We start from the raw sequence: 54,344 nt of genomic DNA, 5'->3' as shown, positions 1-54,344 counted from the left end.
CGTCACGCTCGGGCTCCTGGGCACCGGCTTGGTGCTGGCCCGCTGGGCGGGAGTCGAGCTGCGGCCCGTGCCCCGGCTCGGGGACCGGCCCTTCGCGCTGGCCCTGCCCGAGGGGCGGCCCATCCGGCTCGCCGTCCTCGGCACCAGCCTGACCGCGGGAGAGCCCTGGCCCGGGGACGTGGCGGGTCGGCTGAGCAGGTGCATCGGCCATCCCGTGGCGGTCTTGGTCGTCGCGAAAAACGGCGCGGGGTCGGAGTGGGGGCTGACGCAGGTGGCGCGGGTCGCCGCCGAGAGACCGGACCTGCTGCTTGTCGAGTTCGCGATCAACGATGCGGATGTGACCGGGGGGATGTCCTTGGCACGCTCGGCCGAAGCGCATGTCGCGCTCATCCGCGCGCTGCGCGCCGCATCTCCCGCAACGACGATCGCGCTGATGACGATGAGCCCGGCACAGGGCCTGCGCGGCCTGAGCCGGCCGCGGCTGCGCGCGCACTACCAGCAATACCGGACCCTGGCCAAGGACATGGGCCTGGGGTTGATCGACCTCTACCCGAGGTGGCTGGCCCTGCCGCCCTCAGCCCGCGGCCTGTCGAGGGACGGGCTGCATCCCGAGCCGGGCACGGCGGCACATCTCATCACCCCGGTGATCGTCGAGGCCGTGGCGCAAGCGCTCACGGGAACCGGCTGCAGCGAGCGTCAGCGCAGGTCGTGAATGAAGCTGTGAAGCCGTTCGATCAGCGCCAGATGCTCGGGGCTGGGGGCGCCGTCCTCGCCGGCCGCATCAAGGCCGGGCCTCAGCAGGAGCCGCTCGAGGTCGCCCTGTTCGAAGGCCACGTGCACGCCGCGCAGGCCCTTCACGTGGCGGACCGTCGCCATCTGGTGATCGTTGCGGTGCTCGCCGAGTGCGGCGCGCCGGGGAAAGAGGATCAGCGGCTTTCCGAAGCGCCGGGCCGAGAGGATCGAGCCGATCCCGGCGTGCGACACCACGACCCGCGCTTCGCCGAAGAGCGCGCTGAACTCATGTGGGGGGAGCGTCTGCCGCGTGTCCAGATTGGCCCAATGTCCCGCGACCGAGGCGCCCACCTGGGCGATCACCGGCTCGGCGAGCCGCGGCGCGATGGCGTCCAGCGCATCGATCAGCCGCGGAAAGGGCAGCTGGGTCCCGACGGTTGCGAAGATCACAGGATGGACCCTGCGTATTCGACCTGCGCCTCCCGGGCCACGTGCTCCCATTGGCTCAGCCGAAGATGCGCAACATGGCGGGCGAGCCGCCCAGAAGTGGAGAGGCATTCGGCGTTGGCGACGCTGTCGATCCACACCCCCTTGGCGCCGACCAGACGCCCGGCCACCAGCGCGATGAGCCCCGGCAGCGCACCGGTGGTGACAATGATGTCGGGACGCTCGCGCAGCACGATGCGGCAGACGGCGGCAAAGCAGCGAAGTGCCGCGCGCGGCGTGTTCTGATTGCACTCGGGGATGATCGCCGCAGGCAGGGCGCCGAAATCATCTGGCAGCCCTCGCAGCGTGGTCAAAAAGAAGACCTCGTCGCCATCGAAGGCGTGGCGGACCCGCTGGAGCTGCTGCCAATGCCCGCCCGCCGAGGCAACCGCGAGGATCTTTTTAGACACTTCCAATCTCCTTTTCGAAAATGCCAAGCAGCGGCCGGGGCCGGGCGTCGATCTTCTGAAATTTGATACTGGAATGAACCAAGCTGCGCGCAGGCGCAGGCCGAGAGACCGGTCGCCCCCGAATGACGGCGCGCGGTCGATCAAGGATACACCAGGACCGAGGCAGACCTAAGCAGATTCACACGCGGCGCACGGCCCCGGCGAGGTGAAGCTCAGCTTTGCCGCCGATCACACCCGCGCGCCCTTGCGACGCACGGCGCAGCCGATCAGCCCGGCAAGGATGCCGATGAGTGTCGAGATGCTGTATTCCAGCGTGGAGATCGGCACATGGGCGGACTGGTGACCGCCGAGAATCAGCGGCGAGAGCACGCCGATCGCGCCGCCAAGGATCATCGCGACGATCCAGTTCCGCGTCGTCATGCCGAGCGTGACGCCAAGGATGCCCGGCAGGCCGAGGATGCTGCCCCCGATGGTGCCGAGAAGATCAAGCAGGCTCAGCATGGTCGTGTCTCCCTACGTTGCTGGCGCGGCGGCGTGCACGGGCCGCTCCGGCGCCCTTCGGATCAATCGGCGGAAATGCCCAGGTAGGACTTGATCGAGGCGACATCGACGCCCCCCGATGCATCCTGCAGCTTGGTCTGCGCGAGCGTCTCGACGACGTGCTGGTACTCCTCGAGGTACCCGGGGGCGAGATCGTGGGCGATGCCCTGGTGGCAGTCGATGCAGGTCATATCCTCGTCGAGCGCGCGCTGGTGGTTCTGCGCTGCCCGGGTCTCCTGAATGGTGAAATCCATGTATTCGAAAGCGTGGCAGTTTCGGCATTCGCGGCTGTCGGTGGCCTTCATCTTCTTCCACACCGCCGCCGCCATCTCGAGCCGCCGGTCTTCGTATTTCTCCGAGGTGTTTATGGTGCCCATCACCTCGTGGTAGACGTCCTTCACCGCCATGATCTTGGCCTTCATCTTGTACTGCCACTCGTGCGGCACGTGGCAGTCCGAGCAGATCGCCCGCACGCCCGAGTGGTTGTTGTAGTGGATGGTCTGGCGGTACTCGCCGAGGTTGGTCTCCATCGAGTGGCAGGAGGTGCAGAACTCCTCGGTGTTGGTCAGTTCCAGCGACCAGTGGAAACCGCCCCAGAAGAGGATGCCCGCCAGGAACCCCGCGATCAGCAGGAAGCCGGTGCTGAACAGCCCGGTGGGGCTCCAGAAGGCATCCCAGATGCGGAGCAGAATGTTGCGGCGGCCGGGCTTGTCGCCGTGCGTGTTGTTGTCCGGCATCTCGTCTCTCCCATTGGGCCGTTGCTTCAGCGCATTTCGCTGGAGGCTTCGAAGTCGTTGCCGACCAGCGCCGGCGCATCCGCCTGCGGGACGTGGCACTGATTGCAGAACCAGCGGGTGCCGGCGACGGTGTCGAGCTGGTTGCCGCTGCGGTCGAGGTAATGGGTCATCGACAGTGTCGGGGCGCCGCGGTCGCCGGCGTTGCTCCAGTCGTGGCAGCTGAGGCACTGGTTGGTGCGCAGGTCGATCTGGTACTGGGTCATGGAATGGGGGATGACCGGCGGCTGCTGGCGGTAGTTCCGCACCTCGCGGCCCAGCTGCTGGGGATAGACTTCGGGCGGCTCAAGTTCCTGGTCGACCGATGCGCCGCGCAGGTCCTGGACGCCTCCCGAGGTCTGTGCGACGACCAGCCCCGCGACCAGCAGGGGCGAGGCGAAGGCGGCGATCTTCGCGATGACCGTCAGTTTCATGGGCGCTCTCCTTAGTTGTCTCGCAGGGAAAATCCCCTCAGGCGGCGGTTGTCCCGGAGCGGTCCGGTGGTGGCAGGACTTCGACGTGCTGGTCGAAGCGGTGGGTGAACTCGAAGACATTGACCGAGCAGACATCGACGCAGCGGCCGCAGTTGGTGCAATCGGGCGAAAGGATCAGCGGCGTCTTGCCCGGCGCGCCGCGCAGGGCGGGGGCGATGACGTGGTTTTCCGGGCAGACGGCGAAGCACTCCATGCAGTCGTCGCAGGCGGCGCGTCTCGTGGCGCTGACCCGCAGCAGGCTATGCGTGCCCAGCAGGCCGTAGAAGGCGCCCACCGGGCAGAGATGCCCGCACCAGCCGCGGCGCGAAACCAGCAGGTCGAAGAGAAAGACCAGCGCCACGAGCGCCCAGGCAAAACCCATGCCGAAGACCAGACCGCGGTGCAGCATGGTGATCGGGTTGACGACCTCCCAGGCGATGGTTCCGGTCAGCGCCGAGACGACGAACACCATGGCGAGCAGCCACAGCCGGGTGTGCCGCTTCGGCTGCCAGCCCTTCTGCAGGCCGAGCCTCGCGTGCAGCCAATGCGCGGCATCGGTCACCGGGTTGATCGGGCAGACCCAGGAGCAATAGACCCGCCCGCCGATCAGCGCGTAGGCGGCGAGCACGATCAGGGCGCCGATCAACGCCGTCAGCTCGGGCAGGTGCCCGGCGACGAGGCTCTGCGCCAGAACCATCGGGTCGGTCAGCGGCAGGATGCCAAAGGTGCGCGAACCCGCCAGCGTGCCCGCCACCCACCACAGCCCGAACCACGGCCCAAGCAGGAAGAGCCCGAGGAAAAAGGCCTGCGACAGCCGCCGCAGGAGCAGGAAGCGATGCGCCCGCCACCAGCCCTTGAGGCGGATCGCCTCTTCGCCGACCGGGAGTCGCGTTCTTGCCGTCATTCGCCCGCTCCCGGCACGGGGGCGCCCGGAAGCCTGAAACTCGGCTCGAAGCCGCCCGGCGCGGCAAGGGTGTCGGTGCCCGGCCCGGGCAGGCGGTCGGGCAGGTCGATGATCCCCTCGACCAGCGGTCCGCCATGCTCCTCCATCTCTTCCCAACCCTTGCGGTAGTGCGCGGCAGGGGCCCCGCGGGCGAGCCGCAGCGGCAGCACCTTGATCGCCGCCTCGGGCAGCACGCAGCTCTGCTCGCATTTGCCGCAGCCGGTGCAGTGCTCGGCGTGGACCGTGGGCGCAAAGATCGCGTGATGGCCCGAGCGCTCGTTGTGCGACAGCTCGAGGGTGATCGCGGCGTCGATCACCGGGCAGACCCGGTAGCAGACGTCGCAGCGCAGCCCGAGGAAGTTGAGGCAGTTCTCCTGATCGACCAGCACGGCGGTGCCCATGCGCGCGGCGTCGATATCGGTGAGCGCCGGATCGAGCGCGCCGGTGGGGCAGGCGGCGACGCAGGGGATGTCGTCGCACATCTCGCAGGGCACCTCGCGGGCGGTGAAGAAGGGCGTGCCGGTGGCCGGTCCGTCCTCGCCCAATTCGGCCAGCGCCAAAGTGTCATAGGGGCAGTCGCGCACGCAGAGCCCGCAACGGATGCACGCCCCGAGGAAATCAACTTCGGGCAGGGCTCCGGGCGGGCGCAGCGCCTCGGCGGGCAGGGCGCGGGCATCATGGCCGAGCCAGGCCAGCGCGCCCCCGGCCAGCGCGCAGCCGCCCGCCATCCGCGCGGTGTCCATCAGGAACCTTCGGCGTTGCGGCGACAGCGGCGTGGCAGCGGCGGGCATCACGGGCCTCCTCTGACGTCTCCCTCAGGGCCGGGGGGATCGGCTCACACGCGCTCGACCTTGCAGGCGCACTTCTTGAAGTCGGTCTGCTTCGAGAGCGGACAGGTGGCATCGAGCGTCAACTTGTTGATCAGCTGGCTCTCGTCGAACCACGGTACGAAGACGAGCCCTTTCGGCGGCTTGTTGCGGCCGCGGGTCTCCAGCCGGCTGAGCATCTCGCCGCGGCGGGTCGAGATGTTGATCTCCTGCCCGCGCCGCAGGCCCCGCGCCTCGGCGTCCTCCGGGTGCATGAAGACGACGGCGGCGGGGAACGCCCGGTGCAGTTCCGGAACGCGGCGGGTCATCGAGCCGGAGTGCCAGTGTTCGAGCACCCGCCCGGTCGAGAGCCAGAGGTCGTAGTCGTCGTCGGGCACTTCGGGCGGCGCCTCGTAGGGGGCAAAGATGATCTTCGCCTTGCCATCCGGGTAGCCGTAAAAGGACACCTCCGAGCCCTCGGGCACATAGGGGTCATAGCCCTCGCGGAAGCGGTAAAGCGTTTCCTGCCCATCGACCACGGGCCAGCGCAGCCCGCGCGCCTGGTGGTATTGCTCGAACGGCGCGAGGTCATGGCCATGGCCGCGCCCGAAAGTGGCATATTCCTCGAAGAGACCCTTCTGGACGTAGAAGCCGAAGTGCTGGGCCTCGACATTGTCGAACCCCTCGGCGGTCTCTTCGAGCGGGAACTTGTCGACAGTGCCGTTCTGGTAGAGCACCTCGTAGAGCGTCTTGCCGGCCAGCTCGGGCTTCTTGGCGACAAGCGCGTCGCCCCAGGCCTCTTCGACGGTGAAGCGCTTGGCGAATTCCATGAGTTGCCACAGATCCGAGCGGGCCTCGCCCGGGGCCATGACCTGCTGGCGCCAGAACTGGGTGCGGCGCTCGGCGTTGCCGTAGGCGCCCTCCTTCTCGACCCACATGGCGGCGGGCAGGATCAGATCGGCCGACATGGCCGTGACGGTCGGATAGGCATCCGAGACGGTCACGAAATTGTCCGCGTTGCGATATCCCGGCCAGCCCTCCTCGTTGATGTTGGCCGCCGCCTGCATGTTGTTGTTGCACTGCACCCAGTAGGCGTTGAGATTGCCATCGCGCAGCGCGCGGTTCTGCTCCACCGCGTGCAGGCCGGGCTTGTCGGGGATGGTGCCCTCGGGCAGCTTCCAGATCTCCTCGGCATGGGCGCGGTGTTCGGGGTTGGTGACCACCATGTCGGCAGGCAACCGGTGCGAGAAGGTGCCCACCTCGCGCGCGGTGCCGCAGGCCGAGGGCTGGCCGGTCAGCGAGAAGGGCGAGTTGCCCGGCTCGGAGATCTTCCCGGTCAGCAGGTGGATGTTGTAGACCAGCCCGTTCACCCAGGAGCCGCGGGTGTGCTGGTTGAAGCCCATGGTCCAGAGCGACATGACCTTGCGGTCCGGATCGGCATATTGCTGGGCCAGCCGCTCGAGCTGATGCGCCGGCACGCCGGACATCTCGGCGACCTTCTCCAACGTGTAGTCCGAGACCGCCGCGGCGTATTCGTCGAAGTCGATCGGGGTCAGCTCGCCCGAGTTGGGATTGGCGGCGGCCTGCTGCAGCGGGTTGGTGTCGCGCAGCCCGTAGCCGATGTCGGTGGCGGTCTTGGTCAGGTTGACGTGCTTTTCCAGGAAGTCCCAGTTCACCGCGTCGGTCTGGATGATGTGATTGGCGATGTAGTTGAGGATCGCCAGATCGGTCTGCGGGGTGAACACCATGCCGTTGTCCGCGAGCTCGAAGCTGCGGTGCTCGAAGGTCGACAGCACGTGCACCTGCGCTCCGGGCTTGGTCAGTCGCGTGTCGGTGAGCCGTGACCAGAGGATCGGGTGCATCTCGGCCATGTTCGAGCCCCAGAGCACGAAGGTGTCCGCCTGCTCGAAGTCGTCGTAGCAGCCCATCGGCTCGTCGATGCCGAAGGCGCGCATGAAGCCGACCACCGCCGAGGCCATGCAGTGCCGGGCATTGGGGTCGATGTTGTTGGACCGGAACCCCGCCTTCATCAGCTTCGAGGCGGCGTAGCCCTCCCAGACCGTCCATTGCCCCGAGCCGAACATGCCGACCGAAGTTGGTCCCTTGGCGGCCAAAGCCGCCTTCCACTTCTCGGCCATGACATCGAAGGCCTCATCCCAGCTCACCGGCTCGAACTCGCCGTTCTTGTCGAATTGTCCGCCCGACTTGCGCAGCATCGGTGTGGTCAGACGGTCGGCGCCATACATGATCTTCGACAGGAAATAGCCCTTGATGCAGTTCAGGCCGCGGTTCACCGGCGCCTCGGGGTCACCCTGCGTGGCGACGACGCGGCCCTCCTTGGTGCCCACCAGCACCGAGCAGCCTGTGCCGCAGAACCGGCAGGGCGCCTTGTCCCAGCGGATGTCCGAATTGCCCGGGGTTTGGGCCAGCGCGGCAGGGGCGAGAGAGATGCCCGCGGCGGCGGCGGTGCTGGCGGCGGCGGTGGCCTTGAGGAAAGTCCTGCGCGAGTCCGAAATGGTCATGGGTCAGGTCTCCGGATGGGGGGCGGCGGGGGATGGGCGCTGCGGGGGCTCTTCGAAATGGTGGTAGTTGATGGTCAGCGAGATCACGCCGCGGATCTGGTGCAGCGACATGATGATGTCCGAGGCAAAGGCGGTGTCGGTGTCCTCGACCACCACCACCAGCCGGCCGTCTTCGGTTTCGGCATGCACCTCGACCCCGTCGAGCGCTTCCATCTGTGCCCGGGCTTCGGGCAGCGCGTCTCTTAGGACATGGACGAGGCAGCCGCAGATGTTCATCCCGAGCCCTCCGCGACGGGCGCGGGCCGCTCGAAGGCCACCGCCCCGGCAGGGCATGTGGCGGCGCAGGCGCCGCAACCGGTGCATTGCGCGGTGTCGAGCTCCGGCGCGGCCCGGCCGCCGGTCATCAGGCGGAAGCGGATGGCGCGGGGCGCGCAGGCGTCCTCACAGGAGCGGCAGGAGATGCCATTGAGCGAAAGGCAGCTGTCGGTGATGACGGCGCGCCACGGCCAGTCGGACACGGCCTCGGAACGCAGGGCGCCGGTCTCGCAGGCCGCGGCGCAGGCTCCGCAGAACGTGCAGGCCGCTTTCGAGAAATCGACGACCGGCGTCGACCCTCCGGCGGGGCCCTCTTGGCGGATCTCGTGGCGGATGATGAGCGCTTCGGGGCAGGCGCGGGCACAGGCGCCACAGCCGTTGCAGAGCTGAGAAAACCCGGACTGCGCGCCAGGAGGCCGCATCAAAGGGGCGGAGGGGCGGGTCGGTTGCCCTCGCAGGAAGTCGCGTCTGCTGTGCTGGGTCGTCATGGACGTCCTGGCCTTCCGATGTCTCCGCGATCAATCCTGCGGACTCTTGATATGAGTCCGAGACTGCCACAGGTTGTGCTCCCTAGAAACCTCGCAGTGCTGGAACTCCGAAAACCGTCGAAAATCCGCCAGTAGGGCGGGGATGCTCCAGAGATGCGGGGCGGAACTTTGCGGCGCGTCCCGTCAATGGAATAGAAACGGAATAGAAAAAGCCGAGGGCCATGGGCCCCCGGCTGACTGTTTTGGACCGGTCGTCCGCCGTCAGTCGGCGAAGAGCTCGCGCAGCTTCGCGCCGTGCTCGGGGCTGGTCGCGAGGATCGGTTTCCAGCCGGACTCCTGCGCCAGCGCGCCAAATTCGGTGGCCGCATCCGCGTCGAGGTCGATCATCTCGATCCCTGCCTCGATCTGCTTGGCTTTCTCGGCCTCGGCAAGGTCCTGCACCAGCGAGGAGGAGGATTCGGTTTCGATCATCAGGTCGCTGAGGAAGGCCTGCTGCTCTTCGGACAGCGACTGCCAGGTCTTGAGGCTCAGGTAGAGGCCGGTCTCGACCTGGTAGAAGCCGGGGTTCACCCGCGCACCGGTCTTGTCCTGCCAGCCAAGGTCGAAGACACCGATCGAGGGCCAGCCATAGCCGTCGATGACGCCGCGCTCGAGCGCGGTGTAGACCTCGCCCGGGGCGGTCTGCATCGGGGTGGCGCCAAGATCCTTGAAGAAGGCCTGGTAGACCGGCACCGAGCGCAGCTTCAGTCCGTCGAGCTTGCCGCCCTCGGGCGCCTCGTTGAGGTAGATGTGGTAGTTGATGCCCTGCGTCAGGCGGCCCAGCCAATGGATCCGGGCTTTGTCCTCGTGCAACTGGTTCATCAGCGCGTAGCCGCCGTTCTCGCGCAGCTCCGACATCGGGCGGGTGGCGAGGGTCATGGCGACGCCCTCGGGCACGAGGCTGGCGTGGAACACCGCGGTGGTGTTGGCGATGTCGACAATGCCGTTGCACAGCGCGTTGCCGATCTCGAAGGGGGGCATGGCCTCGGGCCCGCCGATCACCTCGATCTTCAGGACGCCCTCACCCTGCGCGTTCACCTTCGAGACGAAATCCTCGAAGGGTTTGGCGAAGGTGGTGCCGGGCTGGAAGGCGGTGATGGCGCGCAGCGTGGTCTCTGCCGCGGCGAGCGGGCTTGCCAGGGCGAGCGCTGCCGCAACGGCCATGCCTGCCGTTTTGAGGGAGCGGATTTTCATTTTTGTTCTCCGGACTGTTGGACTTGGAAAAGGGGCTGTCAGCGCACCAGCGCGGGCAGGAAGAGTGTGAGCTGCGGCACCATCAGCATCAGGATCAGCACGCCGATCTCGATCAGGATGAAGGGCGCGGCGGCCTTGTAGATGCTGACCAGCGGCACCGAGCGGCTGGCGCCCTGCATGACCATCAGCAGGATGCCGAAGGGCGGGGTCAGCATGCCGAGCTCGATCGCCACGAGCATCATCAGCCCGAGCCAGACGACCTCGATGCCCGCGGCATGGGCCAGCGGCATGAAGATCGGCAGGGTGATCATCATCATCGAGATCTGGTCGATGAAGCAGCCGAGCACGAGCAGGATCAGCAGCATGCAGACGATCAGCGTCATCGGCGTGGGGTCAACGGCGTTGATCAGCTGCAACATGCCCGAGGTGGCGCCCGAGAACGACAGGATCTGCGAGAAGGTCGTCGAGGCGACGATGATGAAGAGGATCGACACCGAGACCTTCGCGGTCTCGGTCATCGCTTTGGTCAGCGCGGCCCAGCTCAGCTTGCGGTAGAGCGCGGTGGCGATGAGCGCGGCAAAGGCACCAAGACCCGCGGCCTCGGTCGGGGTGGCGATCCCGGCGAGCATGCTGCCGATCACCGCGACGAAGATGCCGAAGAGCGGCACCACGTCGCGCAGGAAGGGCACGATCCGCTCGGCCAGCGTGTAGGCGCTGGCGCTGGTGTCGCTCGGTGCGCTCTGCGGGCGGAAATGGCCGGTGAGGATGACGAAGAGCAGGAAGAGCGCGGCCATCAGCAACCCGGGGACCAGCCCGCCGATCAGCAGCTGGGTGATCGAGATGCCCGAGAGCGAGCCGAGCATCACCGCCAGCGTCGAGGGCGGGATCAACACGGCAATGCCGCCCACCGCCATGACCGGCCCGAGCGCCAGCGTCGTCGAATAGCCCCGGCGCAGCATTTCCTGCGACAGCGTGCCGCCAAGGAGCGCAGTGTTGGCGATGGACGAGCCGGAGAGCGCCGCAAAGGCGGTGCCGCCGACCACGGAGACGCAGCCGAGCCGGGCGGGCAGGCGGTGCAGCAAGCGCTCGATCGCCTCGATCGCTTTGTAGGCGAGGCCGCAATGGAACAGCAGCTCTCCCATCAGCACGAAGAGCGGGATCGGCACGAGCGAGAAGGAATTGACCGACATGGACGCGTTGCGCACCAGCTGCTCGATGCCCGCGCCGCTGCCGAGGAACAGCCAGGCACCGATCAGGTTTGCGCCAAGAAACGCCAGCGCGACCGGGGTGCCGATGGCAAAAAGCATCGCCAGTACGCCGCCGAGCAGCGCGATGATCTCGAGCCAGCTCATATCCGCACCTCGCCGGTCACGATGCGGGCCAGGAACTCGGCCGTGCAAAGACCGAAGCAAAGCACCATGGGGGTCATGAGGTACCATTCGGGAAAGATGAGGTTCTTGAAGACCAGCGAGCCGAGCGCGTAGCTGTCGAAGGTCACCCGCACCGCGACGACGAGCAGGATCGCCGAGATCACCCCGCCGAAGAGGTTCGAGGCCTTCACCAGCCAGCGCGCCTTTGCCGCGCTGACGGTGCGCAGCAGCACGTCGACGTTCACGTGGCCGTGGTTGTGCAACACCCAGGGCGCGCCGGTGAAGGTCGAGATGGTCAGAAGATACTCGGTCAGCTCGTTGAGCCAGGACCAGCGCACGAGGCCGGTGTTCCGCAGAACCACGTCGCCCACCACGAGAATGCTCAGCAGCGCCAGGGCGGCGGCGGAGATGCCGCCGCAGAGCCTCATCACCCAGGTCAGGCGTCTTGCTTGTGACATTCCATGCGCTCCCTCGTTCCGGCAATTCATCAAACATTTACTTTAGACTTCAATTAAAAGTCAACGTGAGAGAACGGTATGCAGGAGGATGTCTTGTGTTTTACGCGACGTTTTCCGCAAAATTGAGCAGGCATGGGCGCAGCTCCTGCGTCAGAGGAAAATTTATAATTAAAATAGTTATCCCGCACTTCTTCCGCGGTGATGGCATGCGAAGGCCCCGGCGCTCGACAGCGAGCGCCGGGGGGCAGCCATCTTTAGGGTCGCGCCGAAGCGCTCCGGTCAGGCGCCTGCCGGGGCGGGCGCGGCATCCTTCAGGCGGAAGCGCTGGATCTTGCCACTCTCGGTCTTCGGCAGCGCCTCGGTGAAGATGACCGAGCGGGGATACTTGTAGGGAGCGATGGTCGCCTTGACGAAATCCTGCAGCGCCTTGGCGGTGGCCGCGTCGGCGGCGACCCCCTCGCGCAGCACCACATGGGCCTGCACGATGATGCCGCGCTCGGCGTCAGGGGCGCCGATGACGGCGCATTCGATCACGTCCGGATGCGCAAGCAGCGCGGCTTCCACCTCTGGCCCGGCAATGTTGTAGCCCGACGAGACGATCATGTCGTCCGAGCGCGCAGCGAAGTGGAAATAGCCCTCTTCGTCCTGCACGAAGGTGTCGCCGGGCAGGTTCCAGCCATCCCGGACGAATTTTGTCTGCCGGTCGTCGGCCAGGTAGCGGCAGCCCACCGGGCCGCGCACCGCGAGATGGCCCGGCGTGCCGCGCGGCACCTCGTTCATCTCGTCGTCGACGATCTTCGCCTCGTAGCCGGTCAGCGGCTTGCCGGTGCAGCCGGGCTTGGCGTCGCCGAAGCGGTTGGAGATGTAGATATGCAGCATCTCGGTGCCGCCGATCCCGTCGAGGATGGGCTTGCCGGTCTTCTGCTCCCAGGCCTCGAACACCGGCGCGGGCAGGGTCTCGCCCGCCGAGACGGCGCAGCGCAGGCTCGACAGGTCCGCGCCCTCGTCCATCGCCAGCATCATGGCGCGATACGCGGTGGGGGCGGTGAAGCAGATGGTGGCGCGGTGCTGCTCGATGATGCGGATGAGATCGGGCGGCGCGGCCTTTTCCAGCAGCACGGCGCTGGCGCCGAAGCGCAGCGGGAAGATGGCCAGCCCGCCAAGGCCGAAGGTGAAGGCAAGTGGCGGCGAACCGACGAAGATGTCTTCGGGCTGCACCTCGAGCACCTCGCGCGCGTAGCCGTCGGCGATCATCAGCAGGTCGCGATGGAAATGCATGGTGGCCTTGGGCACCCCGGTCGAGCCCGAGGTGAACCCCAGCAGCGCCACGTCGTCGCGCCCGGTCTCGACCCAGCAGGGCCCCGAGGGCTTGGCGGCGGCGGCACGGTCGAGCTCGGCGTCGAGCCCGGAGGTGCCGTCGAAACCGACGATGCGTTTCAGGAACTTGCTCTCGGGCAGGCAGGCCTCCAGCTCGTCCAGCATCCGCGTGTCGCAGAGCGCCAGCGAGACCTCGGCCTTGTCGAGGTGCTGCATCAATTCCTTCTTGCGCAGCAGCGGCATGGTGTTGACCACCACGGCGCCGGCCTTGGTGGCGCCGAGCCAGCAGGCGACAAGCGCGGGGGTGTTGGCGCTGCGGATGAGGATGCGGTTGCCGGGCTGAACGCCGTAATCCTCGATCAGCACGCGGGCGATGCGGCTGGTCCAGTCGGCAAGTTCGGCATAGGTGCGGCTGCGGCCCTGACCGACCAACGCGACGCGGTCCCCGAAGCCCTTCTCGACCATCCGGTCGGTCAGTTCGACAGCGGCGTTGATGTGCTCGGGATAGGAGAACGTCTCCAGCAGGAAAACCGGTTGGAGCTCGGCCGCCGGAAGATTGTCGCGGCTGAAGCTGTCGGTGTGAGCGCTGGGGCCAAGCATGAAGTCCTCCTGGGTGCCGGTCTTGGACTCATCACGCTACGGCCGCGATTTTATTTCAAGTATAAAGTTTAATCCTGAAGAAGATTTTTCCGCTCTGCGAAGATATTTCCGTTTTTTTCGCCGATAGTTTAACTTGTTGCGCAACACGCGTGAAGCAGACGCTGGGTCAACTGCTTCACGCATCAATGTTCCGCCCCGCGATCCCGGCGCCGCTAGTCCAGCCAGGCGGGATCGAGCTCGGGCAGGGGGATCGCCGAGAGCAGCGTTCTGGTGACATCCGAGGCCGGGGCGCGGAACACCGCCTCGACCGAGCCCTGCTCGACGATCTCGCCCCGGTTCAGCACGATCACCCGGTCGCAAAGGTGGCGGATCACCGAAAGGTCATGGCTGATGAAGGCGATGGTCAGCCCCATTTCGCGGGCGAGCTGCTTGAGCAACAGCAGCACCTGCGCCTGGCTCGAGACGTCGAGACCCGAGACGATCTCGTCGGCGAGGATGAACCGCGGCTTCAGCGCGATGGCCCGGGCGATGCCGACCCGCTGGCGCTGGCCGCCCGACAGCTCGTGCGGGTAGCGCTCGGCGAAAGCCGGGGGCAGGCCAACCTTGCCGAGCGCCGCGATCGCATCGGCCCTGGTGCCGCCGAGCCCATAGCGCTTCATCGGCTGGGCGATGATCCGCCAGACCTTGTGGCGCGGGTTGAGCGAGGACATGGGGTCCTGGAAAATCATCTGCAGATCGCGCCGGAGCGGGCGCAGCGCCGCCTCGTCGAGATGGCCGATGTCCTGCCCGCCGTAGAGCACGCTGCCCGAGTCGGGCTCGAGCAGGCGCACCAGCAAGCGGCCGGCCGTCGATTTGCCCGAGCCACTCTCGCCGACGATGCCGGTGATCTTGCCCGCCGGGATGTCGAAGCTGAGGCCCTTGAGCACCTCGGTGCGCGGCGCGGCGCCGAGCAGCGGCTTGCGCGCAAGGTCGGGGAACGAGAGGCGAAGATCGCGCACCGTGAAGAGGCTCGGGGCGGTTTCGACCGCCTCGGCAGCCGGTGCCCGCGGTTGGGTCTGGGCGGTCATCGCGCGCCTCCTTTCTGCCGGGCGTCGTCTTGGGCAATGGCACCCTGCAGCTCGGCGATGAGCGCCTGCGGCACCGGCGAGAAGGGCCGGTCGAGATCCGCATAGCTCGGCGTCGCCGCGATCAGGGCGCGGGTGTAGGGATGGGCGGGGTCGGTGAAGATGCGCTCGGTGGGCGCGTCCTCCATCACCTTGCCGGCAAAGAGCACGGTCACCTGCTGGCTGATCTTGGCGACCACCCCCATGTCGTGGGTGACGAACAGCACCGCGGTGCCGGTCTCCTGCTGCAACTCCCGGATGAGCCGCAGGATCTGCTTCTGCACCGTCACGTCGAGCGCCGTGGTCGGCTCGTCCGCGACGATAAGCCGGGGCGAGGGCGCAAAGGCGGCGGCAATCAGCACGCGCTGGCGCATGCCGCCCGAAAGCTCGTGCGGGTAGCTCTCCATCACCCGTTTCGGATCGCGGATGTGCACCCTGTCCAGCAGCGCCAATGCGGTGTCGCGGGCCTTGGCACGGCTCCAGCCGTGGATGCGCACCAGCGGATCGGTGATCTGCGGGCCGATCCGCCGCGCCGGGTTCAGCGCGGTGAGCGGGTCCTGCGGGATCAGCGCGGCGCTCTGCGCCACGGTCTTCCGCCGGGTCCAGGGTGTCATCGCGTTCAGGTGCTGCCCCTCGAGCAGGATCTCGCCCCCCGTCACCCGCAGGTTCTGTGGCAGGATGCCGAGCACCGCCTTGCCGATCATCGACTTGCCGGCACCGCTTTCGCCGACAAGCGCGCGGACCTCGCCGGGGCGCAGGCTCAGCGAGACGTCGCGCAGCAGGCGGTGGCCGTTGGGCAGCGCGATGCTGAGCTGCATCACGTCGAGCGTATTGAGGTGGGTTTGCGAGCCTGTCATTGGAGCACCGGATCGAAGCGTTGTTTGAGACCCTCGCCGAGGGTCGAGAAGCTCAGCACCGTCAGAAAGAGCGCGATCAGCGGGAAGAGCAGCACCCACCAGGCGAAGTGGATGGCGTTGCGCCCCTCGGCGATCATCGAGCCCCAGGTCGGATCATCGGAGGAGATCGAGAGATTCACGAAGCTGAGGATCGCCTCGACGATCACCGCAATGCCCATCTCGAGCATCAGCAGCGCAATGATCGAGGGCAGCACGTTTGGGAGGATCTCGCTCAGCAGCGTGCCAAGGCGGCGGGCGCCGCCGATGCGGGCGCTGTCGACGTAGTCCATGCGCGCCTGCACCATGGTCTCGGCGCGGATCACCCGCGCGAACCGGGTCCAGTCGATCAGCGCGATGGCGGCGATGACCGAGGTGAGCCCTGTCCCCATGACCGCCACCAGCAGCACCGCGAAGAGCACCGGCGGGAAGGCCATCCAGATGTCGACCAGCCGCGAGATCACCCGGTCCCACCAGCCGCCGAAATAGCCCGCGACAAGGCCGAGCGCGGCGCCGAAGACACATGTGACGGTGGCGGCGATGAGGCTGACGAAAAGCGCGATGCGGGCGCCGTAGATCATGCGCGACAGCACGTCCCGGCCAAGGCTGTCGGTGCCCAGCCAGTAGCCCGGCTCGTGGCCGGCCATGAAGGCGGGGGGCAGCCGTTCGAGCATGAGATCCTGCATCAGCGGATCCTGCGGCGCCACCAGCGGGGCGAACATCGCGGCAAGCGCCACGGTGCCCAGCCACAGCAGCGGCAGCCAGAGCCGGAGGTTGAGCCTGCGGGCGCGGCGGCGCGGCGCGGCAGCGGTGATGTCAGCCATGGCGGAGCCTCGGGTTCAGCAGCGTGTAGGACAGATCTACGAGCAGGTTGATGACGATGAAGAGCGCGGCGAAGAGCAGCACGATGCCCTGGATCAGCGGCAGGTCGCGGTTGATCACCGCGTCGATCGCCATGTTGCCCAGCCCCTCGTAGGAAAAGATGCGCTCGACGATGACCGTGCCGCCGATGAGGAAGGTGAACTGCACGCCGACAAGGGTGAGCGTCGGCAGAAGCGCGTTGCGCAGCGCCTCGCGCAGGATCACCGAGGTCTCGGAGAAGCCGCGGACGCGGGCCAGCGTCGTGTAATCCTGCAGCAGCACTTCTTTCAGGTTCTGCTTCAGCAACTGCGCGATCATCGCCGCGAGCGGCAGGGCCAGCGCAAGCGCGGGCATCAGCATGTGCGACAGGGTCGAGCCAGCCACGTCGAAACGCCCGCGCAGCAGCCCCTCGAACGTGTAGAAGTTGGAGGTGAAATCGACGTCGATCTGCGGATCGATCCGGCCCGAGATCGACAGCACCGGCCAAAGCACCCCGAAGAGCAGCACGAAGACCAGCCCCCAGAGGAAGTCCGGCACCGAAAGCACCGCACCGCTCGTCAGGTCGAGCCCGACCTCGGTGGCGGTACCGCGCCGGCGCGCGCCGATCACCGCAACGGTGACCCCAAGCGCCACGGCGATGAGCAGCGCCATGATCGACAGCTCCAGCGTGGCAGGAAGGCGCGAGAGCACCAGCTCGTCCACAGGGCGGCGCAGGGTGATCGACGTGCCGAAATCGCCCTGCAGCACGCCGCCGAGCCAGATGACGAACTGCTCGGGCAGGCTCTTGTCAAAGCCGTAGAGCGCCTCGAGCGCGGCGATGTCGGACTCGGTCGCGCCGGGGGGCAGCATCATCGCGATGGGGTTGCCGGGCGCGACGCGCACCAGCACGAAGACCACGACGGCAACGCCGAACAGCGTGACGGCGGTGGTCAGAAGGCGGATCAGGATCGTCTTCAGCAACATGGGGTCAGAACCCTCCAATGCGCCCGAGCCGAGACGACGCTCGGCCCGGGCGGTCTTGCAAGATGCGCGGGATCAGGCCTTGGAGATCGCTTGCGGCAACAGGTCGCCCGAGGTGTAGGGCGTCACCGCGACCGTGCTGCGGAACACCACCGGCATCACGTATTGCAGCAGCGGGATGACATAGCCTTCCTCGGCGATGTAGCGCGAGACGTCCTTGTAACCGGCGATGCGCTTGTCCTCGTCGGGTTCGGCGAAGAGCGGGCCGATCTTCTCGACCAGGTCGGCGCTGTCCCAGACCGCGTGCGGCGAGGGGCCGAACATGGCAAACCCGGTCGAGGTCGAGGGATCACCGATCGAGTTGCCCCAGTTGTAGAAGGCCGCCGGAGCCAGCGTGTCGGCGGCCCGCAGCTCGTAGTGCTTGGCGATCTCGTAGACCTCGATCTCGGCCTCGATCCCGACCTTGCGCCACATGCCGACGATCGCCTGGATCATCTCGTAATCCTTGGGCTTGAAACCGCGCGTCGTCTGGATGGTGAACTTGACCGGGGTGTCGGTGGAATAGCCCGAGGCGGCCAGCAGCTCCTTGGACTTCTCGGGATCGTAGTCGACGGTGATGCTCTCGTCGTAGGCGGCATAGCCCGGCACCTCGAGCGTCGAGAGCGGCACGCCGTAGCCGCGCAGCAGCCGGTCGATGATGAGCTGCTTGTCGATGGCGTGATGGGCGGCAAGCCGCACGTTCTTGTCGAGCATCACGTCGATGTCGTTGAGGAAGATCATGCCGATGTCGGTGATTGGCACGGCCTCCCCCTCGAGCCCGTCCTTGGCGATCAGCCGGTCGTATTCCTCGTAGGGGATGTTCGAAGTCACATCGGAATTGCCCGACTCGATCTCGGCCACGCGCGAGGCGGCGTCGGTGACGAACTTGATGGTCACGGTCTCGAAGGCAGGCTTGTCACCCCAATAGCCGGGATAGGCCTTGAGCCGCACGTAGGCGCCCTGCTCGAAGGCGTCGACCATATAGGGGCCGGTGCCGATGGGGGCCTTCTCGAAGCCCTCGGCGCCGACTTCCTCGTAATAGGTCTTGGGCAGCACGAAGGCGGTCAGGAAGGCCATCCACTTGAACAAGGCGGGCTCGAAGTCCTTGACGTCGGCGGTGATGACGTTGCCGTCAACGCTGAAGTTGCCGATCTTGCCCCAGACGAACTGCATGGGGTTGCCGGTTTCGGGGGTGCCCGCGCGAGTCAGCGACCAGACGATGTCCTCGGGGGTCAGCGGCGCGCCGTTGTGCCAGGTGACGCCTTCGCGGACGGTCATGGTGATCTGCGACTTGTCCTCGCTGAAGCCCCAGTCGGTCAGCAGCCCGGGGCCGAACGACAGGTCGGGGGCCTGCGCGATATAGCGGTCGAAGACCGCGAGGTAGACCGACTGCAGCGCCGGGTTCACCGCGGCGGGGCCGGTGGTCGGATCCCAGCTTTGCACGGGCAGGTTGTAGGCGATGGTCAGGCTATCGCCGCTCTGAGCGAGCACGCCGGTGCCGGTTGCCAGAAGCGCGGTGAGCGCCGCCGAGGCGCCCATGAAGCCGCGCCGGGAAAGGGGTAGGCTGGAGGTCATCTTTCTGTCTCCTGTTGGTCTGTGCGGCCCGGTTTGCTCGGGCTCATCGGGTGATTTTGATTCGGCCTTCAAATTTCGAAATTTAAACTATTCAAGCGCATCTCTGCGCCTCTGGCACGGCCTACTTGAGGCCCTGCGCCGTAAGAAAGCCCGATCCCGCCCCGGTTCCGGCACCGGGCCAGCACGCTGCCCCGATCATGTGCAGATTGGCGATGGGCGTGCGCCCGTCGGAAAAGCCACGCACCGGGCGGAAGAGGAAGTTCTGCGTCAGGTGGTGCGAGCCGCAAATCTGGTCGCCGCCGACAAGGTTGGGATTGCCGGCCTCGAGATCGAGGGGCGAGACGGCGGTGCGGGCAAGGATGGTCTGGCGGAACCCGGGGGCCTGCTCCTCGATCAGATCGAGGATGCGCTCGCTCATCGGTGCCTTGGCATCCTCCCAGTCTGTCGCGGAAATCTCTCCCTTGGCGTCGCCCTTGATGACCGCGGGCACGACCCGTGCCTGCACCCACAGCGTGTGCTTGCCCTGCGGCGCGCGGCTCGGATCAAACAGCGTCGGCTGACCCACCACCAGCAGCGGTGTCGCGGGCAACTGCCCGGCCATCGCCTCGGCATAGGTCTTGGCGGCGACGTCGATCGAACGCCCCACGTGGACATAGGCGTAGCGCTTCAGCGCCTCGGCCGCCCAGGGCACGGGCGCGTCGAGCGCGAGGTGCAGCATCATCGTGCCGGGCGCGTGGCGGAAGCTCTCGAGGCCTCGGTCGAAGCGCGCATCGCCCGAGCCATCGCCCAGCATCCGGCGCAGGTGCTTCGGGGCAAGACCGGCGAGAATGGTTGAGGCTTCAATCGTTTTTCCGTTCGCGACCACGCCGGTGATGCGGCCTTTCCCGTGCAGGATCTGCGCCACCTCGACGTTGCAGTCGACCGAGCCGCCATGCGCCTCGATCATGCCGACCAGAGCGCGGGTGGCAACGTCGGCGCCGCCCTTGCCGATCACCATGCCCATGGCCTGACCAGCCATCGCCTCGAGGTAGGGGAAGATCGCGCCGCCCGCGATGTCGGGCGCGAAATCGAGGTGCATGCCCCAGGACGCCAGCGCCGTGCGCAGGCGCGGGTCCTCGAAGGTCTCGTCGAGCCATGTCCGCGGCGAGGTCATCAGAAAGCGCGCCATGTCGAGACTGCGGGCCGTGCCGAGCTTGCGCCAGCTCTGCCAGAGGAAGCGCGCGAGCGGGCCGCGGCGCATCGGCGTGCCGAGCAACCCGCCGAGCACGCCCGCGCGCTCGGGGAACTCGGCCATCAGCGCGCGCCAGCTCGCCCTGTCCGCCTCGCAGGCGAAGCTCGCCAGCGTCTCCTCGACGTCGGTGGATATGCCGAGGTGATCCCCGGGCTCCAGCGCCTGCGCGAACGGGTGGGTGATCGGCACGAACTCCAGGCCGTGACGGGCCATTTCGGCGCCGTGCCGCGCCATGAAGGCCGAGCCCGCGAACATCGACAGATTCATCGCCGCGATGTCATGGCGGAAGCCGGGCAGGGTCAGCTCTTCGGTGCGCACCGCGCCGCCCGGTGTGGGGCCGCGTTCCAGCACCCGCACGGGCTTGCCGCGCGCCGCGAGATCCGCCGCGGCAACGAGCCCGTTGATCCCGGCGCCGATGATGAGAATGGGGCCTGCCATGGCGCTCACCCCGCGAAGCTTCGGACGGTGGCGAGCGCGCCGTCGAGCTTCTCGCCCTCGACATCGTCGAGCGCCGCGGTGCGCAACCGGCGCATCCAATCGGCGGCATCGGGGCGGCCCGCGAGCAGATCACGTGCGCCCATCACCTTGGCAAACTTGGACAATCCACGCGCGTGGGTGTCGGAGTATCCCTTGATCAGCCGATAGTTGGCCAAAAGCTCGGTCGCCAGCGCGCGGTCGGCGGCGGCAGTCTGCAGCACAGTGTCGAACCAGGCGGTGACGTGGCGCATCTCGCTGTCGTGACGCAAGAGGCGGCGTCGCAGAGGGCGAAGCGACGACACCAGCCAGAGCAGGGCGAACCCCGAAAGACTGTCGGTGCGGATCCGGCGACCCTTGTCGAAGTGGCGGGTGTACCAGGCCTCGAGCCCCTTGCGGGATTGCAGCCAGCGGCCCAGCCCGCGCGGCATCGTGGTCGCCAGCTCCTCGAAGCGCGGGTGGAAATACTCGGTGAGCATCAGCAGCTGGCCGTCGTTGACCACCACCTCGTCCTTCACCCGGGCAAAGCGGGTGGCGCGGGTCTTGATGTCGGCGACGCGCAGCAGATCGTCGTAGCAGAGCGCCCGGGCGCAGTACTTCGCCGCCGCCGCGCTCATCTCGTAGGGGGCGGCATCCGCCGCGACGGCCTTCTCGACCATGCCGAGGTAGTCAGCGCCGTAGTCCAGATCCTGGTAGTCGACGACCTTCTTCAGCCCCAGCCCGGCCATCTCGCGGACCTCGACGGGAAGCGCGGCGAGCCGCGTCTCCAGCACCGCCCATTGCGCGCGCAGCTTTTCGGGCACGTGCAGCACCGGCACGGGCGCGTCCGCGTCGCTCTCGGGGGCCGGGGCAGGGCTCGCGCCCGTGGCGATGTCATAGGCGGCGCCGAAGGCGCGCAGCGAGGCCTCGACACCTCGCCCGGACGCGCGGATCACCTCTTCGTAGCTCTCGCGCGGGAAGGGCAGGGCGCCCGAGCCCGCCAGCGCGCCGAGCAGCGACGACGAGATCACCGAGCCCGCCTGCTTCGCCACGGTCTCCATGTCGAAGGCGACCACGTGGTCGGCGGCGATGCCCATGGCCTCGATCACCTCGGGGCCGTTGGCGCGGCCGTCGCCGGGCGCGATCTTCTCGGAGACGGCAGGGATGCGGTGGGTCGAGGCGATCATCGTGGTGCGGCCCGGGGTGACGAAGCCGCGCAGGATCGCCCGCCCGCCTTCCATCAGCTCCGAGGCCATGAGGATATCGACGTCGCCGATGGCAGGCGACAGCGAGAACACCGGCATCCGCCCGGTGTCGCGGCACATCTCGACGTAGTAGATCGTCGCCCCGGTGCGCTGCGCCACGCCCGCGACCGAGGTCGACTGCGCGCGGTAGCCATTGGCCTCGGCCACGGCGACGATCCAGTTGGTCAGCACGCCGCCGCCCTGTCCGCCGACGGCAAGCGCTGCGAGGGTGATGATCTTCTCGCCGTCCGGTCCCGGGGAGCGGCGCGCGACGAGCGGTTTTGTCTGCATGTTCATGGGCATACCCTCAGGCGAAGACGACGCGCTTGGCATCGCGGCGGCGCTGCAGCCACGAGATGATCCGGCCACTGCGCGCGGCGCGGCGCGTCTCGCGCTGCGTGGGATTGGTGACGATCTCGGCCTGGTAGAAACTGGGGCAGAGCACGGCGGCATCGGCCACCTCGCCGCAGTTGCCGCAGCCGACGCAGGTCTGGTCGATCGCGGCGACGGGATCGTCGCGCAGCGGATCGCCGGTGTCCTTGACCGAGAGCGACGGGCAGCCCGAGAGCCGCATGCAGGCGTGATCCCCGGTGCAGACATCCTCGTCGACGCCGAAGCGCGGGCGCACCACGCGCTTGCCCTCCTTGGCCGCCTTGGCCAGTTCGGGCTTCACCCGGCGCTGCTTGTTGAGCATGCATTCCGACGAGGCGACGATGACCTTGGGGCCTTCCTCTTCGGTGGTCAGCGCCTCCTTGAGCGTGTCGCGCATCTTGGTGACGTCATAGGTGCGGTCGATCTGGCGCACCCATTTGACCCCCATGCCCTTGACCGCGTCGACGATGGAGTTCTGCGTCTGCTTGGTCTTGTTGACCGCCCGCGACGACAGGATGTCCTGCCCGCCGGTGGCCGAGGAGTAGAAGTTGTCGACGATGACGATCACGTTGTCGGACTTGTTGAACACCGCGTTGCCGACCGAGGAGGTCAGCCCGTTGTGCCAGAAGCCGCCATCCCCGACGAAGGAGATCGCCCGGCGCCCCTTCTTGTTCTCGTTGTGGAAGGCGGCCGCCGAGGCCGGCCCGAGCCCGTAGCCCATGGTGGTCGCGCCGAGGTCGAAGGGCGGCATGATCGAAAAGAGGTGGCAGCCGATGTCCGACGAGATGTGGTGCGGGCCGAGCTCTTCCTCGACCAGCTTGGTGGCGGCGAAGATCGGGCGCTCGGGGCAGCCGGTGCAGAAGCCCGGCGGGCGCGCCGGCAGGGTCTGCGACAGATCGGGGATGGCGATGGGCTCCTCGTTGGTCGCCACCTTGGCGACCGGAAGCACCTCGGGCGCGTGCTCGGAGAAGAAGGCGCCCAGACCCTCGACCATGACCTGCCCGGTGTATTCGCCGCCCATCGGCAGCTTGCCCTTGCCCTCGAGCTTCACCCGCTTGCCCGACTGGTAGAGCATGTGGGCGACCTGCTGCTCGATGTAGTTGGGATGGCCCTCCTCGATGATCAGCACCGCGTCCTTGCCCTCGCAGAAGTCGAGGATCTGGCTGTCCACCAGCGGGTAGACGCAGTTGAGCACCAGCATGTCGATCTCGGTATCGCCGTAAAGATCGGCGAGCCCCAGCCGGTTCAGCGCCCGCACCACGGTGTTGTAGGTGCCGCCCTGAAGGATCAGCCCGACTTTGCCGCGGGCCGAGCCGAAGCGCTCGTTGATGCCCTTCTCGACGATGAACCGCTCGGCGGCGGGCTTGCGCTTGGTGAGCTTCTCGGCCTCGTGGATGTAGGTCGCCGGGGGCAGCACGATGCGGTCGAGCTTGCGCTTGGGGTTCTCCAGCGCCTCCGAGACGGTCATCGCGGGGCGCTTGTTGTCCGAGGCCTCGAAGTGGCCGTGCACGTGGCACGAGCGGATACCGACCTGCAGCATGACCGGCGTGTTCGACAGTTCCGACAGCTCGAAGCCGTCGCCCACCGCCTTGACGATCGAGGGCAGGTTGGGCCGCGGGTCGAGCATCCAGACCTGGCTCTTCATGGCAAAGGCGTAGGTGCGCTCCTGCATGATCGACGAGCCCTCGCCGTAATCCTCGCCGACGATGATCAGCGCGCCGCCGGTGACCCCGCCCGAAGCGAGGTTCGACAGCGCGTCCGAGGCGACGTTGGTGCCGACCACCGACTTGTAGGTGACCGCGCCGCGAATGGGGTAATGGACCGAGGCGGCGAGCATGGCGGTGGCGGTCGCCTCCGAGGCCGAGGCCTCGAAATGCACGCCGAGCTCGCCAAGAATCTCCTGCGCGTCGGCTAGCACGTCCATCAGGTGCGAGATCGGCGAGCCCTGATAGCCGCCGACATAGCCGACGCCGTTCTCCAGCAGCGCCTTGGTGATCGCGAGGATGCCCTCGCCGGTGAAGGTCTCGCCCTCGCCCTGCTTCAGCTTCTGGACTTCCTTGGCAAAGGAACGCTCGGCCATGGGTGGTCTCCTTGGGTGCCGATCCCGGGCTGGTCAGAGATGACGCCCGTCCGGTCTTTTCGTGTCAGAAATCGTGGTGTCGGATGTCGTGCAGCACGCGCTGCAGCAGATCGTTCAGCGTCGCGCGCTCTTCGTCGTCGAGCGCCTGCAGCATGCGGTCGCGCATCGCCTGCATCGCCGGCCAGGCGGTCTCGTAGGCGGTGCGGCCCGCGTCGGTGAGGCTGATCTTGCGGAACCGGCTGTCGCCGTCCTGCGCCTCGCGGCGCACCAGCCCGGCGCTTTCCATCGCGTCAAGCGTGCGCGACAGGGTCGGCTGCTTGATGACGGTCAGCACCGACAGCTCGGTGATCGTGTAAGGCCCGCTCTCGGCCAGCACCGCCAGCGCCCGCATCTGCGGCACCGAGACGCCGACCTCCTTGAGCGCGGTCTCCACGCTCTTGTTGTAGCGCGCGCCGATGCGGTTCAGCAGGTAGGGGGTGAAGGATTCGAGATCCCCGGGCGCGCCTGTCATGCGCCCAACTCCTTGGCCACCAGGAAGCCCGACCCGCCGGACAGGCCCGGCCCGGGGTGGGTCGACGCGCCGATGTGGTAGAGGCCCTTGAGGTCGGTGCCGTGGCGCGTGCTGCCGGCGAACGGCCGCCAGAGGAAGAACTGGTCGAGCGTGCAGGCGCCGCCATAGGGGTCGCCCCCGACGAGGTTCATGTTGTAGCCCTCGAGATCGGCAGGCGAGATCGCGCGGCGGGTGACCACGCTGTCGGCAAAGCCGTCGATGTGCCGCGCGAGAATGGCCTCGATGCGGTCGGCAAAGGCCTCGCGCAGGGTCTCGGTCCAGGCACCGTCGGCGGGCACCTCGATCTCTCCGGCGGCATCGCCCTTCACCTGGCGCGGTGCCTCGGGCATCTGCAGCCAGAGCACGCTCTGGCCCTCGGGGGCGCGGCTCGGGTCGGCGGCGCAGGGCTGGCCGACGCAGATCGTCGGCACCTCGGGCAGCATGCCGCGCTCGGCCTCGTTCCCGGCCTTGGACACGCCGTCGAGCCCGGGTGTCAGATGCAGCAGCTGCACCGTCTCGAGCCCCTCGGTCTTCCAGTTCACCGGCCCGTTCAGCAGGTAGTGCAGCTGGAAATTACCCTTTCCATAGCGGTATTTGCGCAGGTCATCCTGACGTGCGGGCTCGGCGGCGAGCGTGCCGTAAAGCTGCTGCGGCGTGACCGAGGCGAGCACGGTCTTCGCGGCAATCGTCTCGCCGCTGGCGAGCCGCAGGCCGGTGGCCCGGTCCCCGTCGCGGGTGATCTCGGCAACCTCGGCAGAGGTGCGTACAGTGCCGCCGTGTTCCTCGATGATGGCAATGAGCCCGCGCACCATGTTGGCGGCACCGCCCTTGACCACCGGGGCCGAGGCGGCCTCGAGCGCGAAGCCGATCACCTTGCCCATCTGTCCCGAAAATGCCGCCTCCGGGCCCAGCCCGGCGTGCAGGCACCAGGGCGCCCAGAGCGCCCGCGACAAATCGCTTTCGAAGGCGCTCTCGAGCCAGGACCGCATCGGCTGCAGCGCCCCGCCCATCACCGTGGCAAGGCCGCGCGGCTTGCGCTTCCAGGTCTCCTTGGCGAGCAGCTTGGCGGTCTGCTTCGACCAGGGATCGCCCCCCATCAGGCCAAAGAGCAGCTCGGCGTCGGCGCCGAAGGCCTCCAGATCGCGGGCCAGCTGCGCGCCGTCGCCGTCATGGGCCGCGTCAAAGGCCGCGACATTGGCGGCGCGGTCGGTGGTGTAGGTCAGCGCGCGCCCGTCCGGCAGCAGCACGCCCGTCGGCGTGTCGGTGGCGCAGAACTCCACGCCATGCCGGGCCAGATCCGCGCCGAGCGCGCCATGGGCGCCGCCGGTGACCCAGAGAACGAAGGTGGTGGCGAGGGGATCGTAGGTGACCCCCTCGGCCAGGTCCTCGGAGCGCATGCAGCCCCCCGCGACCGCCTCGCGTTCGAACACGGCGACGCGCTGTCCCGACCGGGCGAGCAGGGCCGCCGCGGTCAGCGCGTTGATGCCGCTGCCGATGATGGCAACGTCGGGAGAGGTCGGGACGGTCATCGGCGCGCGCTCCTTCGTCTTAGGCGGCGACCAGCGCCAGCGCGCGGATCGGCGAGCCGGTGCCCTTGACGATCTTCAGCGGCGCGGCGACGAGGATCGCCCCCTTGGCCGGCAGCTTGTCGAGGTTGGTCAGCGAGGCCAGCCCGTAGCGGTTGTGCTTGTGCAGAAGGTTGTGCGCGGGGAAGGGGATCTCGAAGCCGCCAGCGGCGCCGGCGTCGGTGCCGATGCACTGGGTGCCCCAGCCGAGCGCCTTTTTCTCTTCCATCAGGTACTGGATCACCTCGGCGGTCGGGCCGGGGGTGTGCGGGCCCGCCTCGTCGGCGTTGAGATAAGCCGCCTCGTCGCCGTTGTACTGGTCCCAGTCGGTGCGCATCAGCACCCATTCGCCTTCCTTGATCTCGCCGTGCTCGGCCTCCCAGGCCTTCACGTGCTCGACCGTCAGCAGGAAGTCGGCATCCTCGGCGGCCTCTTTCGAGCAGTCGATGACATTGGCGGGGGCGGCGAAATACTGCGGGTTGATCGTGTCGACCGAACCGTCGGCATAGTCCTTGCCGGTGATCCAGTGATGCGGCGCATCGTAGTGGGTGCCCGAGTGCTCGCCGATCTTCAGCCAGTTCCACGCCCAGAACGGGCCGCGGTCGCCGTATTGCGAGATCTTGTGGATCTCGATCTTCGGCGTGTCGTCGGCAATCTCCGGCGGCAGCTTCAGCAGCGGCGTGTCGGGGCCGAGCGGGGCGGTGCAGTCGATCACCTGGATCGACCCGTCGAGCAGGCCGCTGGCCAGCGTCGCGAGGGCGTCTTGGTTGGTCATTCGGAGGTCTCCCTGTGGTGGTGTCAGTGACTCGTTGGCCGGTCGTTCTTTGCGGTACATGCAAATACATATAATTTTTTTCTTCAAGAACGAAATTTATAATCCTGTCATTTTTTGGCCCTGATCGGGTATCCCTCCGGGCAGAAATGCCGCCGACGCTGCGATTTTGAGCACCTATGCGGGCAATATCTGCAAGGAATACATGTCTCAGGGGCATTCCGAACCATACCCCGCACAGCGACTCCGGGTGCGCAACAGCTCGCCCGCGAGAAATAACTTGAAGCCTAAAACATTTGGCCCTAGCGTTCTTCCCGACGCGGCCGCCGTGCCGCACGGTCTGTCCAGGGAGAGAAGTCACATGACCCAGCAACGAGTCGTTCCCGTCGTCACGCGGTCCGCAGAGCTCGACGAAGGCACCCAGCAATCGGGCGATTGCGTCCGCAAGTCCGGCGTCAGCCCGCAGCACACGCCGGCGACCAAGATCTGGTTCGGCCGCGTCACCAACGAGCCGGGCCACCGCTCGCCGCCGCACCACCATCAGGAATGCGAGACCGGCGGCTACGTGCTGAAGGGCCACGGCCGCATCTACTTCGGCGACGACTACAAGGAATACATCGACATGTTCGAGGGCGACTTCGTCTTCGTCCCGCCCTTCATGCCCCATGTCGAGGTCAACATGAGCACCACCGAAGAGCTGGTCTGGCTCACCTGCCGCACGCCGGACAACCTGGTGGAGAACCTCGAGGATGTGCCGGACGAGGCGCTCGAAGGCTACCGCCGCGCCTGATCGGTGTGGCCTGAAAGGATCATCGCATGAAACTTCTTCGCTACGGACCCGTCGGCGCCGAGCGCCCGGGTCTTCTCGACGCGGACGGCACCATACGTGACCTCGGCGGCATCGTCGCCGATATCGACGGCGCGGCGCTCTCGCCCGAGGGCCTCGCCCGCCTTGCCGCGCTCGACCTCTCCACGCTGCCGCGCGTCGAGGGCAGCCCGCGCATCGGCTCGGCCATCGCACGGCCCGGCAAGTTCCTCTGCGTCGGGCTCAACTACGCCGACCACGCCCGCGAGACCGGCAAGGAGCCGCCCGCCGAGCCCGTGCTTTTCGGCAAGGCGACCACCGCGCTCTGCGGCCCCTATGACGACGTCGAGATCCCCCGCGGCTCGGATCGCACCGACTGGGAAATCGAGCTCGGCATCGTGATCGGCACCCGCGCCAAATATGTCGCCGAGGCCGATGCGCTCGACCATGTGGCCGGCTACGCGCTGGTCAACGACGTGTCCGAGCGCCGTTTCCAGTCCGAGCGCGGCGGCCAGTGGATCAAGGGCAAGAGCCATGACACCTTCGGCCCGGTGGGTCCGTGGATGGTGACCAAGGACGAGATCGCCGACGTGCAGGACATCGACCTCTGGCTCGACGTCGACGGCGAGCGCCGCCAGACCGGCAACACCAAGACCATGATCTTCGGCGTCGCGCATCTGGTGCATTACATCTCGCAGTTCATGACGCTCGAGCCGGGCGACATCATCGCCACCGGCACGCCGCCGGGCGTGGGTCTGGGAATGAAGCCGCCGACCTTCCTCAAGGCCGGGCAGGTGGTCACCCTCGGCGCAACCGGGCTTGGCGAGCAGCGCCAGCTGATGGTGCAGGCATGAGCATCGATTTCAACGGGCTGACGTCCGCGCTGACCGACCTCTCGGGCAAGACCGCGCTGGTCACCGGCGCCGCGCGCGGGCAGGGCGCGGTGGAGGCCGAGATGCTGGCCACCGCCGGCGCCTCGGTGCTGATCTGCGACGTGCTCGAGGCAGAGGGCGTCGCCCTCGCCGAGCGGCTGACGTCCGAAGGTCACGAGGTGCGCTTCAAGCGGCTCGACGTGACCTCCGAGGCGGACTGGGCCGAAGCGCTGGCGCTGGTGCAGGACTGGACCGGCCGGCTCGACGTGCTGGTCAACAACGCCGGGATCATCAACCGCAAGATCATCGCCGACATGTCGGTCGAGGAATGGCGCAAGGTGCTCGACGTGAACGCCACCGGCGCCTTTATCGGGGTCAAGCTCGCGGCGCCGATGATGGCCAGGACGGGGGGCGGCTCGATCGTCAACATCTCGTCCAACAGCGGCTTCTCGGGGCATTACGATCCGGCCTATACCTCGTCGAAATGGGCGCTGCGGGGGCTGACGCGCACGGCGGCGATGGAATTTGCCGAACAGGGCGTCCGGGTCAACGCGATCTGCCCGGGGCTCATCGTCACCGACCTCAACCGCGGCTCGCCGCACCTCGGCCCGATGATCGGCATGACCCCGATGCAGCGCGCGGGCGAGGCGACGGAGGTGGCGCAACTGGTGCTCTTTCTCGCATCGGACGCGTCGGGCTTCATCACCGGCGAGGATTTCGTGATCGACGGCGGCTTCACCGCCGGAGCGGGCTACCGCCGCGTCGCGCGCGAGACCGGGCTGCTCTGATCCGCCGGCAGAGAATTGTCAGCTGACAATTGCAAAGGCCCCCGCACAGGATGCGGGGGCCTTTCGTATCTGCATCTCGCGGTCGGGCGGCTCAGTGCTTGTTGCGGATGTCGAGCATGATCGAGATGCCGCGCGCCGCGTCGGTCTCGGAGATCTCGGAGAACATCCCGTCGATCCAGCGCAGGTGCTCGGCGACCATCTCGTCCATCAGCGTGCGCCCGGCGGGGGTGATCAGCACGCGAAAGGCGCGGCGGTCGCTCTCCACGGTCTGGCGCTCTGCCAGCCCGTCGGCGACCAGCCGGTCGACCACGCCGGTCACATTGCCGTTCGAGACCACCAGCTGCTGCGACAGCTCGCTCATCTTCATGCCTTCGGGCGCCGCATGCAGCGCCGCCAGAACGTCGAAGCGGGGCAGCGTGGTGTCATAGCCCGACCGAAGGCGCTCGCGCAGCGTGCCCTCGACGTGGCGCACGGCCTTGAGCATTTGCAGCCAGAGGCGCAGGCGCTGGCGGGCGAGGTGCTCGTCAGTCACCTCGTGTTCGGTCGGTTGTTCCATCAGTCACTCTCGGCGGAAGATTGTGCCAAACCGTTTCAGGTCTCGACTTTAAAGGTTGCGTGTATGCCGCAGAGACGCAATCGAAAAGGCGAAAACTGCCGAAGTGCGCGCGCGTTGTGGCGCGACGATGCTTCAGGCCGGAAGCTTGCGCGGCTTGCCCGCCTCGTCGATCGCCACCAGCAGAACATCGGCGCTGAGGATCCGGCGGCAGGCGCCGTCGGGCTCGGCCCAGGCCGTGACCGCAAGGTTGAACGAGCTGTTGCCGCGCCGGCTGAGATCGGCGTGCAGGGCAAATTCCTCGCCGCCGTAGAGGGGCGCGTGGAACTGCACCTCCTTGAGCGCCGCGATCACCACGTCGCCGCCCGAGATCTTCCGGCCCGCGAGCCCGGCGCCATGGTCGAGCTGCGACAGGATCCATCCGCCGAACACCGGGCCGCGCGCCGTCGTCTCGGACTGCGGCGCGACGGTGAGGATGCGCGGCGCGCTGTCCGGGCGCACCGCGAGATCAGCGCCGACGTCAGCCATGGGGGATGACCGCCGTGGCCTCGATCTCGACCTTCGCCGCGTCTTCCATCAGGGCGCAGACCTGCACCACGGCCATGGCCGGGAAGTGGCGGCCGATCACCTCGCGGTAGGCGGCGCCGAAGCCGCGCAGGTTGTCGAGATATTCCTGCTTGTCGGTGATGTACCAGGTCAGCCGCACCAGGTGCTCGGGGCGCGCGCCCGCCTTGTCGAGCACGGCGACAATGTTCTCGAGCGTCTGGCGGAACTGGCCGACCATGTCGGCATGCTCCCATTCCTGCTGCGCGTTCCAGCCGACGAGCCCGCCGGTGAAGACCATCCGGCCCTCGGCCATGACGCCATTGGCATAGCCCTTGGCCGGCACCCAGCCGTCGGGTTGAAGGAACATGTGGGGTGTCAGTGCGGTCATGCGTCGGTCTTTCTCAATCGGGGGTCTTGGCAATCAGGTAGCGGGTCATGGCGTCGCGCATCTCGGCGGGCCATGCGGCGGAGGTGCCCTGCGCGACATCGGCGTGGATCACCGTGGCCTGGCAGGTGAAGCGGCGCTCGTCGCCGCTGGTGCAGGTGATGAGGAAGGTGGCCGAAGAGCCGCCAATCCGTTTCACCCCGAGCGACAGGTCGAGCCAGTCGCCGAGCCGGGAGGGCGCGTGGAAGCGGCAATCGATCTGACCCATCGGGGTCGCCATGCCGGTGCCGGAGATCATCCGGTCCCAGCCCATGCCGACCGCATCCGCGAAGAAGCGTTCCTGCACGGCAGAGATCATCTCGAAATAGCGCGGGTAGAAAACGATCCCGGCAGGGTCGCAATGGTTGAACTCCACCTGCCTGCGGATCGTGAAGGTCTGGCTCACGTCTCGCCTCCGGAGATCGAGATCGCCTGCCCGGTGACCATCTCCGAGCCCTCGCCGCAGAGCCAGAGGGCGGCGCGGGCCACGTCCTCGGGCGGCACCAGCCTCTGCATCGGGTTGGTCGCCTCGAGCGAGGCGCGGGCCTCCTCGGCGGAGCGGCCGGTCTTTTCCACGATATTGGCGATCGAGCGCTCGGTCATCTCGGTGTCGAGGAACCCGGGGCAGAGCGCATTGGCGGTGATGCCCTTGCGGGCAAGCTCCAGCGCCACGGATTTCACCAACCCGATCACGCCATGCTTGGCCGCGGCATAGGGCGCGACATAGGGATACCCCTTGAGCCCGGCGGTCGAGGCGATGGCGATGAGCCGGCCCCAGGGCTTGTCCTTCATCGCCTTTGCCCCCTCGCGCAGGGTCAGGAAGGTGCCGGTGAGGTTGACCGAGACCATCCGCTCGAAGGCGGCAAGCTCGGTGCGCGTAAAGGGCGCGCTCTCGGAGGCGCCGGCATTGGCGATGACGATGTCGGGCGGGGCCTCGGCGATGGCGGCAGAGATCGCCGCCTCGTCAGTGATGTCGCAGAGCACGGCGCGGATCCCCGGGTGCCGCGCGGCGACCGTCTCGAGCGGCTCCATGCGGCGCCCGCAGATCACCACCTCGGCCCCGGCCTCGGCGAAGGCCAGCGCGAGCACCGCGCCGACCCCGGAGCCGCCGCCGGTGACGAAGGCGGTTTTGCCCGCGAGGCTCATGTGGCCATCGCCTTGGCGCGTTCGGCCAGCGTGTTGGCCTGCCGGCGCCCACCCTCATAGGGCTTCGGCCAGGCTTGCTCGGTGTCGCCAAGCTCGACCGCCGCGTGCAGCGTCCAGTAGGGATCGGCCAGATGCGGGCGGGCGAGCAGCACGAGGTCAGCACGGCCGGCCATCAGGATCGAATTGACGTGGTCGGGCTCGTAGATATTGCCCGCGACCAGCGTCGGGGCGCCGATCTCGTTGCGCACGCGGTCGGCAAAGGGCACCTGGAACATGCGCCCGTAGACCGGCTGCTCGGCCTTGTCGGTCTGGCCCGACGAGACGTTGATCGCATCGGCGCCCGCTGCCTTGAACATGGCCGCGATCTGCACGGCCTCTTCCGGGGTCACGCCGTCTTCGCCCATCCAGTCATGCGCCGAGATACGCACCGTCATCGGCTTGGTCGCGGGCCATTCGGCGCGCATGGCGGCGAAGATCTCGAGCGGGTAGCGCATGCGGTTCTCGAGGCTGCCGCCGTAGGCGTCGTCGCGCCGGTTGGTGATCGGCGAGATGAAGGAGGCCAGCAGGTAGCCGTGGGCGCCGTGCATCTCGATCATGTCGAAGCCCGCTTGGTCGGCGGCGCGCACGCTCTCGATGAATTGCTCTGCCACCCTGTCCATGTCGGCGCGGTCCATCGCCTTGGGGACCACGTTGCCCTCCATCAGCGGGATCGCCGAGGCGGCGAGCAGGGGCCAGTTTTCGCCTTCGGCGAGCGGCTTGTCGATGCCGTCCCAGGCGAGACGGGTCGAGCCCTTGCGCCCGGCATGGCCGATCTGGGCACAGATCTTGGCGTCGGTCTCGGCGTGGACGAAGTCGGTGAGGCGCTTCCAGGCGGGCACCTGCTCGGGGCCGATGCAGGGGCAGCCCGGGGTGATCCGGCCGTCCATCGACACGCAGAGCATCTCGGTGAACACCAGCCCGGCGCCGCCCTTGGCGCGCTCGGCGTAATGCACGAAGTGCCAGTCGTTGGGCATGCCGCCGGTCGCCTTGTACTGCGCCATGGGCGAGACGACGATGCGGTTCTTCAGCTCCATGTCGCGCAGCTTGAAGGGGGCGAACATCGGGCGGCGGGTCGAGTTGCTGCCGGCCTGGCTGTGGAACCAGCTTTCGGCAGAGGCCAACCATTCGGGGTCGCGCAGGCGCAGGTTCTCGTGGCTGATCCGCTGCGAGCGGGTGAGCAGCGCGTAGTTCAGCTGCATCATGTCGAGCCCGAGGTAGCGCTCGACCTCCTCGAACCACTCGGTCGAGTTGCGCGCGGCCGAGGTCACCCGCAGCACCTGCAGCTTGCGCTCGTCCTCGTAGGTCTGCAACGCCTCGGCGAGGGGCTTGTCGCGCGACAGTTCCTCGGCCAGCGAAATGGCGCTTTCCATGCCCAGCTTGGAGCCCGAGCCGATCGAGAAATGCGCCGTTGCCGAGGCATCGCCGAGCAGCACCACGTTGTCGAAGAACCAGTTCTCGCAGGTCACCCGCGGGAAGCGGATCCAGGCCGAGCCGCGGATGTGGTTGGCGTTGGTCATCAGCGCGTGGCCGCCGAGGTGCTTGGCAAAGATCTTCTCGCAGAGCGCGATGCTGTCCTGCTGGCTCAGCTTGTCGAAGCCGAAGGCCTCATAGGTCTCGGGGCCGCATTCGACGATGAAGGTCGCCGTGTCGTCGTCGAACTGGTAGGCATGCGCCCAGATCCAGCCGTGCTCGGTCTGCTCGAAGATGAAGGTGAAGGCGTCGTCGAATTTCTGATGCGTGCCGAGCCAGACGAAGTGGTTGCGGCGCATGTCGATCTCGGGGCGGAACTTGTCCTCGAAGTGGCTGCGCGTCTTCGAGTTGAGACCGTCTGCGGCGACCAGAAGGTCGTTGCCCGCCTTCAGTTCCTCGATCTTCTCGGGGGTGATGTCGGTCTCGAATTCCAGTTTCACGCCGAGCTCGCGGGCGCGCTGCTGCAGGAGCAGCAGCATCTGCTTGCGGCCGATGCCGCAGAAGCCGTGGCCGCCCGAGGTCATCGCCTCGTCGCCGCGCACGACCTTTACGTCGTCCCAATAGGCGAACTTGTCGCGGATCATCTTTTCCGAGACCGGATCATTGTCTTCGAAGTTCGCCATGGTCTCGTCCGAGAGCACGACGCCCCAGCCGAAGGTGTCGTCGGCGCGGTTGCGCTCGTAGACGGTGATGTCATGCGCGGCATCGCGCAGCTTCATCGAGATGGCGAAGTAGAGACCGGCGGGGCCCCCGCCAAGGACGGCGATTTGCATGAGACACAGCTTCCCTGTTTGGTTTCCGGTAGATTACCTTCTCGCGAAATTACTTCAAGACTAAAATAACTAGGATCTGAAGCTTCCGGTCCGACCTCCGCGTGGGGATCTTCCCCTCGACCGCGAAACACCCAATAAAACTTGATGCAATCGCACGCTCCTTGACCTCGCGCCCGGCCTGACTATTATTTAGACATAAAATATAAATACGCCGACTCGCTGGCCTGACAAGGGCGTCTTACACCGATCGGGTCGGGCAGGACACGGAGTGACCCCGAATGCCATTCAAAATTCAAAAACCCATGCGGTTTGGTGACTGCGATCTGACCGGGATCGCCTACCATCCGGCCTATCTGTCGATGCTCGTCGACGTGAACGAGGCCATGTTCGCGTCTTTCGGCGTGACCTGGAAGGAGCTGATGTTCGAGCGGCAGCTCGGCCTGCCGAGCGTGAAGATGAACATCGAGTTCAAGAAGCCCGCGGTCTATGGCGACGTGCTGGAATTCAACGTCCACGTGCGCAAGATCGGCAAGTCGTCGCTGGACCTCTACACCGTGGTCACCGTCGAGGGCGAGGTGATCTGGACCATCGAGCAGCTGATCGTGATGACCTCGACCAAGGACCACAAGTCGCACCCCTGGCCCGACGATTGCCGCAAGGGGCTCGAGCAGTACCTGCATCCCGAGATGGCGGCCTGATCCGCAGCCGCCTGTCCGAAACGAAAAGCGCCCCGGCAGTGAGCTGCCGGGGCGCCTTGATTCTGGAGTGCCGCAATGGGCGTCAGGCCACGCAGGCCAGCCGGTGGAATTTCGAGCGGGCGAAGACCAGCGCCTCGCCGCCCGCGAGCACCACATCCTCGATCCGCCCGATGAAGACGGTGTGGCTGCCCGCCTCGGTCGCAGTGGCCACCTCGCAGGAGATGGAGGCCAGCGCACCATCGAGCCGGGGCAGGCCGCGCGGGCAGCTTGACCAGGTGCCGATGGCGAACTTCTCGAGCCCGCTCTGCCCCTGCGCCCCGGCAAAGGCCATGGCCACGTCGGCCTGACCCTGGCCGAGCAGCTGCACGCTGAAGTGGCCGCTGCGGGCAATCTCCTGGCAGGTGCCGGTGCGGTTGTTGACGCAGACCAGGAGGCTCGGCGGGCTGTCGGTCACCGAACAGACCGCGGTGGCGGTGATGCCGCGCCGGGTCTCCCCCGCGCCGGTGGTGATCAGCGTGACCGCCCCGGGAAAAAGCCCCATCGTCTCGCGGAAGGTCGAGATGTCGACGGCCATGTCATGCGGCCTTCAGGCTGGTCAGATAGCTGCCGGCGGCGTCGGGATCGGCGAACCACGGGAAGAAGTCGCGCGGGTCGTTGAAGCCGTTGGCAATGCGGTGCGCCAGGTCGGGCAGCACCTGCGCCGAGCCCATCAGCTCGAGCACGAAGGGCGGCGGCGGCAGCAGCATCATGTTGGTCCAGCGGACCACCCATTGCGCGTAGGTCCAGAAGGTCTCGAAGGTGGCGCGCATCCAGGCCTCGTCGAAGGCGGCATCGCCGCGGGCCACGATCGCGTCCAGATAGACCGCCGCGGCCTTGGCGGCGTTGTTCGCGCCCTGTCCGGTGATCGGGTCATTCAGACAGACCGCATCGCCGAGCCCGAGGATCCGGGCGCCCGAGGGCAGGGTGCCGACGGGCTTGCGCACGGTCGGCGGGAAACGCCCAGCAAGGATGCCGTTGTCGTCGGTCAGCTCGATATTGGCGCAGCGCTCGGCTTCCCAGGGCAGGAAGCTGTGCAGGATCTCCCGCGACCGGGCGAGGTGCTCGGCGGGCGTGGAGACGTCCTTCCAGCAATCCATCGGGCCCTCTGGCACGCCTTCGAAGACCATGATCTCGCAGGGGCCGCTGAGGGTCAGCGCGGGGAAGACGAAATACTCGCCGACGCCGGGGATCAGGTTGAAGCTCACCGCCGAATGCTCGGGGCGCGGGGTCATGCCGTGCACATAGGTCAGCGCCAGCGCGCGCTGCGGCGCGGCAAAAGGCGAGCGCTCGGCGTCGCGCTCGAAGAGCTTGCCGATCTCGCCCTTGCCCGAGGCGACGATCACCAGATCCGCCGATTTTGCCTCGCGCTCGAGCAGGGCGATGTCGGCGGTGGCGATCTCCATCTTGCCGCCGAGCCGCTCGAACTCCTCGATCCAGCGCGGCATCTTCACCCGTTGGTCGATGGATTGCGCCTTGCGGTCAAGCCGGGCCGACCATTCGACGGCCTTGCCCGGACCCTCGGGGTTCGGGACGGTGAAGGAAATGCCCTCGACCGGCGGACAGGCGTCTTCCCAGAAGTTGATCCCGAGATCCCGCTCGAGCTGCAGCGCCGCGTCGAACTGGCACTGCGAGGACATGACCCGCCCGGCGGCGAGCTCTGGCCCGGTGCGGTCCTGGATGATCTTGACCTCGTAGCCCTTCTGCACGAGGCCGATGCCGAGTTGCAGGCCGGACTGACCGCCGCCCACGATGGAAATGCGTTTCATTGTTCTCTCCTGTTGGCTTTTGCTTTTGCGGACCGGGTCAGTCCATCAGGCGCGGGATGGCCGGCTCGGCGCGCTCGGGGCCCATGGCGGTGTAGCCGCCGTCGACGCGGATGTCGGTGCCGGTGATGAAGCTCGCTTCGTCCGAGCAGAGGAACATCACCGTCGAGGCGACCTCCTCGGGATGCCCGACCCGCGGGAAAAGGTGGAAATCACCCCCCACGGCATCGGTCTTGGCCCGGTCGCCGCCGGTCAGGCTGTCCATGATGTTGGACCAGGTCCAGCCGGGCGAGACCGCGTTGACGCGGATGCCGTCGGGCGCGAGATCCATCGCCTGATTGCGGGTGAGCTGCAGGATCGCCGCCTTGGACACCGGGTAGAGCCAGCGACCGGTTTGCGCCACGCGGGCCGAGATCGAGCCGAAATTGACGATGGATCCCTTGGTCTTGCGCAGCTCCTCGCGGGCCGCCTGCATCAGCATGACCGAGCCGACAAGGTTCACATCCAAAGCTTCAAGCCATTCCGCGCGCGTGCTTTCCGCGCCGTTGTCGACATAGGTCGCGGCGACGTTCACCAGAAAATCGATGCGGCCGAAGCGGTCCTTGGCGGTTTGCACGACGCGGGCGATATCCGCGTCAGAGCGCAGGTCGGCCTGCACGAAGACCACGCCGTCACCGGCCAGCTTTTCGCCGTTCTGGGCGTCGATATCCGCGATGATCACCTTCACGCCATGCGATTTGAACGCCTCGACAACGGCAACGCCGATCTTCGTGGCACCGCCGGGCACGATGGCGACTTTGTCTCTCAATCCACGCATTGCGCGCTCCCTGTGTGTCATTTTTCTGAAATGAAAGCTTGCAGGGGGGCCGCGGATGCGCGCTATCCTGATTGCGCAGCCGGGATCCGGATTGCGCAAATTATGTTTTAGAACTGAAGGAAGACCCCGACGCGAGCATGGAGCATCTCATGGGCCAGCTTCAGACCGGTCCCGAGGGACCGCAGGGATTGCCGCTTGGCAACCATCGTCTCTTTGCAACGGCGGATCTGGACGAGGCGCGGGCCCGGGTGGCGCAGGTCTATTGCGATCATCGCCTCGAGGTGATGGGACGGGGGCCGCTGGCGGCGCGGCACAACCGGCTAGACGGGCAGGACCTGTCGATCAACGTGCTGACCTATGGCGCGAAGACCCAGATCGCGCCGGGCCCGCTCGAGCAATTCTATCTCTTCCAGTTTCCCCTGCACGGCCATGCCTCGGTGAACACCGGCGCGCGCGGCTACGAGATCGGCGGCGGCAGCGGCGGGGTGCTCAATCCCGACGATGAGGTCAGCATGATCTGGAGCGAGCACTGCGTGCAGCTCATGCTGCAGATCGACCGGCGCGCGCTGGAGCAGGCGGCGCGGGCAGAGTTCGGGCTGCCGCACCGCGCGGCGCTGCGCTTTGACGGCCCGAAGGCGCTGACGGGCGGAGAGGGGAGCTCGTTTCTCGGCCTGCTGCAGTTCGTGATCTCCGAGACGCAGCGCGGGGCCGCCCTGCTGGGGCGGGGCTCGGCGCTGGGGCGGCAACTCGAGCGCACGCTGCTGGTGGGCCTCTTGCAGTCGCAGGTCCGGCCGACCGAGGCCGACGCGCCCAGCCCTCGTCCGGGCCATGCGCCGCGCGTGGTGCGCCGCGCCGAGGAGTTCATGCGCGAGAACCTTGGCGCGGCGCTGATGATCGAGGACATCGCCAGCGCGGCCGGGACAAGCGTGCGCTCGCTGCAGGCGGCGTTTCGCGCCCGCCACGGCTGTGGCCCGATGACCGTGCTGCGCGACATGCGGCTGGAGCGCGCATGGGAGGATCTGTCGAACCCCGGCGCCGACACGCGGGTCACCGATGTGGCGACCGGGCTCGGCTTCTTCCACCTCGGCCGGTTCTCGGAACACTACCGCAGGAAATTCGGCTGTTCTCCGGTCGAAACGCTGCGCAGCGCGCTGCGGGCCTGAGCCGGGCACTGTCGCCGAGGCTCAGCATCCCGGTGCCCCGGCTAGGTGATCTCCGGCAGCGGCCCGCGCGGCGTGATGCGCACGGCGCGGAGCGCGTTCAGGATCACCGCCACGTCGATCACCTCCTGCAGCACCGCGCCCTCGACCGGTTCAAGATATCCCAGAGCTGCGGCGATCATCCCGACCACCGACAGGCCGATCCCGGCCACGACGCTCTGCAGCGCGATCCGCCGGGCGTCGCGGGCGATCGCGATTCCGGCGACCAGCGGGTCGATCCTGTCCACCAGCAGCACCACGTCGGCCGCCTCCGCCGAGGCGGCAGCGCCCCGCGCGCCCATGGCCACGCCGATGTCCGCGGCGGCAAGGGCGGGCGCGTCATTGACGCCGTCGCCAACCATCATCACCGGCCCGCCCTCGCGTTCGCTGTGCACCAGCGCGACCTTCGCGTCAGGGGTGAGATCGCCGTGAATCGCGTCGAACCCAAGCCCGTCGGTCACCCGGGCGGCCACCTCGGGGCGGTCTCCCGTGGCGAGCACGAGCCGCGCGATGCCCTCGCGGCGCAGGCCCTGCAGCGCCACGCTCGCGCCGTCGCGCAGCGGGTCGGCCATCACCAGATGGCCCGCCGGGCACCCGTCGAGCGCCACGGCGACGACCACCGCGCCCGCCCCCGGCGGTGCGGGGCGCAGGTCGGGCGCGTCGAGCGCGGCCTGGACGTAGCTGAAGCCCCCGACCCGGAGGCTGTGCCCCTCGACCATGCCCGCGACGCCTTCGCCGGGCGACTCGTGCACCTCTGACGGGGTGGCGAGCGTCAGCCCGCGGGACTTCGCGGCCGCGACGATCGCCTGCGCTATGGGGTGCCGGGAGACCTGGTCGAGCGAGGCGGCAAGGCGCAGCAGCGCATCCTCGGACAGGCCATCCCTGCGCTCGATCCGGGTGATCTGCGGCCGACCGTCGGTGAGCGTGCCGGTCTTGTCGAGCACCAGCGTGTGGGTGCGGGCCATGGCCTCGAGCGGCTTCGCGCCCTTCACCAGCACGCCGAAGTGCGCCGCGCGCGACAGGCCCGCGACCAGCGCCACCGGCACCGCGAGGATGAGCGGGCAGGGGGTGGCGATCACCAGAACCGCCACGGCACGGACCGGATCCGAACTGGCCCACCAGGCGGCAAGCGCGATCGCCACGGCCACCAGCAGGAACCCCAGCGACCAGCGGTCGGCAAGCCGCGCCATCGGCGCCTTCGAGCGCTGCGCCGCCTCGACGAGGCGGACGATCCCCGCATAGGTGCTCTCCTCCGCCCGCCGCGTGGCGATCATGTCGAAGGGCTCGCCCGCGTTGGTCGCGCCGCTCATCGCCTCGGCCCCCGCTGCCAGGTGCTGCGGCAGCGACTCGCCGGTCAGCGCCGAGCTGTCGAGAAAGGCGCCCGCCGAGAGGATCGTGCCATCGACGGGCACCACGTCGCCCTGGGGGATGAGCAGCCGGTCGCCGGGGGCGATCTCGTCGAGCGGCACGCGATCGATCTGCCCGTCCCGATGGCGCATCGCGAACCGCGGCACACGTGAGAGCAGCGCACGCATTTCGCGCCGCGCCCGCCCCTCGGCGAGGGCCTCGAGCAGCGTGCCGCCCGAATACATAACCGCGACGATGCAGGCCGCGAGGGTTTCGCCGAACAGCAGCGCCGCGCTCATCGACAGGGCGGCCAGCACGTCGAGCCCCACGTCGCCGCGCCGGATGCTGCCGACGATCTCGAAGAGCAGCGCGACGAGGGCGGGCAGGGTGCCGGCCATGAGGGCGGCGCGCGCCGTGGCCGGCAGGCCGGAGAACTGCAGGGCGAGCCCCGCCAGGAGCCCCGCCAGCGCCAGCCCGAGGGTTGCCGTCTTTACCCGGTCGATGCGGAAGGTTTCGGACTGGCCCTGCATGGTGTCCCCGTGGCTGGATGGCGTCTTGAGCTGCGGACATTCGGCACCCGGGGCATGCGCTCCGCGATGCCGAATGGGACACCATTTGCGGCGAGGAGGCAATGTGGTCGCTGCGCGGGCGGGGCTAGTCCGAGGCCGGCCCGTCGCAGTCCGAGATGAAGGCGTCGAGCAAGGCGATCAGGGACTGGTAGCGGTCCCTGCCGAACCGCTCGGCGAAGGCGTCGGTGATCGCGCGCGAGGCCGGGGTGAAGCGCCTCACCAAGGCGCGACCCGCCGCGGTCACCGTGACAACCTGCCGGCGGCGGTTCCGAGGGTCCTGCACCCGCTCCACCAGCGCCCGCGCGACCATGGACTGCAGGATCCGCGAGACCGAGGCCGGTTGCAGGCAGGCCGCCTCGGCCAGCCCCTGCACCGAACAGGGGCCGGTTTCAAGGAGCACGCGCAGGATGCGCCATTGCGGCTCGCTCACCCCGGCCTCGGCCAGCATCGGGCGCAGCTCGCGCAGCAGCGCCTCGCGCGCGCGGATGAGCGCGATGGGCAGCGACTGGGTGGTCGGAACGAGTGCCTGTTGCTCTTGCGCGGCGTTGGTCATCGGGGTCATCGGGGTCCTGCCTTGGAGCTGCGGGCGCCACTGCCCGGGCACGGTTCGGATCAGACGGCGGCGGGGAGCCGCGCCTCGGGCGCGGCGCGGCGGAAGGCGTCAAGCTCCGCGCAGGCTCGCGCGACGCGGGTGATCCGCGTCAGATCGCTGGTCTCCACCCCCCAGCGCGCGGCGTTGTAGAGCTGCGGGATCAGGCACAGGTCGGCCTGGGTCAGCGCGGCGCCCATGCAATAGGGGCCGGTCTCGTCGAGCATCGCCTCCACCGCCTCGAGCCCGGGGCGGATGAAGTGGCGCATCCAGTCGGCGCGGGTGTCGTCCCGCCCGGTCAGCGCGGCGGCATGGGCCGCGACGCGCAGGTTGCAGACCGGGTGCACATCGCAGGCAATGGCCAGCGCGATGGCGCGCATCCGCGCCGCCTGCGCCGGTGCCTCCGGGCGCAGCGACAGCCGGCCGGTCTCCTCGAGGTACTCGAGGATGGCGAGGCTCTGGGTCAGGCGCAACCCGTCAATCTCGAGCACCGGCACGAGCCCCTGCGGGTTGCGCGCCAGATGCGCGGCGCTGCGCTGATCGCCGGCCATGAGGTCCACCGGGCGGCATTCCCAGTCGATCCCCGAGAGGGTCAGCGCGATGCGCACCCGCCAGCTGGCGGACGAGCGCCAGTAGTCGTAGAGCACCGCGTCAGCCATAGGAGCGCGCCGTCTCGAGGATCGTCTTCAGCGCATCCACGTCCCCGAGGCGGTTGGCCAGCAGCAGCACGATCCGCACGTTGAGCGCGTGGCTCTGCGCCTCGGTCAGCCCCTCGTGCGCCGCCATGAGCGCCTCGTAGGCCTCGTCCCCGCGGGCGCCGAGCCCCATCTCGTAGATCTCGCGCATCACGCCATCTCCCTTTCGCAGCTGCGGCCCATGGCGCGGGCCAGCGCCTCTCTCAATGCCGGCTCTGGTACTTCGCCGTGGAACACCGCCGCCGCATGGCCATCGGGCCGCACGAGATAGGCGACCCCGGTGCCATAGCGCTGCAGCGCATAGCCCGCGCAGTCGTCATGGCTGGGGTAGGGGCGGTCCGACTGGCCGATGCCGAGACGCCGCACACCCACGTCGGGCAGCGCGATCTCACCAAAGCCGACCAGCGTGAAGGCTCCCTGCAGCAGGGGCAGCAGCCAGCCGTTGCCCACCGGCGCGTCGACCATCGGCTGACCGGGGCGCACGAGGCCCTCGCCCGGGGTCTGCAGCGCAAAGCCCTCCAGCGAGCAGGGCAGCGAGAGCCGCCCCGAGTTGATCAGCCGCCGCGCAAAGGGCTGGTCGTGGGCCATGCGCAGCGTCTCGCGGCGGAAGAGGGCCTCGATGGGGGTCTTCGGCGTCATGAAGTTGGTCGAGCGGGCGGAGTTGAGGATGTTTTCCGCCGAGCCGTGGCTGCGCTCCTCGTGGTAGCTCTCGATCAGCGTCTCATCCGCCGCGCCCTTCAGCACCGCCGCCAGCTTCCAGCCGAGGTTGTCCACATCCTGAATGCCGCCATTGCCGCCGCGCGCGCCGAAGGGGCTGACCACATGGGCGCTGTCGCCGACAAAGACCACGCGGCCATGCACGAACCGCTCGAGCTTGATGCAGCGGAACTTGTAGACCGACAGCCAGTCGAGCCGAAACGGGCGGTCGCCGACGATGGCCTTGATGCGCGGGACGACCTTTTCCTCGCTGGCCTCGAGCTTGGCATCGGCGCCAAGGTCGAGCTGCAGGTCGATGCGGTAGATATTGTCGGGCTGCGCGTGCAGCAGCGCCGATTTGCCCGGGTGGAACGTGGGATCGAACCAGAACCAGCGCTCTGCGATGCCGGGATCGCCGAAGGGGCTCTGGTCCATCTCGATGTCGGCGATGAGGAACTGCTCCTCGAAGGTCTGGCCGGTGAAGTCGAGCCCCATGCGCTCGCGCGTTGCCGATTTCACCCCGTCGCAGGCCAGCAGCCAGTCCGCCGCCAGCTCGTAGGGGCCCTCGGGGGTCTCGACGGTCAGCGTCACGCCTTCGGCGCTGGCAGCATGGTCCACCACCTTCGACAGGAAGCGCACGTCGATCAGCTCGGGAAATTCGCGGGCCCGCTCGAGCAGGTACTGCTCGACGTAATATTGCTGAAGGTTGATGAAGGCCGGGTACTTGTGGCCCTCCTCGGGCAGCAGGTCGAAGCTGTAGACCTCCTCGTCGCCGTGGAACAGCCGCCCGACCTTCCAGGTCACGCCCTTTTCGAGCATGCGCTCGCCGACGCCGAGCCGGTCGAAGATCTCGAGCGTGCGCTTGGCCCAGCAGATCGCCCGGCTGCCGACCGAGACGACGTTGTTGTCGTCGAGCACCACCGAGCGGATGCCCTGCAGCGCCAGGTCGATCGCCATGGCCAGACCGATGGGGCCGGCGCCGACGATGGCCACCGGCGCGCCGGTGGCGGTGCCGTCAAGCTCGGGCGGTCGCACGAAGGGCTGCGGGGCGTAGCTGTATGCGGGCATTCTCTCTCCTCCCTTGGTCGCGCGGCCGGGCTCCTCCACCGGGCCGCGCGGGGGTGTTCTCGTATCGTGTCCGGCGCGGCACCCCGCGCCGAACGGCGCTCAGCCCTGCAGGTCGGCCCACATCTGCTGGTCGCGCTCGGCGGTCCAGACGCGCGGCGTGTCGATGCCACGGGCCTCGTCGTAGGCGCGGGCCACGTTGAACGGCAGGCAATGCTCGTAGATCGCGTATTCGGCGAACTTCGGATCGCACTCGGCGCGCACCGCGTCCCAGGCTTCCTTGAGCGAGCCGCCTCGGGCCACGACGCGGGCCACCGGCTTGTAGGTCGAGCGCACGAAATCGGCGGTGTTCTCCAGCGCCTGCGCCACCTGCGCCTCGCCCACCAGCGCGTCGCCGCGACCCGGCGCGATGGCCTTGGGCTCGTAGAAGGCGATATTGGCCAGCGTCTCGGGCCAATCGGCGAAATGGCCGTCGCCGCAGTAGCAGGCCGAGTGGAACTCGACGATGTCGCCGGTGAACATCACCTCCTGGTCGGGCACCCAGATCACCGCGTCGCCGGCGGTATGGGCGCGGCCGAGGTGCATGATGTCGACCCGGCGCTTGCCGAGGTAGGCGGTCATCCGGTCGCTGAAGGTGGTGGTGGGGCGGGTCAGCCCGGGGATTTCCTCGTGCCCCTGGAAGAGCCGCGGGAAGCGGCCGAACTCGCTGTCCCAGTCCTCCTGACCGCGCTCCTCGACCATGGCGGCAGCGGTATCGGACATGATGATCTCGCGCGCGCCATAAGCCGAGGCGCCGAGCACCCGCACCGCATGATAATGCGTCAGCACCAGATGGCTGATCGGCTTGTCGGTGACCGAGCGCACGCAGTCCATCACCTTGCGCGCCAGCCGCGGGGTGGCCTGCGCCTCGACGATCATCACGCTTTCGTCGCCGATGATGACGCCGGTGTTGGGATCACCCTCGGCGGTGAAGGCATAGAGCCCCTCGCCCACCTCGGTGAAGCTGATCTTCTTTTCTTCCATGTCGCCTTGCGACGCGAATGCCTTGGCCATGAGAGCCTCCTTTATTCCTTTGTCCAGTCGGGCCGCGGCACGGCGGGCAGGACCTTGCCCGAACACGCGCCGAAGCCGATGCGGTAGCCGTCGCCCTGCGCGGCCCCCCGAAGTGTCAGCGTGTCGCCATCCTCGAGAAAACTGCGGGTCGCGCCGCCGGGCAGTTCGAGCGGCTCCTTGCCGCCCCAGCTGATCTCCAGCAGCGAGCCGCGGCTGTCCGGCGTCGCGCCCGAGATGGTGCCCGAGCCCAGCATGTCGCCGGTGCGCATGGCGCATCCGCTACTTGTGTGATGGCAAAGCTGTTGCGCGGCAGAGTAGTACATCTGCGAATAATTGGTGCGCGAGATCACCGTCTCCGCGCCGCCCTCGGGGGCCAGCGCCACCTCGAGGTCGATGTCGTAGAGCATCGGTCCCGGCTCGCGCAGGTAGGGTAGCAGCTCGCGCTCGCGCTCCGGTGTCGCGGTGCGGAAGGGCGCCAGCGCCGCGGCGGTGACGATCCAGGGGCTGATCGTGGTCGCCGTCGCCTTCGACTGGAACGGGCCCAGCGGCTGGTACTCCCAGGCCTGGATGTCGCGCGCCGACCAGTCGTTGAGCAGCACGTAGCCGAAGATCATCGCGTCGGCCTCGGCGACCGAGACCATGCCCTGCGAGGGCATGCCGACGATCGCGCCCATCTCCAGCTCGAGATCGAAGCGGCGGCAGGGCTCGAAGACCGGCAGCTCGGCGTCGGGCAGTTTCAGCTGGCCCCAGGGCCGGCGCACCTCGGTGCCCGAAACCACCACCGAAGAGGCGCGGCCATTGTAGCCGATGGGGATCGACAGCCAGTTCGGCGGCAGCGCGTTCTCGGGTCCCCGGAACATCGAACCGACGTTGAAGGCGTGGTTCTTGGCGGCATAGAAATCGGTGTATTCGCTGACGGCGAAGGGCATCAGCAGCGACACGCCCTCCAGCGGCACGAGGTGCGGCGCCACCGCGGCGCGATGCGCCTCATCGCCTAGGAGCTCGGTCAGCCGCGCGCGCAGCGCCGCCCAGACCTCGGGGCCCGCCGCCATCACCGCGTTCCACGCGGGCGCGGCAAAAAGCGCCGGATCCTGCCCATGGTCCACCGCGCCCACGTCCAGCACGAAGTCCCCGATCGCCACGCCCATGCGCGCGCCGCGGCCATCGTCGAAGACCCCGTAGGGCAGGTTGTTCAGCGGGAAATCGCACTCGGGCTCATTGGCCCCGCCGACCCAGCTCTGCATCAGGTTCATTGCAGTCCTTCCAGAGGCATCCCGCCCCTTCTTCTCTTTCCAATACGCCGGGCCAAGGACGCCGGGGGTGAGTTTCCCGCGGGCCAAGAAGGGCCGGCGGCGCCATCCCCCCTTTCCCGCGTCGACTCAGTCCCAGTTGCCCTCGGGCGTGCCGTCGAAGCGTTTCTTCAGGCTGTCCCAACAGTCGATGTAATCGTCCTGCAGCGGCGCCTCCTTGGCGGCGAAGCGCGTCAGGTGCTGCGGGAAGCGGGTCTCGAACATGAAGCTCATCGTGTTGTCGAGCTTGCCCGGCTTCAGCTCGCCGAAGCTGGCCTTCTCGAAGGCCTCGTTGTCCGGACCGTGCGGCAGCATCATGTTGTGCAGGCTCATCCCCCCCGGCACGAAGCCCTGCGGCTTGGCGTCATATTCGCCGTAGATATTGCCCATCAGCTCGGACATGACGTTCTTGTGGTACCACGGCGGTCGGAAGGTGTTCTCGGCGACCATCCAGCGCTCGCGGAACAGCACGAAGTCGATGTTGGCGGTGCCCTCGACGCCCGAAGGCGCGGTCAGCACGGTGAAGATCGACGGGTCGGGGTGATCGAAGAGGATCGCGCCGACCGGGCAATAGGTGCGCAGGTCGTATTTCACCGGCGCGTAATTGCCGTGCCAAGCCACCACGTCGAGCGGCGAGTGGCCGATCCAGGTCTCGTGGAACTGGCCCTGCCACTTGATCACCACGCGGCTTTTCGCGTCGCGGTCCTCGAAGGCGGCGACCGGCGTCTTGAAGTCGCGGCGGTTGGCCATGCAGTTGGCGCCGATCGGGCCGCGGCCCGGCAGGTCGAACTTCTGGCCGTAGTTCTCGCAGACGAAGCCGCGCGCCGGCCCGTCGATCACCTCCACGCGGTAGACCAGCCCGCGCGGCAGGATGGCGATCTCCTTGGGCTCGAGGTCGATCACCCCGAGCTCGGTGCAAAAGCGCAGCCGGCCCTCCTGCGGCACCACCAAAAGCTCGCTGTCGGCGGAATAGAAATACTCGTCCTGCATCGAGGCGGTGACGAGGTAGATGTGGCTGGCCATGCCGACCTGCGTGTAGACGTCGCCCGCCGTGGTCATCGTGCGCATGCCGGTGAGCCAGGTCAGGCTTTCCTGCGCATGCGGCACCGGATCCCAGCGGTACTGGCCAAGGCTGATCACGTCCGGATCGACGTTGGGCGCCGACTGCCAATAAGGCACGTCGATCTTCGAGAAGCGGCCAGTGTGCTTCACCGCCGGGCGGATGCGGTAGCACCAGGTGCGCTCGTTCTGATGGCTCGGCGCGGTGAAGGCGGTGCCGGAGAGCTGCTCGCCATAGAGACCGTAGGCGCAGCGCTGCGGCGAGTTCCTCCCGTCGGGCAGCGCACCGGGCAGGGCCTCGGTTTCGAAGTCATTGCCAAAGCCCGGCATGTACCCCTCGTGCAGCGCGCTGATGCCGGCCGCGCGTGTCAGCCCCGAGATCTTGCTCAGGTCATTCATCTCCGAAGTCCTCCCTCGACGTATCGATGACATGTTGTTAGTTACTTTTGTAACTAACAAGGGAGATTCTCGGAATGCTCAAACCTCGGGAAGAAGAGCGCGATCACTCTGATATCTTTGAACTTTCCGCTTTCACGCCCTATCTGCTCAACCAGGCAGCCGAGGCGCAGAGCGACGTGTTTTCAAGAAATTACCGCGATCTCTACGGGATGCTGCGGACCGAGTGGCGGGTGCTCTTCCACCTTGGCCGCCATGGCGACATGACCGCCAAGGAGATCTCGGAACGTGCCTCGATCCACAAGACGAAGGTCTCGCGCGCGGTGCGCGCGCTGGAGGAAAAGCGCTTCCTCGCGCGGGTCACCAGCCCCGAGGACCGGCGCAGCGAACGCCTGTCGCTGCGCCCGCCGGGGCAGGAGGCGTTTCGCCGCCTCTCCGCCGCGGCGCAGGACTATGAGGCCGCGCTCGAGCGCCGTCTCGGCAAGCGCGACGCGCGCAAGCTGCGGGATCTTCTGAAGCGGCTCGGCCATCCCTGAGCGCAGGGACGGGCCCGGGTGGTGGATCCCCGAAAGCGACGCGGGGGGCCTTTTCCCCGCGGGCGAGGTTGCCCTCGACCGCCTTCCCGAGGCAAACCGGTCCCGAGGCTGGGCAGGGAATTGGGGCAGAGCATGGGAAATGAACTCTTACGCGGCGCGTCACCGGGACAGGGACAGGGACAGGGACAGGGACAGGCAGGGGCCGGGCTCGCGGCAATCCTTCACAAGTCCTTCCGCTTCGTGGCGGTCGACGTCGAGACGGCGAACTCCGACGCAGGCAGCATCTGCCAGATCGGTCTTGCCTGCGTCAGCGACAGGGACGTCGAGAAGGTCGTTACCCTGCTGATCGACCCGAAGTGCAGGTTCGACGGCATGAATGTGCGGATCCATGGGATCACCGCCGCGCATGTGTCGGGCGAGCCCACGTTCGCGGCGCTCCTCGACGCGCTCGGGGACTTCCTCGAGCGACACCTGCTGGTCCAGCACAGCAGCTTCGACGCGCGCGCGATCCGCAGCGCCACCGAGGCCTGCGGCCGTCCCCCGCAGCCGCTGAAATGGCACGACAGCGTGAAGGTGGCGCGCCTCGCCTGGCCCGAGTTCAAGGGCAACGGCGGTCATGGTCTTGCCCATCTGAAGACGGCCCTGGGACTGGATTTCCGCCACCACGACGCGGGCGAGGATGCCCGCGCCGCGGCAGAGATCGTGCTCATGGCCGAAGCCCGCCTGCAAAAACCCTTTCCCGAGATCCTGGCGCCGCGGCCCGGCGGACGGCTGCGCAGACAGGTGGCGGTGTAGCGCGGGACAGAGCCGCGATCGCAGGACCGGGGCCCTTTGCAGGAAGGCCCCGGGCGTTGACCCTACTTCTGCGCGGCCTCCAGGGCGGCAGGGGCGAAATAGTCGGCCAGCGCGGCGTCGGAGAGCGGCTCTGCCTTGATCACGCCCTGCCCGAGGATCCAGTCGGCCTCGGAGCGGATCAGCTCGGCGAGCCCCTCGTCCAGCGTCAGGCCGATCTCCACGTCCTGCCACATGGTGGCCAGCGCCTCGGTCGAGATCGCGCCCTGCATCGAGGCCGACACCGCCGCCATCGCTGCCTCCGGGTCGGCGGCGACATCGGCATCCGCCTTGGCCAGCGCGCCCATGAAGGCGGCGAGCGTGTCAGACTTCTGGCCGGTCATCTCGGGCGTGGCGGCGAGGATGTAATGCACCTCGTAGCCCGGCGCGCGCAGCTCGAGGTAATCCTCGCCCAGCGTGTCCTTTGCCGCGCCGTAGAAGGTCGGGAAGGGGACGATGGCATCAACGTCACCGCGCACCACGGCGGGCACCAGATCCGGCGGCGCGGCCGAGACGATCTCGGCCTCGACGCCCGCGCCTTCGAGCGCCTTGTCGAGGAAATAGTGCACGTTGGTGCCGATGGTGGTCCCGATGCGGCGCCCGGCAAGGTCGGCAGGGCTGTCAAGTGGACCGGCCCCGGCATTGCCGATCACCCGCGAGCCGGTGAAGCGGGCAAGATCGCCGACGATGGCGAACTCCTGCCCCATCAGCGCGCCGGTGGCGGCGGGGAACTCGGCCATGAAGACCACGTCCACCTGCCCGCCGAGCAGCGCCTCGAAGCCCGCCCGGCCGGAGTTGAAGGGCACCAGTTCGACCTCGAGCCCGGCGTCGGTGAAATAGCCCTTCTCGAGCGCCAGGTCGACCTGCGGGGTCTGCGGGTTGGGGCTCCAGCCGAAGACGAGGCTCTCGGCCATGGCAAGGCCCGGGGTCAGCGCCAGCGCGGTTCCGAGGGCCAGTCTGGTCAATGCAGTCATTGTCTCTCTCCTGTTGGTTTCGGTAGGGTCAGTGCAGCTCGGCCAGCGCCTTCTGCGGGCGCAGCAGGCCGAGGATCTCTTCGCGGATGTCCAGCAGTTCCGAGCCCGACCGGTTGAAGGCGCGGGGCCGGGGCTGGCTCAGCGGGTAGTGGCGGATCAGCCGGCCCGGCGCATGGCTCATCACCCGCACGTCGTCGGCCAGAAGCAGCGCCTCGTCTACGTCGTGGGTGACAAAGAGCACCGTGGCACGGTGGCGCTCCCAGACCTTGAGCAGCAGCTCGTGCATGCCGATCCTTGTCTGCGCGTCGAGCGCCCCGAAGGGCTCGTCCATCAGCAGCACCTTGGGCTCGCAGGCCAGCGTGCGCGCGATGGCCACCCGCTGCTTCATGCCGCCCGAAAGTTCCTGCGGGAACTTCCCGGCATGCTGCTCGAGCCCGACCTCGGCCAGCGCGGCGCGGGCGCGGTCGATCTCCTCGGCCTTTGGCAGGCCGAAGCGGCGCAGCGCGAAGCGAACGTTGCCAAGCGCGGTGAACCACGGGAAGAGCGCGTATTGCTGAAAGATCACGCCGACCTTGTCCGATGGGCCGCGGACGGCGGCACCATCGATGGTGATCGCGCCCGACGAGGGCTCGACGAAGCCGCCGATGGCGTTCATCAGCGTGGACTTGCCGCAGCCCGAAGGCCCGATCAATGCGGTGAAGGTTCCCGGGTGCAGCCGCAGCGTCGTGGTCTCGAGCGCGGTGACCGGCCCCTGCTTGCCCTTGAAGGTGATGGCGACGTCGTTGATCCGCACGTCACCGTGGAGTGGCTTGGTGTCCATGATCCTACCCCTGCTGCCAGTGGACGATCCGGCGGCCGATGAGGTGCACGATCAGATCAACCGTGGCCCCCAGCGCACCGAGGATGATGAGAAGCGAGAACATCCGGTCGGTGCGGATATACTGCCGCGCCTCCTGCAGCCGGTAGCCAAGCCCAGAGGAGGCGCCCGACAGCTCGGCGGCGACGAGGCTCAGGAAGGCCAGCGCCACCCCGAGCCGCAGCCCGGCGAAGATGTAGGGGGCGGCGGCGGGGATCACCACGGTCAGGAACTCGCGCCGGCGCGAGGCGCCAAGACTGCGCGAGGCCCGCAGGTAGATGTCCGGCACGTATTCCATGCCGTGGTGGGTGTTGAACCAGACCGCGAGGAAGACCGTGTAGGAGATGACGAAATACTTCGAGCCCTCTCCGATGCCGAACCAGACGATGGCCACGGGCACCAGCGCGATCGCCGGGATCGGGCGCAGCAGCGACAGGAACGGCCCCAGCAGCGTGCGGACCAGCGCCACGCGCCCGGTCAGCAGCCCCAGCACCACGCCAAGCGAGGCGCCGATGGCAAAGCCGATGGCGGCGCGGCTGCAAGAGACCGCAAGATCCTTGGGCAGCGCGCCGGTCTGCCACATCTCCACCGTCGCAGACCAGACCGACCAGGGCGCCGGGAAGATCGCCTCGGGCACCAGCTTCAGCGCGCCCACGGCGGCCCAGATCGCCAGCACGAAGAGGAAGGAGAGCATGGGTTTTCCCATCTCGGCGCTCGCGGCAAGCGTACGGGCGGCGATCCGCGCGGGGCTCCGGCGCGGTCTCGGGCGGGCGGGCTGCCTCAGCTCTGTCACAGCCATGACACCTGCTCCTGCTTGTAGCGGTGCGCCCGGAAGCAGGAGTTGTGCGCGCCGAGGATGAACTTGGACAGCGGCTCGGGGTATTCGGCAAAATCGGGGATCACATATTCCCAGACCGTCTCGCCCTCGGGCGTCACCTCGAAGAGCCGGCCGAAGGCACTCTCGCAGATGAAGGTGTTGCCGTTCCACAGCCGCTGGCAGCCGCCCATGTAGGGCGAGAAGAACGAAGGCGGCATCGGGTCGGTGTAGCTCCAGACGGTCTTTCCGGTCGTCGGGTCGAACTCCAGCGCGCGCGAGAAGGGCGAGGTCGAGCCCTGCCGCAGGTTGCCGTTGTCGAAACACAGCACGCTGCCGCCCTCCATCTCGACCGGGGTGTGCTGCTGCGCCACCACATCGGGGCCGACGTGCCAGACCACCTTGCCGGTGCGCCGGTCCACGGCGATGACGCCCGAGGTGGTGCGCAGGCTCATCAACACAAGTCCGCCGCTGGTCACCGAAAGCCCGTTGATCATCGGCCAGTGCCGCCGGTCGAAAATGGCATGGATCGGGAAATCCGCCGGATCGAGGTGATCCCAGATGCGCCATTCCCAGACCGTCTCGCCCTTGCGGTTCACCTCGCGCACGATGTCGGACTGGATCACCCCGTCGGCGCCGTCCTTGCGGGGATCGCCGCCCTGCACCCGCGCCGCCTTTTCGGCGGGCAGGGGGGCGGCGACGGTGTAGAGCAGGTTGCCGTTCGCCAGCCATTGCGCGTCGTGGTGGTGGAAGATGTCCTCGTGGCGCCAGACGATCTCGCCCGAAGGGGTCGCCTCGTAGAAATCGCCGCCGTGCCAGAGATCCCAAGCCGGGTAGAGCGCCGCCGAGCTGGCATGGCTGCCGTTGTAGCCGAGGTTGCCGTTCGGCAAGATCACCGCGTCGCGCCCGGCGCGCACCGGCATCTGCCAGCGGTGCGCAAGGCTGCCGTCGATATCCACCAAGTCGACGCGGCCCTCGGCCGTCTGTCCGGCAAAGAGCGTGTAGCCCCCGGCACTTCGGACGGGGTCATGGGCGGTCAAACCGGTGCGGCGGCGGCGCAGCGTTACCTGCTCGACCGGCTTGGTTTCGGGGCGGGTCATCACATGGGCAGTCATCGGATCCTCCGTTCCATTAAATCGTTTTAACAACTCTTCTCACTTGCTGGCCCACCGTTAAAACGTTTTAATCGTCACGAGGGCGAAAAAGCCGATGCAGCAGGACTGCGCGCCGAAATTTTGTGCAGCCGGGGCGCCAACGGGGTGAGACGAGGATGAGCGGGCAGGTCAAAGCAGGGCAAAAGCGCGCCACGGTCGTGGATGTGGCGCGACTCGCCGGGGTCTCGCCGGGGACCGTCTCCAACGCGCTCAGCGGCAAGCGGCGCGTGGATGACGAGACCCGGGCGCGCATCGACCACGCGGTGCGCGAGCTGGGCTATGTGCCGAATATGGCGGCGCGGGGTATGCGGACCGGCCGCGCGAACACCATCGCGCTCTTCTCCTCCATGGCGACGGCAGTGGCGGCGGGTCCCTCGAAGCTCGGCTTCCTGATGGAAATCGCCGGCTCGGCGGCATTGGCGGCGCTGTCGCGCAACGTCGCGCTGGTGCTGGTGCCGCCGATCCGCGACCCCGAGACCGCGCTGCGCAACGTGCCGTTTGACGGCGCGCTGCTTGTCGAGCCGACGCGCGACGACCCGTTCCTTGCGCTGCTGGCCGCGCGCGAGGTTCCGACGGTGGCCATCGGCGAGGCGCATGGGGCGGTTTCGGCCCATGTCGATCTGAACTACGCGCAGACGGCGGACCTGCTGATCGATCACCTGCTCGAGGTCGGGGCGCGCAACGTCCCCTTGCTGATCGGGACCGGCGCCCGGCGCTACTACGAGGTGTTCGAGGCCCGCTACCGTCAGCGCGCGGCGCAGATCGGCATGACACCGACGGTGCTGCGCATCGACGAGGCGGAGGGAGAGGCCGGTGCCGCCCGCAGCGTCACCCGCCACCTCGCGGCACATCCGGAAACCGACGGCCTGCTGGTGCCGGTGGACGCCCAGGCCACAGGGGCCATGGACGCGCTGCGCCTGGCCGGTCTCAGCATTCCGGGGGATGTGCGCGTGGCGACGCGCTACGACGGACTTCGCGCGCGCGCGGAGACGCCGGCGCTGACCGCCGTCGACCTGCAGCTCGACTCCGTCGCCGCAACCGCCACGGATGCGCTGCTGAACCTCATCGAAGGCCATCCGGCAGCCACCCATCTGGCAAGCCCGCCGCCGACACTGATCGTGCGCGGATCGACGGTGCCGTGAGACCAATCAGGCTCAGGTCACGCCTTGCGCCACGGACAAAGCCGGATGACGCGCCGCATCCGGTCACGCGCGGTATTTACATAAACCAGATTACACGCGCGGTGCCTGTAAGCGCCAAGTTAGAATGTCTCACATGAGCAAAGCTGAAGTGTCACACTCCCCTGAATGGGCAGGATTGGAGTG

At 67.8% G+C, this 54,344-nt stretch carries 55 protein-coding genes and 1 pseudogene (1 of these 56 running past the window's edge); 10 read left to right on the top strand and 46 right to left on the bottom strand.

Annotated features, from left to right (window positions below; all coding sequences use genetic code 11):
- Positions 1-712, top strand: partial view of an SGNH/GDSL hydrolase family protein gene (locus G0Q01_RS05460; protein ID WP_164189813.1) — the 3' portion only. 41 nt of this gene lie to the left of the window's left edge; only the last 712 of its 753 coding nucleotides appear in the window; its start codon lies beyond the left edge, outside the window; the stop codon is at positions 710-712.
- Here the strand turns inward: G0Q01_RS05460 and G0Q01_RS05455 are convergent.
- From G0Q01_RS05455 to G0Q01_RS05335, 25 genes are all read right to left on the bottom strand, one after another.
- Positions 697-1,182: a glycosyltransferase gene (locus G0Q01_RS05455; RefSeq protein ID WP_164189811.1), complete on the bottom strand. Its 486-nt coding sequence runs from the start codon at positions 1,180-1,182 to the stop codon at positions 697-699. The two genes, G0Q01_RS05460 and G0Q01_RS05455, sit on opposite strands and share 16 nt — an antisense overlap.
- Entirely contained in the window at positions 1,179-1,628 is a 450-nt protein-coding gene (locus G0Q01_RS05450; protein WP_164189809.1) for a UDP-N-acetylglucosamine--LPS N-acetylglucosamine transferase, read from the bottom strand. The genes G0Q01_RS05455 and G0Q01_RS05450 overlap by 4 nt, the downstream gene beginning before the upstream one ends.
- A gap of 228 nt (positions 1,629-1,856) precedes the next feature.
- The gene (locus G0Q01_RS05445; protein WP_235939659.1) at positions 1,857-2,129 is read right to left on the bottom strand and encodes a hypothetical protein; all 273 of its coding nucleotides are present in this window, start codon (positions 2,127-2,129) and stop codon (positions 1,857-1,859) included.
- A gap of 62 nt (positions 2,130-2,191) precedes the next feature.
- Complete coding sequence (locus G0Q01_RS05440; protein WP_108970597.1) at positions 2,192-2,905, bottom strand: NapC/NirT family cytochrome c; 714 nt, start codon at positions 2,903-2,905, stop codon at positions 2,192-2,194.
- A 26-nt stretch (positions 2,906-2,931) separates the two neighbouring features.
- On the bottom strand, positions 2,932-3,375 hold the full coding sequence (locus G0Q01_RS05435; RefSeq protein WP_108970596.1) for a nitrate reductase cytochrome c-type subunit: 444 nt from the start codon (positions 3,373-3,375) through the stop codon (positions 2,932-2,934).
- A 37-nt stretch (positions 3,376-3,412) separates the two neighbouring features.
- Complete coding sequence (napH, locus tag G0Q01_RS05430) at positions 3,413-4,318, bottom strand: quinol dehydrogenase ferredoxin subunit NapH (protein WP_164189806.1); 906 nt, start codon at positions 4,316-4,318, stop codon at positions 3,413-3,415.
- Positions 4,315-5,148 carry a ferredoxin-type protein NapG gene (gene napG, locus G0Q01_RS05425; RefSeq protein WP_164213061.1) on the bottom strand — a complete coding sequence of 278 codons (834 nt, stop codon included), beginning with the start codon at positions 5,146-5,148 and terminating at the stop codon, positions 4,315-4,317. Before napG ends, napH begins: the two co-directional genes overlap by 4 nt.
- A 44-nt stretch (positions 5,149-5,192) precedes the next feature.
- On the bottom strand, positions 5,193-7,685 hold the full coding sequence (gene napA / locus G0Q01_RS05420; RefSeq protein ID WP_164189802.1) for a nitrate reductase catalytic subunit NapA: 2,493 nt from the start codon (positions 7,683-7,685) through the stop codon (positions 5,193-5,195).
- Between the two features lie 3 nt (positions 7,686-7,688).
- Positions 7,689-7,961 (bottom strand): chaperone NapD, encoded by a 273-nt coding sequence (locus G0Q01_RS05415; protein WP_164189800.1) that lies wholly within the window; start codon positions 7,959-7,961, stop codon positions 7,689-7,691.
- Positions 7,958-8,422: a ferredoxin-type protein NapF gene (locus G0Q01_RS05410; RefSeq protein ID WP_235939650.1), complete on the bottom strand. Its 465-nt coding sequence runs from the start codon at positions 8,420-8,422 to the stop codon at positions 7,958-7,960. Before G0Q01_RS05410 ends, G0Q01_RS05415 begins: the two co-directional genes overlap by 4 nt.
- 327 nt (positions 8,423-8,749) lie before the next feature.
- Positions 8,750-9,721, bottom strand: a complete 972-nt coding sequence (gene dctP / locus G0Q01_RS05405; RefSeq protein WP_164189796.1) for a TRAP transporter substrate-binding protein DctP — start codon at positions 9,719-9,721, stop codon at positions 8,750-8,752.
- Positions 9,722-9,759: 38 nt separating this feature from the next.
- Positions 9,760-11,073, bottom strand: coding sequence for a TRAP transporter large permease (locus tag G0Q01_RS05400; RefSeq protein WP_164189793.1), 1,314 nt, complete (start codon positions 11,071-11,073; stop codon positions 9,760-9,762).
- Complete coding sequence (locus G0Q01_RS05395) at positions 11,070-11,549, bottom strand: TRAP transporter small permease (RefSeq protein ID WP_164189791.1); 480 nt, start codon at positions 11,547-11,549, stop codon at positions 11,070-11,072. Before G0Q01_RS05395 ends, G0Q01_RS05400 begins: the two co-directional genes overlap by 4 nt.
- 279 nt (positions 11,550-11,828) lie before the next feature.
- Positions 11,829-13,466, bottom strand: coding sequence for an AMP-binding protein (locus G0Q01_RS05390; protein ID WP_164189789.1), 1,638 nt, complete (start codon positions 13,464-13,466; stop codon positions 11,829-11,831).
- A 212-nt stretch (positions 13,467-13,678) separates the two neighbouring features.
- Complete coding sequence (locus G0Q01_RS05385; protein ID WP_164189787.1) at positions 13,679-14,533, bottom strand: ABC transporter ATP-binding protein; 855 nt, start codon at positions 14,531-14,533, stop codon at positions 13,679-13,681.
- Positions 14,530-15,426, bottom strand: coding sequence for an ABC transporter ATP-binding protein (locus G0Q01_RS05380; RefSeq protein ID WP_164189785.1), 897 nt, complete (start codon positions 15,424-15,426; stop codon positions 14,530-14,532). The genes G0Q01_RS05385 and G0Q01_RS05380 overlap by 4 nt, the downstream gene beginning before the upstream one ends.
- Positions 15,423-16,286 (bottom strand): ABC transporter permease, encoded by an 864-nt coding sequence (locus G0Q01_RS05375; RefSeq protein WP_108970584.1) that lies wholly within the window; start codon positions 16,284-16,286, stop codon positions 15,423-15,425. The genes G0Q01_RS05380 and G0Q01_RS05375 overlap by 4 nt, the downstream gene beginning before the upstream one ends.
- Positions 16,279-17,286 (bottom strand): ABC transporter permease, encoded by a 1,008-nt coding sequence (locus G0Q01_RS05370; RefSeq protein WP_108970583.1) that lies wholly within the window; start codon positions 17,284-17,286, stop codon positions 16,279-16,281. The genes G0Q01_RS05375 and G0Q01_RS05370 overlap by 8 nt, the downstream gene beginning before the upstream one ends.
- 72 nt (positions 17,287-17,358) lie before the next feature.
- Complete coding sequence (locus G0Q01_RS05365; protein WP_164189782.1) at positions 17,359-18,897, bottom strand: ABC transporter substrate-binding protein; 1,539 nt, start codon at positions 18,895-18,897, stop codon at positions 17,359-17,361.
- Positions 18,898-19,018: 121 nt separating this feature from the next.
- Entirely contained in the window at positions 19,019-20,566 is a 1,548-nt protein-coding gene (locus G0Q01_RS05360) for an NAD(P)/FAD-dependent oxidoreductase (RefSeq protein WP_164213060.1), read from the bottom strand.
- Between the two features lie 5 nt (positions 20,567-20,571).
- Complete coding sequence (locus tag G0Q01_RS05355; RefSeq protein ID WP_164189778.1) at positions 20,572-22,122, bottom strand: indolepyruvate oxidoreductase subunit beta family protein; 1,551 nt, start codon at positions 22,120-22,122, stop codon at positions 20,572-20,574.
- Between the two features lie 10 nt (positions 22,123-22,132).
- Positions 22,133-24,277 carry an indolepyruvate ferredoxin oxidoreductase subunit alpha gene (locus G0Q01_RS05350; protein WP_164189776.1) on the bottom strand — a complete coding sequence of 715 codons (2,145 nt, stop codon included), beginning with the start codon at positions 24,275-24,277 and terminating at the stop codon, positions 22,133-22,135.
- A gap of 64 nt (positions 24,278-24,341) precedes the next feature.
- Positions 24,342-24,788: a MarR family winged helix-turn-helix transcriptional regulator gene (locus G0Q01_RS05345; RefSeq protein ID WP_164189767.1), complete on the bottom strand. Its 447-nt coding sequence runs from the start codon at positions 24,786-24,788 to the stop codon at positions 24,342-24,344.
- Positions 24,785-26,356 (bottom strand): NAD(P)/FAD-dependent oxidoreductase, encoded by a 1,572-nt coding sequence (locus tag G0Q01_RS05340; protein WP_164189765.1) that lies wholly within the window; start codon positions 26,354-26,356, stop codon positions 24,785-24,787. The genes G0Q01_RS05345 and G0Q01_RS05340 overlap by 4 nt, the downstream gene beginning before the upstream one ends.
- Positions 26,357-26,375: 19 nt before the next feature.
- The gene (locus tag G0Q01_RS05335; protein WP_164213059.1) at positions 26,376-27,167 is read right to left on the bottom strand and encodes a cyclase family protein; all 792 of its coding nucleotides are present in this window, start codon (positions 27,165-27,167) and stop codon (positions 26,376-26,378) included.
- A 358-nt stretch (positions 27,168-27,525) separates the two neighbouring features.
- Between G0Q01_RS05335 and G0Q01_RS05330 the strand changes: the two genes are divergently transcribed.
- The 3 genes from G0Q01_RS05330 to G0Q01_RS05320 are packed head-to-tail and all read left to right on the top strand — an operon-like array spanning position 27,526 to position 29,629.
- Positions 27,526-27,954, top strand: coding sequence for a cupin domain-containing protein (locus G0Q01_RS05330; RefSeq protein ID WP_108970575.1), 429 nt, complete (start codon positions 27,526-27,528; stop codon positions 27,952-27,954).
- Between the two features lie 26 nt (positions 27,955-27,980).
- On the top strand, positions 27,981-28,823 hold the full coding sequence (locus G0Q01_RS05325) for a fumarylacetoacetate hydrolase family protein (RefSeq protein WP_164189761.1): 843 nt from the start codon (positions 27,981-27,983) through the stop codon (positions 28,821-28,823).
- Entirely contained in the window at positions 28,820-29,629 is an 810-nt protein-coding gene (locus tag G0Q01_RS05320; protein WP_164189759.1) for an SDR family NAD(P)-dependent oxidoreductase, read from the top strand. Before G0Q01_RS05325 ends, G0Q01_RS05320 begins: the two co-directional genes overlap by 4 nt.
- A gap of 91 nt (positions 29,630-29,720) precedes the next feature.
- Here the strand turns inward: G0Q01_RS05320 and G0Q01_RS05315 are convergent, their stop codons facing one another.
- The 6 genes from G0Q01_RS05315 to G0Q01_RS05290 all read right to left on the bottom strand — a co-directional run bounded on the left by G0Q01_RS05315 (position 29,721) and on the right by G0Q01_RS05290 (position 34,580).
- The gene (locus G0Q01_RS05315) at positions 29,721-30,185 is read right to left on the bottom strand and encodes a MarR family winged helix-turn-helix transcriptional regulator (RefSeq protein ID WP_108970572.1); all 465 of its coding nucleotides are present in this window, start codon (positions 30,183-30,185) and stop codon (positions 29,721-29,723) included.
- Between the two features lie 132 nt (positions 30,186-30,317).
- Positions 30,318-30,710 carry an acyl-CoA thioesterase gene (locus G0Q01_RS05310; protein WP_164189757.1) on the bottom strand — a complete coding sequence of 131 codons (393 nt, stop codon included), beginning with the start codon at positions 30,708-30,710 and terminating at the stop codon, positions 30,318-30,320.
- Positions 30,703-31,116 carry a RidA family protein gene (locus G0Q01_RS05305; RefSeq protein ID WP_108970570.1) on the bottom strand — a complete coding sequence of 138 codons (414 nt, stop codon included), beginning with the start codon at positions 31,114-31,116 and terminating at the stop codon, positions 30,703-30,705. Before G0Q01_RS05305 ends, G0Q01_RS05310 begins: the two co-directional genes overlap by 8 nt.
- Positions 31,117-31,129: 13 nt before the next feature.
- Positions 31,130-31,558, bottom strand: a complete 429-nt coding sequence (locus G0Q01_RS05300) for an acyl-CoA thioesterase (protein ID WP_370457156.1) — start codon at positions 31,556-31,558, stop codon at positions 31,130-31,132.
- On the bottom strand, positions 31,555-32,298 hold the full coding sequence (locus G0Q01_RS05295; RefSeq protein ID WP_164189755.1) for an SDR family NAD(P)-dependent oxidoreductase: 744 nt from the start codon (positions 32,296-32,298) through the stop codon (positions 31,555-31,557). Before G0Q01_RS05295 ends, G0Q01_RS05300 begins: the two co-directional genes overlap by 4 nt.
- Entirely contained in the window at positions 32,295-34,580 is a 2,286-nt protein-coding gene (locus G0Q01_RS05290; RefSeq protein WP_164189753.1) for a bifunctional salicylyl-CoA 5-hydroxylase/oxidoreductase, read from the bottom strand. The genes G0Q01_RS05295 and G0Q01_RS05290 overlap by 4 nt, the downstream gene beginning before the upstream one ends.
- Before the next feature lie 278 nt (positions 34,581-34,858).
- Here G0Q01_RS05290 and G0Q01_RS05285 point away from each other — a divergent pair, with 278 nt between their 5' ends.
- A complete protein-coding gene (locus tag G0Q01_RS05285) occupies positions 34,859-35,278 on the top strand; it encodes a thioesterase family protein (RefSeq protein ID WP_164189733.1) in 420 nt (139 codons plus the stop codon).
- Positions 35,279-35,360: 82 nt separating this feature from the next.
- Here the strand turns inward: G0Q01_RS05285 and G0Q01_RS05280 are convergent, their stop codons facing one another.
- From G0Q01_RS05280 to G0Q01_RS05270, 3 genes are read right to left on the bottom strand one after another with little or no spacing between them, the layout of a single operon-like run.
- A complete protein-coding gene (locus G0Q01_RS05280; protein WP_164189731.1) occupies positions 35,361-35,852 on the bottom strand; it encodes a flavin reductase family protein in 492 nt (163 codons plus the stop codon).
- Between the two features lies 1 nt (position 35,853).
- Positions 35,854-37,083, bottom strand: coding sequence for a styrene monooxygenase/indole monooxygenase family protein (locus tag G0Q01_RS05275; RefSeq protein WP_164189729.1), 1,230 nt, complete (start codon positions 37,081-37,083; stop codon positions 35,854-35,856).
- 37 nt (positions 37,084-37,120) lie between these two features.
- Entirely contained in the window at positions 37,121-37,897 is a 777-nt protein-coding gene (locus tag G0Q01_RS05270) for an SDR family oxidoreductase (RefSeq protein WP_164189726.1), read from the bottom strand.
- Between the two features lie 149 nt (positions 37,898-38,046).
- On the opposite strand from G0Q01_RS05270, the gene G0Q01_RS05265 reads away from it, so the two are divergent.
- On the top strand, positions 38,047-39,060 hold the full coding sequence (locus tag G0Q01_RS05265) for an AraC family transcriptional regulator (protein ID WP_164189724.1): 1,014 nt from the start codon (positions 38,047-38,049) through the stop codon (positions 39,058-39,060).
- A 41-nt stretch (positions 39,061-39,101) separates the two neighbouring features.
- On the opposite strand, the gene G0Q01_RS05260 is transcribed toward G0Q01_RS05265, so the two are convergent.
- The 8 genes from G0Q01_RS05260 to hmgA all read right to left on the bottom strand — a co-directional run bounded on the left by G0Q01_RS05260 (position 39,102) and on the right by hmgA (position 47,857).
- Entirely contained in the window at positions 39,102-40,973 is a 1,872-nt protein-coding gene (locus G0Q01_RS05260) for a heavy metal translocating P-type ATPase (RefSeq protein WP_164189722.1), read from the bottom strand.
- A 124-nt stretch (positions 40,974-41,097) separates the two neighbouring features.
- Positions 41,098-41,574, bottom strand: coding sequence for a MarR family transcriptional regulator (locus G0Q01_RS05255; protein WP_164189720.1), 477 nt, complete (start codon positions 41,572-41,574; stop codon positions 41,098-41,100).
- 50 nt (positions 41,575-41,624) lie between these two features.
- Positions 41,625-42,260 carry a maleylacetoacetate isomerase gene (gene maiA / locus G0Q01_RS05250; RefSeq protein WP_164189717.1) on the bottom strand — a complete coding sequence of 212 codons (636 nt, stop codon included), beginning with the start codon at positions 42,258-42,260 and terminating at the stop codon, positions 41,625-41,627.
- Positions 42,253-42,447, bottom strand: coding sequence for a DUF2783 domain-containing protein (locus tag G0Q01_RS05245; protein WP_108970559.1), 195 nt, complete (start codon positions 42,445-42,447; stop codon positions 42,253-42,255). Before G0Q01_RS05245 ends, maiA begins: the two co-directional genes overlap by 8 nt.
- A complete protein-coding gene (locus G0Q01_RS05240; RefSeq protein WP_164189715.1) occupies positions 42,447-44,060 on the bottom strand; it encodes an FAD-dependent oxidoreductase in 1,614 nt (537 codons plus the stop codon). The genes G0Q01_RS05245 and G0Q01_RS05240 overlap by 1 nt, the downstream gene beginning before the upstream one ends.
- Positions 44,061-44,159: 99 nt before the next feature.
- Positions 44,160-45,110 (bottom strand): MBL fold metallo-hydrolase, encoded by a 951-nt coding sequence (locus tag G0Q01_RS05235; protein WP_164189713.1) that lies wholly within the window; start codon positions 45,108-45,110, stop codon positions 44,160-44,162.
- Positions 45,111-45,121: 11 nt separating this feature from the next.
- Positions 45,122-46,363: a fumarylacetoacetase gene (gene fahA, locus G0Q01_RS05230; protein WP_164189710.1), complete on the bottom strand. Its 1,242-nt coding sequence runs from the start codon at positions 46,361-46,363 to the stop codon at positions 45,122-45,124.
- 126 nt (positions 46,364-46,489) lie between these two features.
- The gene (hmgA, locus tag G0Q01_RS05225; RefSeq protein WP_164189708.1) at positions 46,490-47,857 is read right to left on the bottom strand and encodes a homogentisate 1,2-dioxygenase; all 1,368 of its coding nucleotides are present in this window, start codon (positions 47,855-47,857) and stop codon (positions 46,490-46,492) included.
- Between the two features lie 74 nt (positions 47,858-47,931).
- On the opposite strand from hmgA, the gene G0Q01_RS05220 reads away from it, so the two are divergent.
- Positions 47,932-48,390: a MarR family winged helix-turn-helix transcriptional regulator gene (locus tag G0Q01_RS05220; RefSeq protein WP_164189706.1), complete on the top strand. Its 459-nt coding sequence runs from the start codon at positions 47,932-47,934 to the stop codon at positions 48,388-48,390.
- A 132-nt stretch (positions 48,391-48,522) separates the two neighbouring features.
- The gene (locus G0Q01_RS05215; RefSeq protein WP_164213058.1) at positions 48,523-49,185 is read left to right on the top strand and encodes a 3'-5' exonuclease; all 663 of its coding nucleotides are present in this window, start codon (positions 48,523-48,525) and stop codon (positions 49,183-49,185) included.
- A gap of 62 nt (positions 49,186-49,247) precedes the next feature.
- Here G0Q01_RS05215 and G0Q01_RS05210 read toward each other — a convergent pair whose 3' ends face one another.
- From G0Q01_RS05210 to G0Q01_RS05195, 4 genes are read right to left on the bottom strand one after another with little or no spacing between them, the layout of a single operon-like run.
- Positions 49,248-50,195 (bottom strand): ABC transporter substrate-binding protein, encoded by a 948-nt coding sequence (locus G0Q01_RS05210; RefSeq protein WP_164189702.1) that lies wholly within the window; start codon positions 50,193-50,195, stop codon positions 49,248-49,250.
- Positions 50,196-50,223: 28 nt separating this feature from the next.
- Positions 50,224-51,015, bottom strand: a complete 792-nt coding sequence (locus tag G0Q01_RS05205; RefSeq protein WP_164213057.1) for an ABC transporter ATP-binding protein — start codon at positions 51,013-51,015, stop codon at positions 50,224-50,226.
- Positions 51,016-51,019: 4 nt separating this feature from the next.
- Complete coding sequence (locus G0Q01_RS05200; RefSeq protein WP_108970550.1) at positions 51,020-51,850, bottom strand: ABC transporter permease; 831 nt, start codon at positions 51,848-51,850, stop codon at positions 51,020-51,022.
- On the bottom strand, positions 51,841-52,980 hold the full coding sequence (locus tag G0Q01_RS05195; RefSeq protein ID WP_203594913.1) for an aryl-sulfate sulfotransferase: 1,140 nt from the start codon (positions 52,978-52,980) through the stop codon (positions 51,841-51,843). The genes G0Q01_RS05200 and G0Q01_RS05195 overlap by 10 nt, the downstream gene beginning before the upstream one ends.
- A 155-nt stretch (positions 52,981-53,135) precedes the next feature.
- On the opposite strand from G0Q01_RS05195, the pseudogene G0Q01_RS27285 reads away from it, so the two are divergent.
- Together G0Q01_RS27285 and G0Q01_RS05190 are read left to right on the top strand one after the other, a co-directional pair.
- Positions 53,136-53,297, top strand: a pseudogene (locus tag G0Q01_RS27285) (LacI family DNA-binding transcriptional regulator); the annotation flags it as partial.
- A 69-nt stretch (positions 53,298-53,366) separates the two neighbouring features.
- The gene (locus G0Q01_RS05190) at positions 53,367-54,161 is read left to right on the top strand and encodes a substrate-binding domain-containing protein (protein ID WP_370457160.1); all 795 of its coding nucleotides are present in this window, start codon (positions 53,367-53,369) and stop codon (positions 54,159-54,161) included.
- The last annotated feature ends 183 nt before the right edge of the window (positions 54,162-54,344 follow it).

The organism is Salipiger sp. PrR007 (genome assembly GCF_010499845.1).
Classification (GTDB): Bacteria; Pseudomonadota; Alphaproteobacteria; order Rhodobacterales; family Rhodobacteraceae; genus Salipiger; species Salipiger pacificus_A.
Note: the sequence above shows the minus strand (reverse complement) of the source record. Positions and strands in the feature narration are given on the sequence as shown.

Bases quoted from the DNA above. Each gene is read 5' to 3' on its own strand.
- G0Q01_RS05445 (WP_235939659.1), bottom strand. From the start codon at position 2,129: ATGCTGAGCCTGCTTGATCTTCTCGGCACCATCGGGGGCAGCATCCTC.
- G0Q01_RS05440 (WP_108970597.1), bottom strand. From the start codon at position 2,905: ATGCCGGACAACAACACGCACGGCGACAAGCCCGGCCGCCGCAACATT.
- G0Q01_RS05435 (WP_108970596.1), bottom strand. From the start codon at position 3,375: ATGAAACTGACGGTCATCGCGAAGATCGCCGCCTTCGCCTCGCCCCTG.
- napH (WP_164189806.1), bottom strand. From the start codon at position 4,318: ATGACGGCAAGAACGCGACTCCCGGTCGGCGAAGAGGCGATCCGCCTC.
- napG (WP_164213061.1), bottom strand. From the start codon at position 5,148: ATGCCCGCCGCTGCCACGCCGCTGTCGCCGCAACGCCGAAGGTTCCTG.
- napA (WP_164189802.1), bottom strand. From the start codon at position 7,685: ATGACCATTTCGGACTCGCGCAGGACTTTCCTCAAGGCCACCGCCGCC.
- G0Q01_RS05415 (WP_164189800.1), bottom strand. From the start codon at position 7,961: ATGAACATCTGCGGCTGCCTCGTCCATGTCCTAAGAGACGCGCTGCCC.
- G0Q01_RS05410 (WP_235939650.1), bottom strand. From the start codon at position 8,422: ATGCGGCCTCCTGGCGCGCAGTCCGGGTTTTCTCAGCTCTGCAACGGC.
- dctP (WP_164189796.1), bottom strand. From the start codon at position 9,721: ATGAAAATCCGCTCCCTCAAAACGGCAGGCATGGCCGTTGCGGCAGCG.
- G0Q01_RS05400 (WP_164189793.1), bottom strand. From the start codon at position 11,073: ATGAGCTGGCTCGAGATCATCGCGCTGCTCGGCGGCGTACTGGCGATG.
- G0Q01_RS05395 (WP_164189791.1), bottom strand. From the start codon at position 11,549: ATGTCACAAGCAAGACGCCTGACCTGGGTGATGAGGCTCTGCGGCGGC.
- G0Q01_RS05390 (WP_164189789.1), bottom strand. From the start codon at position 13,466: ATGCTTGGCCCCAGCGCTCACACCGACAGCTTCAGCCGCGACAATCTT.
- G0Q01_RS05385 (WP_164189787.1), bottom strand. From the start codon at position 14,533: ATGACCGCCCAGACCCAACCGCGGGCACCGGCTGCCGAGGCGGTCGAA.
- G0Q01_RS05380 (WP_164189785.1), bottom strand. From the start codon at position 15,426: ATGACAGGCTCGCAAACCCACCTCAATACGCTCGACGTGATGCAGCTC.
- G0Q01_RS05375 (WP_108970584.1), bottom strand. From the start codon at position 16,286: ATGGCTGACATCACCGCTGCCGCGCCGCGCCGCCGCGCCCGCAGGCTC.
- G0Q01_RS05370 (WP_108970583.1), bottom strand. From the start codon at position 17,286: ATGTTGCTGAAGACGATCCTGATCCGCCTTCTGACCACCGCCGTCACG.
- G0Q01_RS05365 (WP_164189782.1), bottom strand. From the start codon at position 18,897: ATGACCTCCAGCCTACCCCTTTCCCGGCGCGGCTTCATGGGCGCCTCG.
- G0Q01_RS05360 (WP_164213060.1), bottom strand. From the start codon at position 20,566: ATGGCAGGCCCCATTCTCATCATCGGCGCCGGGATCAACGGGCTCGTT.
- G0Q01_RS05355 (WP_164189778.1), bottom strand. From the start codon at position 22,122: ATGAACATGCAGACAAAACCGCTCGTCGCGCGCCGCTCCCCGGGACCG.
- G0Q01_RS05350 (WP_164189776.1), bottom strand. From the start codon at position 24,277: ATGGCCGAGCGTTCCTTTGCCAAGGAAGTCCAGAAGCTGAAGCAGGGC.
- G0Q01_RS05345 (WP_164189767.1), bottom strand. From the start codon at position 24,788: ATGACAGGCGCGCCCGGGGATCTCGAATCCTTCACCCCCTACCTGCTG.
- G0Q01_RS05340 (WP_164189765.1), bottom strand. From the start codon at position 26,356: ATGACCGTCCCGACCTCTCCCGACGTTGCCATCATCGGCAGCGGCATC.
- G0Q01_RS05335 (WP_164213059.1), bottom strand. From the start codon at position 27,167: ATGACCAACCAAGACGCCCTCGCGACGCTGGCCAGCGGCCTGCTCGAC.
- G0Q01_RS05330 (WP_108970575.1), top strand. From the start codon at position 27,526: ATGACCCAGCAACGAGTCGTTCCCGTCGTCACGCGGTCCGCAGAGCTC.
- G0Q01_RS05325 (WP_164189761.1), top strand. From the start codon at position 27,981: ATGAAACTTCTTCGCTACGGACCCGTCGGCGCCGAGCGCCCGGGTCTT.
- G0Q01_RS05320 (WP_164189759.1), top strand. From the start codon at position 28,820: ATGAGCATCGATTTCAACGGGCTGACGTCCGCGCTGACCGACCTCTCG.
- G0Q01_RS05315 (WP_108970572.1), bottom strand. From the start codon at position 30,185: ATGGAACAACCGACCGAACACGAGGTGACTGACGAGCACCTCGCCCGC.
- G0Q01_RS05310 (WP_164189757.1), bottom strand. From the start codon at position 30,710: ATGGCTGACGTCGGCGCTGATCTCGCGGTGCGCCCGGACAGCGCGCCG.
- G0Q01_RS05305 (WP_108970570.1), bottom strand. From the start codon at position 31,116: ATGACCGCACTGACACCCCACATGTTCCTTCAACCCGACGGCTGGGTG.
- G0Q01_RS05295 (WP_164189755.1), bottom strand. From the start codon at position 32,298: ATGAGCCTCGCGGGCAAAACCGCCTTCGTCACCGGCGGCGGCTCCGGG.
- G0Q01_RS05290 (WP_164189753.1), bottom strand. From the start codon at position 34,580: ATGCAAATCGCCGTCCTTGGCGGGGGCCCCGCCGGTCTCTACTTCGCC.
- G0Q01_RS05285 (WP_164189733.1), top strand. From the start codon at position 34,859: ATGCCATTCAAAATTCAAAAACCCATGCGGTTTGGTGACTGCGATCTG.
- G0Q01_RS05280 (WP_164189731.1), bottom strand. From the start codon at position 35,852: ATGGCCGTCGACATCTCGACCTTCCGCGAGACGATGGGGCTTTTTCCC.
- G0Q01_RS05275 (WP_164189729.1), bottom strand. From the start codon at position 37,083: ATGAAACGCATTTCCATCGTGGGCGGCGGTCAGTCCGGCCTGCAACTC.
- G0Q01_RS05270 (WP_164189726.1), bottom strand. From the start codon at position 37,897: ATGCGTGGATTGAGAGACAAAGTCGCCATCGTGCCCGGCGGTGCCACG.
- G0Q01_RS05265 (WP_164189724.1), top strand. From the start codon at position 38,047: ATGGGCCAGCTTCAGACCGGTCCCGAGGGACCGCAGGGATTGCCGCTT.
- G0Q01_RS05260 (WP_164189722.1), bottom strand. From the start codon at position 40,973: ATGCAGGGCCAGTCCGAAACCTTCCGCATCGACCGGGTAAAGACGGCA.
- G0Q01_RS05255 (WP_164189720.1), bottom strand. From the start codon at position 41,574: ATGACCCCGATGACCAACGCCGCGCAAGAGCAACAGGCACTCGTTCCG.
- maiA (WP_164189717.1), bottom strand. From the start codon at position 42,260: ATGGCTGACGCGGTGCTCTACGACTACTGGCGCTCGTCCGCCAGCTGG.
- G0Q01_RS05245 (WP_108970559.1), bottom strand. From the start codon at position 42,447: ATGCGCGAGATCTACGAGATGGGGCTCGGCGCCCGCGGGGACGAGGCC.
- G0Q01_RS05240 (WP_164189715.1), bottom strand. From the start codon at position 44,060: ATGCCCGCATACAGCTACGCCCCGCAGCCCTTCGTGCGACCGCCCGAG.
- G0Q01_RS05235 (WP_164189713.1), bottom strand. From the start codon at position 45,110: ATGGCCAAGGCATTCGCGTCGCAAGGCGACATGGAAGAAAAGAAGATC.
- fahA (WP_164189710.1), bottom strand. From the start codon at position 46,363: ATGAACCTGATGCAGAGCTGGGTCGGCGGGGCCAATGAGCCCGAGTGC.
- hmgA (WP_164189708.1), bottom strand. From the start codon at position 47,857: ATGAATGACCTGAGCAAGATCTCGGGGCTGACACGCGCGGCCGGCATC.
- G0Q01_RS05220 (WP_164189706.1), top strand. From the start codon at position 47,932: ATGCTCAAACCTCGGGAAGAAGAGCGCGATCACTCTGATATCTTTGAA.
- G0Q01_RS05215 (WP_164213058.1), top strand. From the start codon at position 48,523: ATGGGAAATGAACTCTTACGCGGCGCGTCACCGGGACAGGGACAGGGA.
- G0Q01_RS05210 (WP_164189702.1), bottom strand. From the start codon at position 50,195: ATGACTGCATTGACCAGACTGGCCCTCGGAACCGCGCTGGCGCTGACC.
- G0Q01_RS05205 (WP_164213057.1), bottom strand. From the start codon at position 51,015: ATGGACACCAAGCCACTCCACGGTGACGTGCGGATCAACGACGTCGCC.
- G0Q01_RS05200 (WP_108970550.1), bottom strand. From the start codon at position 51,850: ATGGCTGTGACAGAGCTGAGGCAGCCCGCCCGCCCGAGACCGCGCCGG.
- G0Q01_RS05195 (WP_203594913.1), bottom strand. From the start codon at position 52,980: ATGACTGCCCATGTGATGACCCGCCCCGAAACCAAGCCGGTCGAGCAG.
- G0Q01_RS05190 (WP_370457160.1), top strand. From the start codon at position 53,367: ATGGCGACGGCAGTGGCGGCGGGTCCCTCGAAGCTCGGCTTCCTGATG.